56 protein-coding genes (2 of these 56 cut by a window edge) are annotated in these 57,671 nt (G+C 32.8%); 13 read left to right on the plus strand and 43 right to left on the minus strand.

The features are described from left to right. From eno to LQ622_RS06295, 7 genes are all read right to left on the minus strand, one after another. A protein-coding gene (eno, locus tag LQ622_RS06265) for a surface-displayed alpha-enolase (protein ID WP_025904549.1) crosses the window boundary here: on the minus strand, positions 1-1,083 show its 5' portion. Its footprint begins 222 nt before the window's first position; only the first 1,083 of its 1,305 coding nucleotides appear in the window; it begins with the start codon at positions 1,081-1,083; its stop codon lies off the left edge, out of view. A gap of 31 nt (positions 1,084-1,114) precedes the next feature. Next, positions 1,115-2,647: a 2,3-bisphosphoglycerate-independent phosphoglycerate mutase gene (gene gpmI, locus LQ622_RS06270; protein ID WP_126476652.1), complete on the minus strand. Its 1,533-nt coding sequence runs from the start codon at positions 2,645-2,647 to the stop codon at positions 1,115-1,117. Next, complete coding sequence (tpiA, locus tag LQ622_RS06275; RefSeq protein WP_239774812.1) at positions 2,647-3,408, minus strand: triose-phosphate isomerase; 762 nt, start codon at positions 3,406-3,408, stop codon at positions 2,647-2,649. The genes gpmI and tpiA overlap by 1 nt, the downstream gene beginning before the upstream one ends. A 22-nt stretch (positions 3,409-3,430) precedes the next feature. Next, entirely contained in the window at positions 3,431-4,621 is a 1,191-nt protein-coding gene (locus tag LQ622_RS06280; RefSeq protein WP_239774813.1) for a phosphoglycerate kinase, read from the minus strand. A 114-nt stretch (positions 4,622-4,735) separates the two neighbouring features. Next, positions 4,736-5,746: a type I glyceraldehyde-3-phosphate dehydrogenase gene (gene gap, locus LQ622_RS06285; RefSeq protein ID WP_025904545.1), complete on the minus strand. Its 1,011-nt coding sequence runs from the start codon at positions 5,744-5,746 to the stop codon at positions 4,736-4,738. Between the two features lie 48 nt (positions 5,747-5,794). Next, positions 5,795-6,811, minus strand: coding sequence for a sugar-binding transcriptional regulator (locus tag LQ622_RS06290; protein WP_191836334.1), 1,017 nt, complete (start codon positions 6,809-6,811; stop codon positions 5,795-5,797). Positions 6,812-6,961: 150 nt separating this feature from the next. After that, the gene (locus tag LQ622_RS06295) at positions 6,962-7,207 is read right to left on the minus strand and encodes a glutaredoxin family protein (protein ID WP_204254961.1); all 246 of its coding nucleotides are present in this window, start codon (positions 7,205-7,207) and stop codon (positions 6,962-6,964) included. A gap of 442 nt (positions 7,208-7,649) precedes the next feature. Between LQ622_RS06295 and clpP the strand changes: the two genes are divergently transcribed. After that, entirely contained in the window at positions 7,650-8,240 is a 591-nt protein-coding gene (gene clpP / locus LQ622_RS06300) for an ATP-dependent Clp endopeptidase proteolytic subunit ClpP (RefSeq protein WP_025904542.1), read from the plus strand. A 51-nt stretch (positions 8,241-8,291) separates the two neighbouring features. On the opposite strand, the gene whiA is transcribed toward clpP, so the two are convergent. From whiA to LQ622_RS06420, 24 genes are all read right to left on the minus strand, one after another. Next, on the minus strand, positions 8,292-9,236 hold the full coding sequence (whiA, locus tag LQ622_RS06305; protein WP_025904541.1) for a DNA-binding protein WhiA: 945 nt from the start codon (positions 9,234-9,236) through the stop codon (positions 8,292-8,294). A 130-nt stretch (positions 9,237-9,366) separates the two neighbouring features. Next, positions 9,367-9,519, minus strand: coding sequence for a hypothetical protein (locus tag LQ622_RS06310; protein WP_185805774.1), 153 nt, complete (start codon positions 9,517-9,519; stop codon positions 9,367-9,369). A gap of 144 nt (positions 9,520-9,663) precedes the next feature. After that, on the minus strand, positions 9,664-10,650 hold the full coding sequence (locus tag LQ622_RS06315) for a gluconeogenesis factor YvcK family protein (protein WP_191836336.1): 987 nt from the start codon (positions 10,648-10,650) through the stop codon (positions 9,664-9,666). Further along, positions 10,647-11,552 carry an RNase adapter RapZ gene (gene rapZ, locus LQ622_RS06320; RefSeq protein ID WP_037588755.1) on the minus strand — a complete coding sequence of 302 codons (906 nt, stop codon included), beginning with the start codon at positions 11,550-11,552 and terminating at the stop codon, positions 10,647-10,649. The genes LQ622_RS06315 and rapZ overlap by 4 nt, the downstream gene beginning before the upstream one ends. A 527-nt stretch (positions 11,553-12,079) precedes the next feature. Continuing rightward, positions 12,080-13,027: a thioredoxin-disulfide reductase gene (gene trxB, locus LQ622_RS06325; protein ID WP_025904538.1), complete on the minus strand. Its 948-nt coding sequence runs from the start codon at positions 13,025-13,027 to the stop codon at positions 12,080-12,082. A gap of 63 nt (positions 13,028-13,090) precedes the next feature. Further along, positions 13,091-14,527 (minus strand): tetratricopeptide repeat protein, encoded by a 1,437-nt coding sequence (locus LQ622_RS06330; protein ID WP_239774814.1) that lies wholly within the window; start codon positions 14,525-14,527, stop codon positions 13,091-13,093. Between the two features lie 8 nt (positions 14,528-14,535). Continuing rightward, entirely contained in the window at positions 14,536-15,018 is a 483-nt protein-coding gene (locus LQ622_RS06335) for an acyltransferase (RefSeq protein WP_239774815.1), read from the minus strand. 18 nt (positions 15,019-15,036) lie between these two features. Then, positions 15,037-15,855, minus strand: coding sequence for a prolipoprotein diacylglyceryl transferase (lgt, locus tag LQ622_RS06340; protein WP_191836338.1), 819 nt, complete (start codon positions 15,853-15,855; stop codon positions 15,037-15,039). Then, positions 15,855-16,787 carry an HPr(Ser) kinase/phosphatase gene (hprK, locus tag LQ622_RS06345; RefSeq protein WP_025904534.1) on the minus strand — a complete coding sequence of 311 codons (933 nt, stop codon included), beginning with the start codon at positions 16,785-16,787 and terminating at the stop codon, positions 15,855-15,857. Before hprK ends, lgt begins: the two co-directional genes overlap by 1 nt. A gap of 132 nt (positions 16,788-16,919) precedes the next feature. Next, entirely contained in the window at positions 16,920-17,246 is a 327-nt protein-coding gene (locus tag LQ622_RS06350; RefSeq protein ID WP_126476656.1) for an SHOCT-like domain-containing protein, read from the minus strand. 17 nt (positions 17,247-17,263) lie between these two features. After that, the gene (gene uvrA / locus LQ622_RS06355; RefSeq protein WP_239774816.1) at positions 17,264-20,098 is read right to left on the minus strand and encodes an excinuclease ABC subunit UvrA; all 2,835 of its coding nucleotides are present in this window, start codon (positions 20,096-20,098) and stop codon (positions 17,264-17,266) included. A 5-nt stretch (positions 20,099-20,103) separates the two neighbouring features. Then, positions 20,104-22,086: an excinuclease ABC subunit UvrB gene (uvrB, locus tag LQ622_RS06360; protein WP_037588751.1), complete on the minus strand. Its 1,983-nt coding sequence runs from the start codon at positions 22,084-22,086 to the stop codon at positions 20,104-20,106. Positions 22,087-22,218: 132 nt separating this feature from the next. Beyond that, on the minus strand, positions 22,219-22,449 hold the full coding sequence (locus LQ622_RS06365) for a DUF2198 family protein (protein ID WP_025904530.1): 231 nt from the start codon (positions 22,447-22,449) through the stop codon (positions 22,219-22,221). Positions 22,450-22,457: 8 nt separating this feature from the next. Continuing rightward, positions 22,458-23,108, minus strand: coding sequence for an HD domain-containing protein (locus LQ622_RS06370; protein WP_025904529.1), 651 nt, complete (start codon positions 23,106-23,108; stop codon positions 22,458-22,460). After that, a complete protein-coding gene (locus LQ622_RS06375) occupies positions 23,108-23,683 on the minus strand; it encodes a TlpA family protein disulfide reductase (RefSeq protein ID WP_037588750.1) in 576 nt (191 codons plus the stop codon). The genes LQ622_RS06370 and LQ622_RS06375 overlap by 1 nt, the downstream gene beginning before the upstream one ends. Before the next feature lie 123 nt (positions 23,684-23,806). Further along, entirely contained in the window at positions 23,807-24,691 is an 885-nt protein-coding gene (locus LQ622_RS06380) for a CHAP domain-containing protein (protein WP_204188844.1), read from the minus strand. A gap of 319 nt (positions 24,692-25,010) precedes the next feature. Further along, entirely contained in the window at positions 25,011-25,331 is a 321-nt protein-coding gene (gene cccB / locus LQ622_RS06385) for a cytochrome c551 (protein WP_025904526.1), read from the minus strand. Between the two features lie 142 nt (positions 25,332-25,473). Further along, positions 25,474-26,584 (minus strand): peptide chain release factor 2 gene (gene prfB, locus LQ622_RS06390; protein ID WP_239774817.1). Its coding sequence is split into 2 segments (ribosomal slippage): positions 25,474-26,511 and positions 26,513-26,584, totalling 1,110 coding nucleotides; the frame shifts between segments, so codons are not numbered across the junction. A gap of 12 nt (positions 26,585-26,596) precedes the next feature. Then, a complete protein-coding gene (gene secA, locus LQ622_RS06395) occupies positions 26,597-29,128 on the minus strand; it encodes a preprotein translocase subunit SecA (protein ID WP_037588747.1) in 2,532 nt (843 codons plus the stop codon). 166 nt (positions 29,129-29,294) lie between these two features. Further along, entirely contained in the window at positions 29,295-29,867 is a 573-nt protein-coding gene (hpf, locus tag LQ622_RS06400; RefSeq protein ID WP_037588746.1) for a ribosome hibernation-promoting factor, HPF/YfiA family, read from the minus strand. A 48-nt stretch (positions 29,868-29,915) separates the two neighbouring features. Beyond that, entirely contained in the window at positions 29,916-30,449 is a 534-nt protein-coding gene (locus LQ622_RS06405; protein WP_239774818.1) for a ComF family protein, read from the minus strand. Positions 30,450-30,595: 146 nt separating this feature from the next. After that, positions 30,596-31,882 carry a DEAD/DEAH box helicase family protein gene (locus tag LQ622_RS06410; RefSeq protein WP_239774819.1) on the minus strand — a complete coding sequence of 429 codons (1,287 nt, stop codon included), beginning with the start codon at positions 31,880-31,882 and terminating at the stop codon, positions 30,596-30,598. 55 nt (positions 31,883-31,937) lie between these two features. Next, on the minus strand, positions 31,938-32,804 hold the full coding sequence (gene fakB1, locus LQ622_RS06415; protein ID WP_196307490.1) for a fatty acid kinase binding subunit FakB1: 867 nt from the start codon (positions 32,802-32,804) through the stop codon (positions 31,938-31,940). Positions 32,805-32,877: 73 nt separating this feature from the next. Then, positions 32,878-33,393, minus strand: coding sequence for a hypothetical protein (locus LQ622_RS06420; RefSeq protein WP_239774820.1), 516 nt, complete (start codon positions 33,391-33,393; stop codon positions 32,878-32,880). Positions 33,394-33,473: 80 nt separating this feature from the next. Between LQ622_RS06420 and LQ622_RS06425 the strand changes: the two genes are divergently transcribed. Continuing rightward, positions 33,474-34,124, plus strand: a complete 651-nt coding sequence (locus tag LQ622_RS06425) for a YigZ family protein (RefSeq protein WP_239774821.1) — start codon at positions 33,474-33,476, stop codon at positions 34,122-34,124. 6 nt (positions 34,125-34,130) lie between these two features. On the opposite strand, the gene LQ622_RS06430 is transcribed toward LQ622_RS06425, so the two are convergent. Continuing rightward, positions 34,131-35,186 carry a glycosyltransferase family 4 protein gene (locus tag LQ622_RS06430; RefSeq protein ID WP_037588739.1) on the minus strand — a complete coding sequence of 352 codons (1,056 nt, stop codon included), beginning with the start codon at positions 35,184-35,186 and terminating at the stop codon, positions 34,131-34,133. A gap of 256 nt (positions 35,187-35,442) precedes the next feature. Between LQ622_RS06430 and gdpS the strand changes: the two genes are divergently transcribed. The 4 genes from gdpS (at position 35,443) to pepT (ending at position 39,120) form a co-directional block, all read left to right on the plus strand. Beyond that, positions 35,443-36,513 (plus strand): GGDEF domain-containing protein GdpS, encoded by a 1,071-nt coding sequence (gene gdpS / locus LQ622_RS06435; RefSeq protein WP_037588737.1) that lies wholly within the window; start codon positions 35,443-35,445, stop codon positions 36,511-36,513. 98 nt (positions 36,514-36,611) lie between these two features. Continuing rightward, positions 36,612-37,379 (plus strand): threonine/serine exporter family protein, encoded by a 768-nt coding sequence (locus LQ622_RS06440; RefSeq protein ID WP_037588735.1) that lies wholly within the window; start codon positions 36,612-36,614, stop codon positions 37,377-37,379. Between the two features lie 13 nt (positions 37,380-37,392). Next, on the plus strand, positions 37,393-37,857 hold the full coding sequence (locus LQ622_RS06445) for a threonine/serine exporter family protein (RefSeq protein ID WP_025905428.1): 465 nt from the start codon (positions 37,393-37,395) through the stop codon (positions 37,855-37,857). 36 nt (positions 37,858-37,893) lie between these two features. After that, entirely contained in the window at positions 37,894-39,120 is a 1,227-nt protein-coding gene (pepT, locus tag LQ622_RS06450; protein WP_239774823.1) for a peptidase T, read from the plus strand. Positions 39,121-39,169: 49 nt separating this feature from the next. Here pepT and LQ622_RS06455 read toward each other — a convergent pair whose 3' ends face one another. Then, on the minus strand, positions 39,170-40,291 hold the full coding sequence (locus tag LQ622_RS06455; protein WP_037588731.1) for a glycerate kinase: 1,122 nt from the start codon (positions 40,289-40,291) through the stop codon (positions 39,170-39,172). Positions 40,292-40,392: 101 nt separating this feature from the next. After that, entirely contained in the window at positions 40,393-40,713 is a 321-nt protein-coding gene (ytxJ, locus tag LQ622_RS06460; RefSeq protein WP_025905425.1) for a bacillithiol system redox-active protein YtxJ, read from the minus strand. Positions 40,714-40,880: 167 nt separating this feature from the next. Between ytxJ and LQ622_RS06465 the strand changes: the two genes are divergently transcribed. Continuing rightward, on the plus strand, positions 40,881-41,123 hold the full coding sequence (locus LQ622_RS06465; protein WP_232193856.1) for a hypothetical protein: 243 nt from the start codon (positions 40,881-40,883) through the stop codon (positions 41,121-41,123). Positions 41,124-41,166: 43 nt separating this feature from the next. Here the strand turns inward: LQ622_RS06465 and LQ622_RS06470 are convergent, their stop codons facing one another. Next, the gene (locus LQ622_RS06470) at positions 41,167-42,054 is read right to left on the minus strand and encodes an EMYY motif lipoprotein (protein ID WP_037588729.1); all 888 of its coding nucleotides are present in this window, start codon (positions 42,052-42,054) and stop codon (positions 41,167-41,169) included. Positions 42,055-42,150: 96 nt separating this feature from the next. Between LQ622_RS06470 and LQ622_RS06475 the strand changes: the two genes are divergently transcribed. Further along, a complete protein-coding gene (locus tag LQ622_RS06475) occupies positions 42,151-42,672 on the plus strand; it encodes a GrpB family protein (protein ID WP_107576954.1) in 522 nt (173 codons plus the stop codon). A 69-nt stretch (positions 42,673-42,741) separates the two neighbouring features. Then, the gene (gene murB, locus LQ622_RS06480; RefSeq protein WP_025905421.1) at positions 42,742-43,659 is read left to right on the plus strand and encodes a UDP-N-acetylmuramate dehydrogenase; all 918 of its coding nucleotides are present in this window, start codon (positions 42,742-42,744) and stop codon (positions 43,657-43,659) included. A 44-nt stretch (positions 43,660-43,703) separates the two neighbouring features. Here murB and LQ622_RS06485 read toward each other — a convergent pair whose 3' ends face one another. From LQ622_RS06485 to nrdI, 8 genes are all read right to left on the minus strand, one after another. Further along, a complete protein-coding gene (locus LQ622_RS06485) occupies positions 43,704-44,741 on the minus strand; it encodes a ferrated catecholamine ABC transporter substrate-binding lipoprotein SstD (protein WP_159315307.1) in 1,038 nt (345 codons plus the stop codon). Positions 44,742-44,843: 102 nt separating this feature from the next. Then, positions 44,844-45,644 (minus strand): iron ABC transporter ATP-binding protein, encoded by an 801-nt coding sequence (locus LQ622_RS06490; protein ID WP_037588723.1) that lies wholly within the window; start codon positions 45,642-45,644, stop codon positions 44,844-44,846. Beyond that, a complete protein-coding gene (locus tag LQ622_RS06495) occupies positions 45,641-46,606 on the minus strand; it encodes an iron chelate uptake ABC transporter family permease subunit (RefSeq protein ID WP_037588720.1) in 966 nt (321 codons plus the stop codon). The genes LQ622_RS06490 and LQ622_RS06495 overlap by 4 nt, the downstream gene beginning before the upstream one ends. Continuing rightward, complete coding sequence (locus LQ622_RS06500) at positions 46,596-47,567, minus strand: ABC transporter permease (RefSeq protein ID WP_025905417.1); 972 nt, start codon at positions 47,565-47,567, stop codon at positions 46,596-46,598. Before LQ622_RS06500 ends, LQ622_RS06495 begins: the two co-directional genes overlap by 11 nt. 126 nt (positions 47,568-47,693) lie before the next feature. Next, positions 47,694-48,110 (minus strand): FixH family protein, encoded by a 417-nt coding sequence (locus tag LQ622_RS06505; RefSeq protein WP_025905416.1) that lies wholly within the window; start codon positions 48,108-48,110, stop codon positions 47,694-47,696. A 150-nt stretch (positions 48,111-48,260) separates the two neighbouring features. Next, positions 48,261-49,232: a class 1b ribonucleoside-diphosphate reductase subunit beta gene (nrdF, locus tag LQ622_RS06510; protein WP_239774825.1), complete on the minus strand. Its 972-nt coding sequence runs from the start codon at positions 49,230-49,232 to the stop codon at positions 48,261-48,263. 28 nt (positions 49,233-49,260) lie between these two features. Further along, a complete protein-coding gene (gene nrdE, locus LQ622_RS06515; RefSeq protein ID WP_126476669.1) occupies positions 49,261-51,366 on the minus strand; it encodes a class 1b ribonucleoside-diphosphate reductase subunit alpha in 2,106 nt (701 codons plus the stop codon). Then, entirely contained in the window at positions 51,329-51,727 is a 399-nt protein-coding gene (nrdI, locus tag LQ622_RS06520) for a class Ib ribonucleoside-diphosphate reductase assembly flavoprotein NrdI (protein ID WP_037588716.1), read from the minus strand. Before nrdI ends, nrdE begins: the two co-directional genes overlap by 38 nt. Before the next feature lie 375 nt (positions 51,728-52,102). Between nrdI and LQ622_RS06525 the strand changes: the two genes are divergently transcribed. The 4 genes from LQ622_RS06525 to LQ622_RS06540 all read left to right on the plus strand — a co-directional run. Then, on the plus strand, positions 52,103-52,987 hold the full coding sequence (locus tag LQ622_RS06525; protein ID WP_037588714.1) for a DMT family transporter: 885 nt from the start codon (positions 52,103-52,105) through the stop codon (positions 52,985-52,987). After that, positions 52,987-53,487 carry a preQ(1) synthase gene (queF, locus tag LQ622_RS06530; RefSeq protein ID WP_037588713.1) on the plus strand — a complete coding sequence of 167 codons (501 nt, stop codon included), beginning with the start codon at positions 52,987-52,989 and terminating at the stop codon, positions 53,485-53,487. Before LQ622_RS06525 ends, queF begins: the two co-directional genes overlap by 1 nt. 298 nt (positions 53,488-53,785) lie before the next feature. Then, a complete protein-coding gene (locus tag LQ622_RS06535; RefSeq protein ID WP_239762207.1) occupies positions 53,786-55,300 on the plus strand; it encodes a peptide MFS transporter in 1,515 nt (504 codons plus the stop codon). A gap of 982 nt (positions 55,301-56,282) precedes the next feature. Further along, positions 56,283-57,671 carry the 5' portion of a peptide MFS transporter gene (locus LQ622_RS06540; RefSeq protein ID WP_037588709.1) on the plus strand. 114 nt of this gene lie beyond the right edge of the window, so 1,389 of the gene's 1,503 nt are visible here — the first part of the coding sequence; the start codon lies at positions 56,283-56,285; the stop codon falls past the right edge of the window.

A 57,671-nucleotide genomic window follows, 5' to 3' on the forward strand; every position in this document is an offset into this window, starting at 1 on the left:
TTGAGCCATTTCGATTGCTTCGAATGTTTCTGTTAAAGTACCGATTTGGTTAACTTTGATTAAGATTGAGTTACCGATACCTTTTTCGATACCTTCAGATAATTTTTCAGTGTTTGTTACGAATAAATCGTCACCTACTAATTGTACGCGGTCGCCGATACGGTCAGTAAGAAGTTTCCAGCCGTCCCAGTCATTTTCATCCATACCGTCTTCGATAGTGATGATTGGGTATTTGTTTACTAATTCTTCAAGGAAGTCTACTTGTTCTTCAGAAGAACGTTTAGCACCATTTTCACCTTCGAATTTAGCATAGTCATATACGCCGTTTTCGTAGAATTCTGATGCTGCACAGTCGAATCCTAAGAATACATCTTTACCTGGTTCTAAACCAACTGCTTTGATTGCTTCTAAAATTGTTTCAACACCGTCTTCAGTACCTTCAAATTTAGGAGCGAAACCACCTTCGTCACCTACTGCAGTTACTAAACCACGAGATTTTAAGATTTTAGCTAAGTTATGGAAGATTTCTGCTCCCCAACGTAAAGCTTCTTTGAATGATTCAGCACCTACTGGTAAGATCATGAACTCTTGGAATGCGATTGGTGCGTCTGAGTGAGAACCACCGTTAACAATGTTCATCATTGGTACTGGTAATTGAACACCATTGAATCCACCAAGATATTTGTATAATGGTTGACCTAAGAAGTCAGCTGCAGCACGAGCTACTGCGATAGAAACACCTAAGATAGCATTAGCACCTAATTTAGCTTTGTTTGGTGTACCGTCTAAAGCGATCATTAATTTGTCGATAGAAACTTGTTCTAATACTGAGAATTCACCTTCAATGATTTCAGGTGCAATGATTTCGTTAACGTTTTCTACAGCTTTAAGAACACCTTTACCTAAGTAACGGTCTTTGTCTCCGTCACGTAATTCTACTGCTTCATATTCACCTGTTGAAGCACCTGATGGTACTAAAGCTCTACCAAAAGCACCGCTTTCAGTTAATACTTCTACTTCTACTGTTGGATTACCACGAGAGTCTAATACTTCGCGTGCATAAATATCTGTAATAATTGGCATAATTAAAACTCCTTTATAAATTTATAATTTATTATTTAATTAATGATTCACCAGTCATATCTTCTGGTTTTTCTACTCCAAGTAAGTCTATAAGTGTTGGTGCTAAGTCTGCTAAGCGACCTCCACTTCTTACTTCTACCCCTTCTTTTGTCACAATAACAGGAACAGGGTTTGTTGTATGAGTTGTCATAGGTGATTCGTCATCTGTTAACACTTCATCAGAGTTACCATGGTCTGCTGTAATGATAGCTGTACCATTCATTGATAAAATTTTATCAACAACTTCACCTAAACATTCATCTACTGCTTCAATTGCTTTAATTGTTGGTTCAAGCATACCACTATGACCAACCATATCAGGGTTCGCAAAGTTTAAGATAATTAAATCTAAATCACCTTTATCTAACTCACTGATTAAAGCATCTTTTACTTCATATGCACTCATTTCAGGTTTCAAGTCGTATGTTGCAACTTTTGGTGAATCGATTAATACTCTTCTTTCACCTTTAAACTCTGCATGATTACCACCACTCATGAAATAAGTAACATGAGGGAATTTTTCTGTTTCAGCAATTCTTAATTGATTTAAATTATTTTTCTCAGCTACTTCACCGATTGTATTTTTGATATCAACTGGTTTAAAAGCAACTTCGGCAATAACATCATCACTATAGTTTGTGAAAGTAACAAAGAATAAATCATCTAGTTTACGTTTAATTTCAAAACCTTCAAATTTTTCATTTGTATATACTTGGCTAAGTTGTGCCGCTCTATCTGGACGGAAGTTAAAGAATACCATAGCGTCATGGCTATTTACACCAGTGTTTTCTACACCTTTTTCTTCGTCTTTAACGATAAATGGCACAACAAATTCATCTGTTAGACCTTCTTGATAATTAGCTTCTACACCTTCAACTGCAGTTGCATATACAGGTCCAACGCCATTAGACATTGCATCGTAAGCTTTCTCTTCACGATCCCAACGTTTATCTCTATCCATAGCGTAATAACGACCAGAAATAGAAGCGAATTGACCAATACCTAGCTCTTTAAATTTATTTTCAGTTTCTTCAATATATTTAAGTGCTGATTTTTGATCAACGTCACGTCCGTCTAAGAATCCGTGAACATAAACTTTTTTAACACCTTGTTTTTTGGCTAATTCTAATAGTGCAAATAGATGTTTGTAGTGACTGTGAACACCACCATCTGATAAAAGTCCCATTAAATGTAGCGTTGAATCATTTTTTACAACGTGATCCATTGCTTGTTTAAGTGCGTCAATTTCAAAGAAATCGCCATCTTCAATTGATTTATTGATTCTAGTTAAACTTTGATAAACAATTCTTCCTGCACCAATGTTTAAGTGACCTACTTCAGAGTTACCCATTTGACCTTCTGGTAGACCTACATCTAAACCACATGCTGATAATTCGTTATGTGGATATTTGTTGTAATATCTATCAAAATTTGGTTTGTTGGCTTGTTTTACCGCATTACCATGCTCTTCTTCACGATTAGCAAAACCATCAAGAATGATAAGTGCTGTTGGTTGTTTAGCCATTATTTAGCACCTTCTAATAATGCTACGAATGAATCAACTTTTAATGAAGCGCCGCCAACTAATGCGCCATCGATATCTGATTGAGCCATATATTCTTTAATGTTTTCTGGTTTAACACTACCACCGTATTGTACACGTAAAGCATCAGCAGCTTCTTGAGAGAAAGCACCTGCAACAACGTTACGTACGTGTGCACACATTTGGTTAGCATCTTCAGAAGTTGAAGATTTACCAGTACCAATTGCCCAGATAGGTTCATAAGCGATTACTGTCGCTTTAACTTGATCTTCTGTGAAACCTTTAAGTGCTGCTTCAACTTGACCACCTACTACTGATTCAGCTTTACCTGCTTCTCTTTCTTCTAATGTTTCACCAACACAAATAATTGGTGTCATATTATGAGAAAATACAGCTAATGCTTTTTTATTAACATCTTCGTCAGTTTCGTGGAAGTATTCACGACGTTCAGAATGTCCTAAAACGACATACTTAACACCTAAATCTTCAAGTGCTGCTGGAGATGTTTCACCAGTGAAAGCACCATTATCTTCAAAGTATGCATTTTGCGCACCAATTTGTAAGCCTTGTGCTATGCCTTCTTTAGTTAAGTTAACAAGTGCATCTAATTGTAAAGTTGGTGCACAAATTACTGAATCTACCTCATTAGCATCTGGTAATGCTGGAAGTTCATTAACAAAGTCTTTTGCTTCTTGAACTGTTTTATTCATTTTCCAGTTACCTGCGATAATTGGTTTTCTCATGATATATAAACTCCTTTTATGATTATTTTTCAGAAATTGCTTCGATACCTGGTAATGCTTTACCTTCTAGATATTCTAGAGAAGCTCCGCCACCTGTAGAAATGTGTGTGAAATCATCAGCAAATCCTAAGTCCATCGCTGCTGCAGCTGAATCTCCACCACCGATAATTGTTGTAGCATCTTTTAAATTAGCGATTGCTTTACATACGCCAATTGTACCTTGTGCAAAGTTACTAAATTCGAATACGCCCATTGGACCATTCCAAACAACTGTATTTGAACCTTGTAGAGCTTCACTAAATACTTCAACTGATTTAGGACCGATATCCATTGCTTCTTGATCAGTAGGAATTTCATCAGCAGAAACAACTGTAATTTCAGCGTCATTTGAAAATTCTTTAGCTACTTTACAATCAACCGGTAAAATAATTTTATCGCCAGCACGTTCAAGTAAATCTTTAGCAAAATCTACTTTGTCTTCTTCTAGAAGAGATAAGCCGATTTCTTTACCTTGTGCTTTGAAGAATGTATAAGCCATTCCTCCACCGATGATAACTTTATCAGCAATTGTTAATAAGTTTTCGATAACACCAATTTTATCAGACACTTTCGCGCCACCTAAAATTGCTACTAAAGGACGTTCAGGTTCACGTACAACGCCGCCGATAAATTTAATTTCTTTATCCATTAAGAAACCTGATGCTGTTTCAATATTAGACGCAATACCTACGTTAGACGCATGTTCACGGTGAGCTGTACCGAATGCATCGTTGATAAATACATCACCTAATGAAGCCCAGTATTTACCTAATTCAGGATCATTTTTAGATTCTTTTTTACCATCAACATCTTCGAAACGTGTATTTTCAAATACTAATACATCGCCTTCAGATAATCCGTCGATTGCGCTTTCTAACGCTTCACCACGAGTTTCTGGTACGAATGTTACTTCTTTATTTAATAATTCACTTAAGCGTTCTGCTACTGGTTTAAGTGACAATCCTTGTTTATCTTCTTCAGTTTTCACTTTACCTAAATGTGAGAATAAAATAACTTTACCGCCTTGTTCGATAATGTATTTTATTGTAGGAAGCGCTTGAACGATTCTGTTATCGTTTGTAATTGCACCATCTTTCATTGGTACATTAAAATCTGCTCTTACAAGTACTTTTTTACCTTTTAATTCTACGTCTTTAACATTCTTCTTTGCCATGACTTGTCTTCCTCCTCTAGATAATAGAAAATACTTTACGATTAAAAATAAGCGGAGAAGCGTTGTGCTCCCCGCTTACTCATAAGCATAACCTATTTAGTTCAATTATTTAAATTATTTGTTAGCTTGAGCTGCTAAATATTCTAAAGTACGAACTAATTGTGAAGTGTAAGACATTTCATTGTCATACCAAGATACAGTTTTAACTAATTGACGATCTCCAACTGTCATAACACGAGTTTGAGTTGCATCGAATAATGAACCGTAAGTGATACCAATGATATCAGAAGATACGATTTCGTCTTCAGTGTAACCGAATGAATCATTTGTAGCATTTTTCATTGCTGCATTGATTTCTTCAACTGAAACTTCTTTGTCTAATACAGCTGTTAATTCTGTTACTGAACCAGTTGCTACTGGAACACGTTGAGCTGATCCATCTAATTTACCTTTTAATTCTGGGATTACTAAACCGATTGCTTTAGCAGCACCAGTTGAGTTAGGTACGATGTTTTGAGCAGCTGCACGAGCACGACGGAAGTCACCTTTAGCATGTGGAGCATCTAAAGTATTTTGGTCACCAGTGTAAGCGTGAATTGTCATCATTAAACCTTCAACGATACCGAATTCATCATTTAATACTTTAGCCATTGGAGCTAAACAGTTAGTTGTACAAGATGCACCTGAAACGATTTCTTCAGAACCGTCTAATTCGTCATGGTTAACGTTATAAACGATAGTTTTTAAGTCACCTGATGCTGGAGCTGAAATTAATACTTTTTTAGCACCTGCTTCGATGTGAGCTGAAGCTTTGTCTTTGTCAGCGAAGAAACCAGTACATTCTAGTACTACATCGATATCTAAATCGCCCCATGGTAATTCTTTAGGGTTAGGATTTTCAAAAGTTTTGATTTCTCTACCGTTTACGCGGAATCCGCCTTCGATAACTTCTACTTCGTCTTTGAAACGACCTTGTGTTGAATCATATTTTAATAAATGAGCTAACATTGCGTCATCTGTTAAATCGTTGATTGCTACTACTTCGATATTTTCAACTTCTTGTAATCTTCTAAATGCTAAACGACCTATTCTACCAAAACCATTAATTGCTACTTTAGTTGCCATTATGATGGCCTCCTTTTTATTTTTTATTCAAAAAGGTTAAATAACCTTTTATTCCAAATTGATTATTGCTTTTGCAGCACCTTCGTCGGTGATAAGAATTGTATTCTTTGGCGCAATCTCAAGATAAGCTTTTATCGCTTCTGCTTTAGATGTCCCACCTGCTACTGCAAAAATGTTTGTCTTTGTTGTTAAGTCTTCTAGTTGCAAACCGATTGTCTTAACACGATGCACGACCTCACCTTTGTCATTGAAATAATAACCAAAAGCTTCTCCGACAGCATGATGATGTTTCAATTGGCTTAATACTTCTTCAGAAGTCTTCCTTCTTTCCGCCATCTTCAGCGCATCACCAATACCGTGAATAATAAAATCTGAACGACGTATTGCATCTAGCACCTCAATAACTGCAGGTTCTTTCAGCAAAGTTTCGTATGAACTTTCACTCACTTGGTCTGGAACATACAAGACTTTATATGACCCACCTGTACGATTTGCCATACTTGCGCAAATTGTATTCGCTTGAAACACAACGTTTTCACCCAAACCACCACGCGCTGGCGTGAACAAAATGTCTTTATCTAATGGATGTAATGACTCACTTACTCTTGCCATTGTTGAACCACCAGTTACTGATACTGAAGCATGATCGTATAATGACTGTTCTAGTAATTCAGCAGTAACATTACCCATTTCTGCTTTAACCATCTCATCTAAATCCGAATTACCTCTCACTATATGAGTTTTCACACCATATCGATTAAAAATTTCTTCTTCAATATGATTAAAACTAGAATAAAGTGTTAAATAATGTGATAAAGAATCAAGCGTTTGCTCGCCTGTTTCAGTCAATTTCATACCAGTTGACCGAACGCTGATTAAATCTTGTTGTTTTAAAATTTCTATCTCAGTTCTCAATACCCGTTCAGTGACATTCATAACATCACTCAACGTTCTTCGACCTATAGGCTGCTTCTTCTCGATTGTCGATAAAATATTAAAGCGTCGATACATCTTGTCAATCAAATCAGGAACTAGTCTATGTTGTACTTTTAGTAAATCTTCCATAAACAAGTCGCCTCCTCAAAGATTAACAGATGGGCAATATCTAACCTGGGTTAGACGTTTTTCGTCCCATGCGGGTCAAAAAAATAATATCTGTTTACAGTTTTATAATACACCCCTTATATATAGAATGCAAGTTAAAAGCGTTTCCTATTATTTCAATTGATTATATGCCTCTGTCAATGTGATGAAATCAATATTTCCTTCTTGTAGAACTTGTCCATCATATTCAACAACTGGAATTCTTAACATATATTTTTCAATTAATGTATCATCTTCTTCGATATTAATAGTATCTATTTTTATTTCATGATCGTACGATTCTTTAAAAAATTCAATTTGAATCTTAGCATCTTCACATAAACCACAATTTGTTCCAACATAAAATTTAATTGTCATCCAAATCATCCTTTACAAAGTAAGCCTCCCCGAGACGAATCGAACGCCCATTTCAAGAACCGGAATCTTGCGTGTTATCCGTTACACTACGGAGAGATAAGTCTTAATAAATACTTTATATCTACTTAATATATTGTCGATATAATAGAATTATCAACTATTAAGGAGTGAAGCAAAATGAATACAACTCAAAGGGAGTATTTCATCAGAAAAAGATGTGACTATTTTAATATAGAAGTCACACAAATTCACTGCACACAGCTCGTTGATTACGGAAACTATTATATCATTTATGCTAACATTGACAACTCATATCACAAATTCCCAGTGTATAAATCAGCTATTTAAGTTATAATATTCATCAGTAGGTCATATTTTTTGACCATGTTTGACTTTGTAGTGTATGATATGGTCATTAAGATATTCAAAGGAGGATTAACTGATGAATTTAATACCAACAGTTATTGAAACAACAAACCGCGGAGAACGCGCTTATGATATTTATTCACGTTTATTGAAAGACCGCATTATTATGTTAGGGTCAGCTATCGATGACAATGTAGCTAACTCAATCGTTTCACAATTACTATTCTTACAAGCTCAAGATTCTGAGAAAGATATTTACTTATATATCAACTCTCCGGGCGGTAGTGTAACAGCAGGATTTGCGATTTACGATACAATCCAACACATCAAACCTGATGTTCAAACTATTTGTATCGGTATGGCAGCATCTATGGGTTCATTCCTACTAGCAGCTGGTGCTAAAGGTAAACGTTATGCATTACCAAATAGTGAAGTTATGATTCACCAACCACTTGGCGGTGCACAAGGACAAGCTACTGAAATTGAAATTGCAGCTCGTCATATTTTACGTACACGTGAGAAATTAAATAAAATTTTATCTGAAAGAACTGGACAACCAATTGAAAAAATTGAAAAAGACACTGATCGTGATAACTTCTTAACAGCTGAAGAAGCTAAAGAATATGGTTTAATCGATGATGTTATGCATCCAGAAGATATTAAATAAATATATTAATAAAGAAGCACCTGAGACATGAATTGTCCCAGGTGCTTTTTTTTATTGTTGAATTGTCTCGCCGTTTCTAATTTTTTCTGCCATTTCATTTAATTTACGTAATCTATGATTAATACCTGATTTAGATATTTTACCTGTACTTACCATTTCGCCTAATTCTTTAATTGAAACATCTTGATTATCTATTCTAAGTCTTGCAACTTCTCTTAAACGATCTGGCAAGTTATCAATACCAATTTCTTTATCGATGAGCTGAATGCTCTCAACTTGTTTCATGGCGGCACTCACTGTTTTGTTCAAGTTGGCCGTCTCACAATTGACTAGTCGGTTAACTGAATTTCTCATATCCCGAATAATTCTTACATCTTCAAACTTCAAGAGTGCTTGATAGCCACCTATCAAACTTAAGAAATCGGAAATCTTTTCAGCTTCTTTCAAATAACTGATAAATCCTTTTTTGCGCTCTAATAATTTAGCATTTAAATCATATTGATTCATGAGTGCGGTTAAATCTGCTGAATGTTCTTCGTATAATGAAAAGATTTCAAGATGATAAGAAGAAGTCTCTGGGTTATTAACAGAACCCCCTGCTAGAAATGCACCTCTTAAATAACTTCTTTTACAACAATCTTTTTGTAAAATATCTTTATCTATTTCATGTTTAAACATGCCATCTTGTAAAATACCAAGCTCATCTAATATTTCTTTAGCTTTTACTTTTATTCGACTAATATATATATTATTTTTCTTAAGTTTCATTTTCTTTCTCACTAATAATTCAACTTCAACACCGAAGCATTTTTTTATTAATGAAAATATTCGACGTGCTATCGCTGCATTTTCAGTTTGTACATTTATAACAAATTGCTGATTAGATATGCTTAAATTACCGTTCATTCTAATCAAAGCTGAAAGTTCTGCCTTGGCGCAACAATCATCTACTTCAATTCTAGTTAATTCATTTTTCATTTCTGAAGCAAAGCTCACAGCAGATCATCCTTTCTTAGTTTATACGCACATAAAAATAATGATATGCCAAAAGACATATCATACGTTTTGTATCTATTTCATATTACATGGAATAGCCGGGCGTATCAAGTTTTTAAACTTGAACTTTTTATGTTTTACTTGAAGGTTCTTTAATAACACCAAATAAAATCATCGCCAAGCCAATGATTAAAAATGAAATACCTATCTGCTGATTTGCGATTAAACCTATGAGTAAAAATATACAACCTAATATCACCATTAATATTTGAACACTTTTCATGACCCATCACCCCGAATTGAAAACCCTTACATTTATATTACTCGATTTCCATAAAAAAATGAAGCAAATTAGACATGAATGATTGTCTCATTTGCTTCATTTAATATTAATTTTTACGTTTGTCTGTTTTATCTAGACAAAACTTTATTTATCTTTCTTATATTGAATTGTACTGATTTCTCTCAAGGCGATTTCGTAAATGAGTTGTGCCAACACTTTATTGTTATGTCTAATGTATTGATGAGGTGTAATACTTACTAATTCATTATCATGAATGCACTGTACACCCATTTCTTTCAATTTCTCACCATCAAATTCAACTTGTTTAGCTTCTTCTTGTTCATATCTTAATAAGATATCTTTATCGAAACGCTTATTTTGACATATTACAAAGTCAATAAATGATGCGCCTACATGGTCATGAATAGCTTTAACATGATCACTTACTGAATAACCTGTTGTTTCACCTTTTTGAGTCATAAGGTTACATACATATAATCTTTCCGCTTCAGTATTAACAATTGCATCTTTAACTTTATTCAAAATTAAATTAGGCATTATACTTGTATATAAAGAACCTGGTCCCATTACAATTAAATCCGCTTCTTCAATTGCATCTATTGCTTCTTTCATCGGTTCAATATCTTGAGGGGTCAAAAATACTTTTTCAATTTTCTTATCTGTCTTAGGAATTTTAGATTCTCCGACAATGATTTCACCATCTGACATAACTGCATTCAGCACAACACTTCTCGTTGTTGATGGAATGACTTGCCCTTTAATATTCAATAGCTTACTTAATTCTTTTACAGCATGTCCAAAATCATCCGTAATATTTGTCATGGCTGCTAACAATAAATTTCCGATTGAATGACTGCCAAGTTCTTCTTCTTCAAAACGATATTGGAATAACTTTTCAAGCATTGGTTCTGTGTCACTAAGTGCTGCTAATACGTTTCTGATATCGCCAGGGGCAGGTATATCCATCACATCACGAATTTTACCAGTACTACCACCATCATCTGCTACAGTTACAATGGCGGTAATATCTATTGGATATTCCTTTAACCCTCTTGCTAATACAGAAAGACCGGTTCCTCCGCCAATTAAGACGACTTTTAATCTTTTCATGTTCTTGGCTTACTTTCAATATGTGCATCGCGATGTGATGTATACACAACATAGTCAAAGTTCTCTTTAATATCTTCCCCTAAACGTTTTGCAAGTGCTACAGATCTATGTTGACCACCCGTACAACCGATTGCAATCGTCAATTGGGATTTCCCTTCTTTCTTATAACCTGGCAACATAAACATTAACAGATCACTAAACTTTTTATAAAATGTATTCGTCTCTTTCCATTTCATCACATATTGATAAACTTCATCGTCGAGACCAGTCATAGGTCTTAACTCTTCAACATAATATGGATTTGGCAAAAATCGTACATCAAAAACTATATCTGCATCGATAGGCATACCATGTTTGAATCCAAAGCTCATCACTCTTACTTGAAATGTTGTAGAAGGATCTTCTTCAAATGCTTCTACAAGTTCTTGTTTCAATTCTTTAGGTTTCTTTTCAGTCGTATCAATCACAAAGTTACTGATACCTTTAATATCACTTAATAAAGATCTTTCTCTTTCAATTGCAGATAATAAACTACCTTCCTCACTTAAAGGATGTGTTCTTCTTGTTTCTTTATATCTAGAAATTAATTTTTTATCGCTCGCTTCTAAAAACAAAATATCTACTACTACTTTTTTCTCACTTTGTATATAATCTAATTCATCTCTTAAATTTCCAAAGAAATCCTTACCTCTTAAATCGATACCAATTGCAACTTTTGATAAAGAAGGATTACCCTGATCCATTAAATCAACAAATTTTTGCAATAATATAGGCGGTAGATTATCAACACAAAAATATCCTAAATCTTCTAAAGCTTGTAGCGCGACTGATTTACCCGCACCGGACATTCCTGTAACCACGAGAAGTTCATTTTTTACATTAGTTTTGTCGATAGGTTGCATAACAGTTCTCCTTTAACGATCATATATACTTTTATCTTACATGATTACACCACAAAAAACATTAAATAAATGGCTAATACAAGTGTATCTTTCCCGTAATATTAAGGTAGTAATCACTTATGAAATAGTGTCGATTATATTGATGTTTCGTTTTCGGGTCGGTAATTTATTTTATCGGACTGAAAATCCTGTTTTCGGGTCGGTAAATTTTTTTATCGGTCCATATTTTCCATTTCTGGACCGGTAATTTTATTTATCGGTCCATATTTCTCGTTTCTGGACCGGTAATTTTATTTATCGGTCCATATTCTCTATTTCTGGACCGGTAAATTTTTTTATCGGTCCATATTTCTCACTTCTGGACCTGTAATTTATTTTATCGGTCCATATTCCCCGTTTCTGGACCGGTAATTTTATTTATCGGTCCATATTTCCCACATCCGGACCTACCGATAATCACATTCCGCACCTACCATCCACATAAAAAAAGAGGCGGGACATGTGTCCTCGCCTCTTCACTACTCAAATTATATTAATTGTTCTTCGTCTTCTAATGATTCGATATATGCTTGTGCATTTTGTGCTGCGATACTGCCGTCACCTGTTGCTGTAACGATTTGACGTAATGTTTTTTCACGAACATCGCCTGCTGCATATACACCTGGTACTTTAGTTTCCATTTCATCATTTGTTTCGATATAGCCATTTTCATTTAAAATGCCTAATGATTCAAATGGTTTAGTTAATGGTTTCATACCGATATAGATGAATACACCATCAGCTTGGTGTTCTGACTCTGATCCATCTTCAGTTGAAACTAATGTTACTGAGCCTACTTTACCATCTTTTTCATTAATTGTTTTTAATGTTGTGTTCCAAATGAAATCAATTTTTTCATTTTTAAATGCACGGTCTTGAATGATTTTTTGAGCTCTTAATTCGTCTCTTCTGTGAACAATTGTAACTTTGTCTGCAAATTTAGTTAAGAAAATACCTTCTTCGACAGCTGAATCTCCGCCACCGATTACGTATAAGTTTTTCCCTTTAAAGAATGCACCGTCACATACTGCACAGTAACTTACACCGCGTCCACCTAATTCTTGTTCACCTGGTACACCTATTTTTTTGTATTCTGCACCAGTTGCAATGATAATTGCACGAGCTGTTAATGTTTTGTCACCCATATTTACAACTTTATAAGAACCTTTATCTTCTATTTCTTTAATGTCACCATATTCATATTTAGCACCAAATTTTTGTGCATGTGTAAACATTTTAGTTGATAAGTCTGGACCTGTTATTAAATCAAAGCCAGGGAAGTTCTCTACATCTTCAGTGTTTGCCATTTGTCCACCTGGCATACCTCGTTCTATCATTACAGTTGATAAATTTGCTCTTGAAGCATACACTGCAGCAGTCATTCCTGCTGGTCCTGCCCCAACTATAATTACATCATAATCTACTTGTGTAGTCATTTATAAACTGCCTCCTCTTATTAATTCAGTAGAATTGTACATCATAATCATTACTATTCATAACTATATGCTCAAAATAGCATTGATCGCCTTATTCAAGCGATACGTCGTAATATGAAATGTATCTTTAATCTCTTTTTTAGTTATTTTTTTATTTAACATCTTTAAGTAAATATAAATTGATGCTGCAACATAATGTTCAACTTGTTCAATCGATTCATTATCTGCAATGAGCATTTCTGCATGTTCAATCCATGATACAAAAATCTCTTTACCATATTTTTGATATATAGATTGTTCGATAAGCTTCATACCTTTATCAATAAAGCCTAACTTGTTTAAATGTAAATCTTGAAAAGTATACGTTATATATAACCTTTCATAGTCTGGTAAACTTTCTAGAACTTCCCATATTTCATGAGACATAACGAGTTCTCTATGTTTCATATGCCCTAATAAAAAGATGCCATATAATCTATATCGATAGTCTTCGTCTTTTAATAAAGGTAACACATGACGGTCTAACATATCTTTCAGTTCGTCAATTTTCCAAGGTGGCAATTGACTATGATATTGTACACTATCTTCAAATCTTTGCCAATGTCTTTTCGCTTCTTCTAAATATCCTAAATGATAGAAGTTGTAACTTAAGGCGTGGTGTAATTGTGGCGTAGCAGCTTGTGCTTTTTTTAGAAGAGGCACTAATAATTGATTAGAAGGTTTATGCTTTCCTAAATAGCTTAGAACAACACCCAATTTAAAAGATTCTTCATCATTAATAGGATGTAATTTACTTAATTGATTCAGATATTGCTCATAACGTTCTAGCTGTTGCGTGTTGTAAAGCAATAACGTCATATGACATAAAGCGTAAATATCAGAAGGATTGTCTTCCAATATCGTTTGTAACAATATCTCCGCTTTGTCATATTGACTATTGTATAACATAGACATCGCTTTTAAATTCATAATATGTTTATCTTCTTGTAATTTAGCACGTTGTCTATCAATATATTCATTCGCTTCTTGTAACCTACCATGTGAAAATAAGTATTGAAAAATATGTTGAATCACAAATCTTTCCGCTTCTTCTTCCACAATTGTTTGATCATTATACTTTACTTCAAACATTTGAATCATTTCTTCAAAATAATCTTGGTCGTCCTCTTCTGTTACATATCTCAACCCAAATAAAAATGCTTTATTAGGTTCATTCGTCTTTATATACATTTGACTTAAATAAAAATAATAATCTGTCACAAAATTTTCTTTCACAATTTGATCGAACATCATTTCTTCTGCTTGAGTATTTTTATTTAGCTCTACAAGACATTCAGCATAAGGCGGTATAATCACAAAATCATTAGGTGATAGTTCAAGCGCTTTTTTAAATAAAGACTCGGCATATCCGAAATCTTGTTCTCTCATTTTTTCCATTGCTTTATGATAATAGAAGTCTTTATCAAACTTTACGTGTATGACATTTGAATTTTCTCCCAACGACTGACTCACCGCCTTTTTTTAAGTTCCATAGGATTGCCATATGCCATCATATCATTAGGTACATCTTTCGTCACGATTGTACCACTTGCTATAACAGCATTATCACCTATACTCACGCCTGCAAGTATAGTGGCATTTGCACCAACTAAGACATTATCTCCAATGTTTACACGGCCAATTCTATATTCTTCGACTAAATATTCATGACATAGAATGGTTGCATTATATCCTATTACACAGTTTTTACCGATAGTGATAAGTTCAGGATACATAATATCAGGCGTTGCTTTAAATGCGAAAGCTGTCTTTTGACCAACTTTCATCTTGAGCCCTTTTCTGTATAGAAAATGTTTCCATTTAACACTCGGTAAATATCTACTAATTTCAATGATAATAACATTTTTAAATACTTTTATAAAACGTACTGTTTCATACATTTTCCATAATGGATTCGCACCATATACTTTTTTAGTCTTTAATGCTCTCACGTAAACACTTCTTTCACATTAGTTATGATAATAACCTTTAACATCTCTGAATTTTTTCGGATTATAACGTACTCTTCTATAAATAATACAAATAATAGAAACGACAATAATCACAATCGATATAACTTGAGCAATTCTTAAATGTTCAGTAAGCATCAAGCTATCCGTTCTTAAACCTTCTATATAGAATCTACCAATTGAATAATAAATTAAATAAGCAAAGAATGTCTCACCAATTTTCAAGTTTGGTCTAATGAGTAATAAAATGATAAACCCAACTATATTCCAAATGGATTCATATAAGAATGTTGGTTGATAATAAATACCGTCTATTTGCATATGGTTAATGATAAATTCAGGTATATGTAAATTCTCAAGAAAACTACGTGAAACAGGCCCACCGTGCGCTTCTTGATTCATAAAGTTACCCCATCTACCAATTGCTTGTGCCAAAATGATGCTTGGCGCGACAATATCAACCATTTGGAAGAATGACAAATTCTTTTTACGACAAATGATGAAACCTGTTAAAAAGGCACCAATCAATCCACCATGAATAGCTATACCACCATTCATAATAAGAGGTATTTCTGCTAAATGTTGACTGTAATAATCCCATTCAAAAGCTACGTAATAAATACGTGCACAGATAATTGCCATTACGACACACCATATAATTAAATCTATAAGTGATTCTTCTTTTATTCCAACTTTTTTAGCAGTTCTTTGTGCGATTAGATATCCAATTAATATACCGGAAGCAATGATAATACCATACCATCGTATTGCTAGCGGTCCTAATTGTATCGCTACGGGATCAATGCCTAACACTTCCATTATTCATTCTCCTTACGTGCATTTTTCAAAATTTCTGCATTAAGACGATTATTAAACTCTTCAGCAGTATTAATTCCCATGTTGTTTAATCGATAGTTCATTGCAGCAACTTCAATAATAACTGCTAAGTTTCTACCCGGTCTAACAGGAATCGTCTTTTTAGTTATTTTTGAATCTAAGATTTTTAAAGTTTCTTCATTCAATCCAACTCTGTCATATATTTTTTCTTTGTTCCATGTTTCTAAGTTGATGTTTAACTTGATTCTTTTCTCCATCAAGATAGATCCCGCACCAAATAAAGTCATAACGTTGATAATACCAAGACCTCGTATTTCAAGTAAATGTTCAATGATTTTCGGTGCTTTACCGATTAATTCATTTTTATTAATTTCTTTAATTTCAACATTATCATCGGCAACAAGTCTGTGACCACGTTTAACAAGTTCTAATGCCGTTTCACTTTTACCGACACCACTATCACCTGTAATTAATACACCTACTCCATAAACATCGACGAGTACGCCATGCAATGATGTTTCAGGTGCTAGTTCACGCTCTAAATATCCGGTTACTTGTCCCATCAATTTAGTCGTTGAAGACTCACTTTTTAAAAGTGGTGTATTATTTTCATTACAACTTTGAACGAGTTCTTCTGGTGCATCTAGACCTCGTGTGATAATAATAGCTGGTGTTTCAGGTCTACATAATTTAGCCATTCTACCTTTTTTCTCTTCATCAGGCAACAAATTATAAAACGACAACTCAGTTGTGCCTAATACTTGAATTCTATCTGATGAATAATGTGAAAAATACCCAGCCATTTCTAGACCAGGACGTGATATATCCGTTTCTGTTATTTTACGATGTAAGCCATTTTTCCCGGCAATAACTTCCAAATTAAATTGCTCTATTAATTTACTACTTGATATCATAGGGTTCACCTCTAGGTTAATATATGTTAATTCTAATGAACTTTAACCTTAACTGCAATCATTATCAATATTACAACAGTTTCTGCAAATATAAAAACCCTAGAAACGTTTTATCGTTTCTAGGGAATAAATTTAAATATCTTTATTTTGGTCGTTATTTTTATTGAAATTTCTAATGATATTTCTTAAAGATTCATCTAATTGTTGAATAGGATCTTGACCTGTTCCTTCATTATCCTTAAACTTCTTTTCAAATTCAGTTTTCCCTGATTTGGCAGTTGTCTTAAATTTATCTAATAAGTCTTCAAATAAATTTTCAACATTTTCTTTAGATTTCTTATCAAATGGTGATGATGATTTTTGATTATGAGATGTTGCATCAAGTAATTTTACCGCTTCATCAACAGTAATTTTCCCACCTTCAATAAGGTCTAAAATTTTTAATTGTACTTCGTTCATAAATAACCCCTCCTGGTTTATGATCGATCTCGTTCTAAAATTGGTTTTAAGTATTTACCAGTGTAAGATGCTTCAACTTCTACAATGTCTTCTGGTGTTCCAGTAGCTATAATTTCACCGCCACCATCTCCACCTTCTGGACCTAAATCTATAATATAGTCTGCTGTTTTAATGACATCTAAATTATGTTCAATAATGATGACAGAGTCGCCATTTTCAACGAGTCTATTTAACACACTTAATAAACGTTTAATATCATCTACGTGTAAACCTGTTGTTGGTTCATCAAGTATATATAATGACTTACCATTAGATCGTCTATGAAGTTCAGAAGCAAGTTTCACACGTTGTGCTTCACCGCCTGATAAAGTTGTTGCGGGTTGACCTAGTTTAACATATCCTAAACCAACGTCTACTATTGTTTTTAATTTTCTATTTATCTTAGGTAAACTTTCGAAAAAGTGATAAGCATCTTCTACTGTCATTTCTAATACATCAGAAATACTTTTTCCTTTATAAGTTACTTCTAATGTTTCTCTATTATAACGTTTTCCATCACAAACTTCACATGGTACGTATACATCTGGTAAGAAATGCATTTCAATTTTAATGATGCCGTCACCTTTACAAGCTTCACAACGGCCACCTTTAACATTAAAACTAAATCTACCTTTTTGATAACCTCTCACTTTTGCCTCATTCGTTTGGCTAAATACATCTCTAATGTCATCAAATACACCTGTATAAGTTGCAGGGTTTGAACGTGGAGTTCTACCAATTGGTGATTGGTCAATATCTATAATTTTTTCAATTTCATTTACACCTTTTATAGATTTATGTTCACCTGGTTTTGTTTTCGTATTATACAATTGCTTTTGTAAACCTTTGTACAATACTTCATTAACTAATGAACTTTTACCAGAACCTGAAACACCTGTTACACATGTCATAACTGATAATGGGAAGTCTACATCGACATTTTTCAAGTTATTACTTGTCGCGCCTTTAACAGATATTTTACGTTTTGTAACTTTTCTTCGTTTAGATGGTACAAAGACTTTCTCTTTACCGCTTAAGTATTTACCTGTTAAAGATTGTTCATTTGCCATCACTTCTTCAGGTGTTCCACTTGCAACTACTTCACCACCATGGACACCTGCTTTTGGACCTATGTCAATTAAATAATCGGCAGCTTTCATCGTATCTTCATCATGTTCAACGACAATTAATGTATTACCCATATCTCGCATTGATTTCAATGTATCAATTAAGCGATCATTGTCTCTTTGATGTAAACCGATAGAAGGCTCATCAAGCACATATAACACACCAGATAATCTAGAACCGATTTGAGTTGCCAATCTAATACGTTGTGCTTCCCCACCAGATAAAGTACCTGACGCTCGATTAAGTGTTAAATATTCTAAACCTACATTATTTAAGAAAGATAATCTTTCATGAATTTCTTTTAAGATGAGCTTCGCAATTTTACGTTCTGTTTCATCTAAATCTAAATTATCAAAATGTTTGATTGCATTATAAATTGAATATCTGACTACTTCACCGATATGTTGGCCATCAATTTTGACAGAAAGTACTTTTTCATTTAAACGATAACCATCACAAGTTTCGCAAGTTTTTTCGACCATGTATTTTTGCATTACTTCTCTAACGTATTCAGATGGTGAATCATGGTATCGACGTTCAATATTATTTAGCACACCTTCAAAAGCCATCGTTCTTTTTCTTTCTGTTTTAACGCCATAATCTTGATTAAATTTAAATTCTATTTCATCATCATGACCTCTTAAGACGATGTTCTTTTCTTTTTTCGTTAATTTATTAAATGGTTTATCCATATCGATATTAAAATGTTCACAAGCTTGTTTTAATAAAGTTGGATAATAATTAGAACTGATTGGCTGCCATGGCAAAATGGCACCTTCATTTAAACTTAATGTCTTATCTGGCACGACTAAGTCAACATCTACAGTTAATTTACTTCCTAAGCCATCACAAGATGGACAAGCACCAAACGGATTGTTAAATGAGAACATTCTAGGTTCTAATTGGTCTACTGAGAAACCACAAATCGGACAAGCATGATGTTCAGAAAATTTAATTTCATCACCATCAATAATATCAGCAACTGCATTACCGTCAGCTAATTCTAGCGCTGTTTGTAATGAATCAGCTAATCTTGCTTCAATACCTGGTTTAATGACAAGTCTATCAATCACGACATCAATAGAATGATTTTGATTTTTGTTTAAATCTGGAACATCATCTACATCAAAAATATCGCCATCTACTTTTAACCTTGCATAGCCTTTTTTAGCAATGTCTTCAATCAATTTCTTATGTGTTCCTTTACGTCCTGAAACGATTGGTGACAGAATTTGTATTTTTGTTCTTTCTTCTAATTCCATAACTTGATCGACCATTTGTTGAACCGTTTGTGATTTAATTTCAATACCATGGTTAGGACATATCGGTCTACCAACTCTTGCATATAATAGTCTTAAATAATCATATATTTCAGTCACGGTAGCAACAGTTGATCTTGGGTTTTTACTTGTTGTCTTTTGATCAATTGATATCGCTGGAGAAAGACCATCAATTAAATCTACATCTGGTTTGTCCATCTGCCCTAAAAATTGTCTCGCATAGGCACTTAATGATTCTACATATCTTCTTTGGCCTTCTGCATAAATCGTATCAAATGCTAAAGACGACTTTCCTGAACCAGATAATCCAGTCATAACAACAAGTTGGTCTTTAGGTATTTCTATATCTATATCTTTTAAATTATGTGCTCTTGCACCTTTTACGATGATGGATTTGTTTTTCATCTCAGTCACCTTTCTGCTTTTAGTTCAAATAATATATCTCTTAGTTCAGATGCACGCTCGAAGTCTAAATCTTTCGCAGCATCTTTCATTTCTTTTTCTATGCGCTCGATTGTCTTTTCTCTTTCTTTTTTCGTAAGTTTCTTAGGCGCTTTTTTAGTATCTTTTTCAGTTACTTCATCCGTTTCTACTGTTGCTGATATGACATCACGTATCTTCTTATTAATTGTTTGTGGTGTTATATTGTGTTCTTCATTGTACGCTTCTTGAGTAGCACGTCTTCTACTTGTTTCATCTAATGCTGTTCTCATAGAATCTGTAATTTTATCAGCATACATAATCACTTTACCTTTATCATTACGCGCAGCTCGACCAATCGTTTGAATCAACGAACGCTCTGATCTTAAGAAACCTTCTTTATCTGCATCCAAAATCGTAACAAGTGAAACTTCTGGGATATCTAAACCTTCTCTTAGTAAGTTAATCCCAACTAATACATCATAAACACCCATTCTTAAGTCTCGAATAATTTCTATTCTTTCTAATGTCTTTATTTCTGAATGTAAGTAATTCACTTTAATGCCGGCTTCTTTTAAATAAGTTGTTAAATCTTCACTCATTTTTTTAGTTAATGTTGTAATTAATACACGTTCATTTCTTTCTATTCTTTCATTAATTTCAGCCATTAAATCATCTATTTGATTTTCACTTGGTCTGACTTCAACAATTGGATCTAATAAACCTGTAGGACGAATAATTTGTTCAACCATTTCATCAGTATGTTCAATTTCATATGGTCCCGGTGTTGCTGAAACATAAACCAATTGTTTCGTTTTTTCTTCAAACTCTTCAAATTTAAGCGGTCTATTGTCTAAAGCACTTGGTAATCTAAAGCCGTGTTCGACTAAGACATTTTTTCGCGCTTGGTCACCATTATACATACCTCTAATTTGAGGAAGTGTTACGTGAGATTCATCAATCATCACTAACCAATCATCACCAAAGTAATCTAATAAAGTATATGGTGTAGAACCTTTTGGTCGTAACGTTAAATGTACAGAATAGTTCTCAATACCTGAACAAAAGCCCATTTCTCTCATCATTTCTAAATCATAATTCGTTCTTTGTTCAAGTCGTTGAGCTTCTAGAAGTTTATTTTCTTTTCGAAGTTCAGCCAATCGTTCTTCAAGTTCTTTCTCAATACGCTCAATCGCAACTTTCATTTTTTCTTCACGTGTTACGAAGTGAGATGCGGGATAAAATAGAAAATGTTCTCTTTCAGCAATAACTTCACCTGTTAAGTAATTCACTTCTCTAATTCTATCGATTTCATCTCCAAAGAACTCTACTCTGACACATAATTCATCACGTGATGCTGGAAATATTTCTACAACATCTCCTCTAACTCTAAATGTACCACGTCTAAAATCTATATCATTTCGTGAATATTGGTTATCGACAAGCTTTCTTAACAGTTCATTACGTTCCATTTCCATACCGACACGCGTACTTACAACTAAGTCTTTATATTCTTCTGGATTACCTAAACCATAAATACAGCTGACACTCGCAATAACGATAACATCATCTCGTTCAAACAATGCGCTAGTTGCTGAATGTCGAAGTTTATCAATTTCATCATTTATAGAGGCATCTTTTTCAATAAAAGTATCCGTTTGAGGCACATATGCTTCAGGTTGATAATAATCGTAATAACTTACGAAGTATTCTACTCTATTCTCAGGAAAGAATTCTTTAAACTCACTATATAGCTGTCCAGCCAACGTTTTATTATGTGCAATAATCAATGTAGGTTTACCGACTTCTTTGATGACATTACTCATCGTGAATGTCTTACCTGTACCTGTCGCACCTAATAAAGTTTGATGTCTCTTGCCTTCGTTAATGCCTTTTACAAGAGATTTAATAGCTTCTGGCTGATCCCCTTGAGGTGAATAGTCAGAATGTATTTTAAAAGGAAAATGTTGCATAGGAACCTCCTCATTTTCTGTAATATATATATTTATTTTATCAAAAATTTGTAAAAATGACCAAACATTTGTTCGTTAATTTTAAAATTACATACAAATAAGAGGAAAAATCTAAATGATTATTCCTCTTATCTATCTTGATTCAATTTTATCTATTTTAAGTGTATCAACTATATAAAAGCCTGCTACTAAACTCAGTACATCTAACAACATAATAAGCTCATTGTTAAAAAAGCCTTTATAAACAGAAACACCAATTATAATGCTGGATACAAGTAATCCAATCCATTTATTTTGAGCAATTTGCGTGAAAATAATAACCATTAAACAAGGAAGAAACAAAGCTAGAATCGGCCAAATCATTCAATTCACTAACTCCTTTTTGTTTCACGTTTCTCAAGTATCGTCATTGTTATCTCTCTTAACTCTGAACGTGGTATAAATTTTTCTTGTAACATATCAGGTATAATATGTTGAATAAAATCTTGTACAGATGCTAAATGATCAAATTGCATGATTGTTTCCAATGAACTTTCATAAATTTCGAAGAATAAAGGTTCTGGATTTCTCTTTTGAATTTCACCAAAAGATTCATACAATAAATCAATTTTATCAGCAACACTTAATATTTGCCCTTCTATACTATCATCTTTACCCTCTTGTAGTCTATGTCTATATATATCTTGATATTGCTCAGGAAATTCTTCTGTTATAAATTTATCGATCATCTCTTCTTCAACTTGAGAGAATAATTTTTTAATTTCATAAGACGCATATTTCACAGGTGTCTTAATGTCACCTGTAAATATTTCGGGATAATCATGGTTCAAAGCTTTTTCATATACAAGTTTCCAGTCTATTTCTTGACCATTTTGTTCTTCTACTGTTGCTAAATATTGCGCTATTTTCGTTACTTTAAAGGAATGTGCTGCAACATTATGGTCTTGATACTTAAATTTACCTGGACATCTTACTAATTTCTCTAAATCAGACAAACTTTTAAAATATTGATGTACCCCCATTAAATTTCCTCCTTAACTTGTGTAACTAAGTTGTTTAGTGTCTTTTCAGATAATTCACCTAAATAGACTTTTTTGATTTCGCCATTTTTATCTACAAATAAAGTTGTAGGTATATTATACGATTTATATTTTTCTAGAAAATCATCTTGCGCAACGTAAACATCGTAATTCACATTTACATCGTCCATTAATTGTTTAGCTGGTTTTCGTTTATCTTTAACATTTAAACCAACTAATTCGACACCTTTATCTTCGTGCTTTGCATATTTTACAAGTTCAGGCATTTCTCGTTTACAAGGGTCACACCAAGAGGCAAATAAATTAATAACTGTAATATCATTTTTAGATGTTACCTCTTTTAATTGTTTTGATTTTTCAGTTGAAAAAACATTTACAGTTTCATTATTTACATTCATGCCTGTAGCTGGATGACTGTTTTGAAACGATTGCTTCCCTTGTTGCTCTTTAAACTGTTCGTTCGTTTGAAACTTATTGATATCTAATACTTTATAAACACTGATACTAATAATCAATAACAAAAGTATAACTAATATGATTTTTAACCTTTTTTTCATGTTTTCAAACCTCTACACTAACATTTACGTTTATTATATCAACTATAATGATAAAAAAAAGCAAATAGTTAAAATTCTTAAACTGAATTAACTACTTGCTTATTTATTAAGTTACTATAAAAACTAATGAATATAATTATATGAACCAGCTGCTGATGCTGAAATTGTACGTGAAGAAACAATACCTTCACCTTGATAATTCATTTCAGAAACTTGAATTGAACCATCAGCATTTACTTTATCAACATAAGCTACATGTCCATATCCACCTGCTGTAGATTGTAAAATTGAACCTGCCGCTGGGCTATTGTTTACAGTGTAACCTGCTTGAGCTGCTGCGTTTGCCCAGTTGTTTGCATTACCCCAAGTATTGCCAAGATCTGGACGTTTACTAAATGCATAGTACGTACATTGTCCAGAAGTATATAAATTGCTTCCGCCACCTGAATTTGGTCGGCTGTATGAAACAGGTGCAGTGTTTTGTGTTGATTGATTTTCATTAAATGTAGGTGCAACATAAGCGACTGAATCTTCACTGTTGTACACATTGCCGTATGATGTTTGTTCGAATACGTATCTTAATAATGCATCTTCTTGAGCTGGAGATTCAGGTGCGTTAACCGTTAAACTAGTAGGTTCTGCAGTTGGTTCTGATGTTTCAGATGCAACTTTTAATTCATCACCAACAATAATTAAATCAGAAGATAAATTGTTCCATTCTTTTAAGTCTGAAACCTTAACATCAAATTTCTTAGCTATTTTGTTAAGTGTATCTCCTTCTTGAATTGTATAGATGTTATCTTCTAATACTTTTAATGTTTGTCCAACTGTAACATCGGTATCAATGTTGTTTAAAGATTTAATTTCTGACACTGATGTTCCATATTCTTTTGCGATATTGTCTAATGATTGTCCTTCTTTTACTTTAATATCAGCTGCATAGGCAGATGAACTTGCTAAAGTTGTTAAAGCTGTAACAGATGCTAATGTAATGAAAGTCTTCTTCATGATGACATATCCTCCCGAAGTGTATGTATTTACGTTTATATTTATTATTTATATGATGTTCCTCAATTAATACTGGAAATAATATAGCACATTTTTTATCTCAATATTGTTTTGTTACAAATCTGTAATATAACCGTTAACATTTTATAATTTTACTGATAAAAATGTTACTGAACACTGACATGAAAGTATTTTAAAAGGTGTTGTTAATTATTTACACACAATTAACAACACCTTTATTACTTATCATTATTCAATTAAAATACATATGTTTTTCACGGTAAAATTTCCAATTTATATGCAAATTGAATATAAATGATTATTTTTGTTTAGCTAACCATTTAGCAACTTCTTTTGCTTCTTTCTCATCTACAACTTGACTCGGCATATTACCTTTACCTTCGTTGATAATTTTTTCAATATCTGACTCAGACATTTTGGCACCGACTTTTTTAAGTGATGGTCCAGATGCACCATCTAAATCTTTACCATGACATCCTACGCAAGAATTGTTTTTAAAGATTTTTTCCCCTTGTGAACTGTATTCTTCTTTGCTGCTATCATCGCTTGATTGTCCACATCCTGCAAATACTAACGATGATAATGCTATTACAGAAATCATGCCCATTTTGATTTTCATGTATAACACTCCATTCATTTTATTATCAACTATATTTTACCATGTAAACCAGCGTCTGACATCATTTTGTTCAATAGTTCACAATTTAAATTATCATAAAAGCAGCTAGGATATTTAAATCATCCTAGCTGCTTGCTTTAAATTATTTTTCATTAATTTGGCTTCTTAAATATGCATCGATAAATGGGTCTAAGTCACCATCCATAACTGCATTTGTATTACCTGTTTCTTCATTAGTTCTATGATCTTTAACCATAGCATATGGATGAAATACGTATGAACGTATTTGACTACCCCATCCAATTTCTTTTTGTTCGCCTCTAATTTCATCTAGAGCTGCTGCTTGTTCTTCAAGTTCTTTTTGGTAGAGTTTCGCTTTTAACATTTTCATAGCTTGTTCTCTATTTTTAATTTGTGATCTTTCATTTTGACATGTTACAACGATACCAGTTGGTTGGTGTGTGATACGAACAGCTGAATCAGTCGTGTTGACGTGCTGTCCACCTGCACCAGATGCTCTATAAGTATCGACTGAAATGTCTTCAGAATTAACTTCTATTTCTATTTTTTCATTATTAAATTCAGGTGTTACATCACAAGATACAAATGATGTATGACGTCTTCCTGATGAATCAAATGGAGAAATACGCACTAATCTGTGGACACCTTTTTCAGCTTTTAAATATCCATATGCATTATGACCTTTGATAAGAATTGTGACACTTTTAATGCCCGCTTCATCTCCAGCTTGATAATCTAACTTTTCTACTTTGAATCCTTTTTGTTCTGCGAAACGTTGATACATTCTAAGCAGCATTGAACCCCAATCTTGAGATTCTGTACCACCTGCGCCTGGATGCAATTCTAATATTGCGTTACTTTCATCATGTTCACCATTAAGTAGTAGTTTCAATTCAAATTGATCGATGTCTGTTTGTAACGCTTTTAAATCTTGTTCAAGCATTTCGTGCATTTCTTCATCATATTCTTCTTGTAACAATTCAACAGTCGTAAGTAAATCTTCAATCTGTTGATTTAATGTATGAAAATCACCGACTACAGACTTTAATGCATTGTTTTTGTTAATGATGTCTTGTGCTTTATTCTGATCGTCCCAGAATGATGGATCAACCATCATTTCTTCGTATTCTTGAATGTTCGTCTCTTTATTTTCTAAGTCAAAGAGACCCCCTGATATTCATTAATTTTTCATTATTTTTATTTAATGTTTGTCTAATTTCCGTTAATTCCATAAAATTACTCCTTTATGCTTGACCATGACAGTTTTTATATTTCTTACCACTACCACATGGACATGGATCGTTTCGGCCAACTTGTTCATCTTTGACGATAGGTTTTGGTTTAACTTTTTCTTTACCATCATTCGCACTCACATGTTTAGCTTCACCTATTTCAACTTGTTCACGTTCAACTTGTTCACCACGATCAATAGTTGATTTAAGAATGTATTTACTTACTTCATCTTCTATTTCATTCAACATTGTTTCAAATAAATCCAAACCTTCATTTTGGTATTCTCTAAGTGGATTGATTTGACCATAAGATCTTAAGTGGATACCTGTACGTAATTGATCCATTGTATCAATGTGATCAGTCCATTTACGGTCTATTGTTCTTAACACAATCATACGTTCAAATTCAGACATTTGATCACCAAAGTCTTCTTGTTGAGCTTTGTATTGTGTTTTAATTTTTTCTAATACAATTTCTACGATATCTTCATAATCTCTACCACGAATATCATCAACTTTAATTGCATCTTGTGGTACATATGAGTCTTCAATATATTGAACGAGTGCTTCAAAATCAATTTCTTCTTCGTTTGTTGCGAAGTGATAGTTCACGCCACGCTCTAATGATGATTTAATCATATCTTTAACAATGTCTTGTACATCGTCTTTTTCAATAATATCATTACGCTCACCGTAAATGATTTCACGTTGTTTTCTTAGTACATCATCGTATTCTAATAAACGTTTACGTGCATCGAAGTTATTACCTTCAACTCGTTTTTGAGCAGATTCTACTGCTCTAGAAACCATTTTAGATTCAATTGGTGTATCATCATTCATACCTAATTTACCCATTAAAGATTGCATACGTTCTGATCCGAAACGGACCATCAATTCATCTTGTAATGATAAGTAGAATCTACTTCGACCAACGTCACCTTGACGACCTGAACGTCCTCTTAATTGGTCATCAATACGTCTTGACTCGTGACGTTCTGTACCAATTACAGCTAAACCACCAAGTTCAACAACGCCTTCTCCAAGTTTAATATCCGTACCACGTCCGGCCATGTTAGTTGCAATGGTTACTGCACCTTTTTGACCTGCATTTAAAATGATTTCCGCTTCACGTTCATGGTTTTTCGCATTCAACACGTTATGTCTAACGCCTTTTTTCTTTAATAGTTGTGAAATATATTCACTTGTTTCAACGGCAACTGTACCTAATAATACTGGTTGACCTGTCTTATGAAGCTCAATCACATCTTTAACAACCGCATCAAACTTACCTTTTTGAGATGCAAAAATTAAATCCGCTTCGTCTATACGTTGTATCGGTCTATTTGTTGGAATTTGCGTAACAGTCATATTGTAAATATTTCTGAACTCTTCTTCTTCTGTCTTAGCTGTACCAGTCATACCTGATAATTTATTGTACATTCTAAAGAAGTTTTGGAACGTGATAGATGCCATCGTTTTAGATTCATTTTGAATCTCTAGACCTTCTTTTGCTTCAATTGCTTGATGCAAGCCGTCAGAGAATCTTCGACCTGGCATTGTACGACCTGTAAATTGGTCGACAATCATAATTTCACCATCATCAACAACATAATCTTTATCTTTAAACATTGTTCTGTTTGCTTTTAACGCGATATTTATATGATGCATTAAGTTAACATGTTTCACGTCAAACAAGTTCTCAATTTTGAACATGCGTTCAGCTTTATCAATACCTTGTTCTGTTAAAGTGATAGCTTTAGTTTTTTCATCATAACTAAAATCATCTTCACCTTTAAGCATTTTTACAAATACATTAGCTTGTGTATATAACGTTGTTGATTTTTCTGCTTCGCCTGAAATGATAAGTGGCGTTCTCGCTTCATCAATTAAAATTGAGTCAACCTCATCAATGATGGCAAAGTTAAGAGGTCTCATAACACGGTCTTTTTTATACGTAACCATGTTGTCTCTTAAATAATCAAATCCAAGTTCATTATTTGTACTATACGTGATATCTGCTGCATATGCTTCACGCTTTTGATTCGTATCCATTGAATTCAAATTAAGTCCAACTGATAAACCTAAGAAATTATACAATTGCGCCATTTCTTCACTTTGTGAACTTGATAGATATTCATTGACTGTAACAACATGAACGCCTCTACCTGTTAGCGCATTTAAATAAACTGGCATTGTTGCTGTTAATGTTTTACCTTCACCAGTTTTCATTTCTGAAATGTCACCACGATGAATGGCAATACCACCCATAATTTGTACTTTAAATGGTGTCATATTAAATACCCTTGTAGATGCTTCTCTTACGATTGCATATGCTTCAGGTAGTATTTTGTCTAAATATTTTTCTTGCTTTTTATAATCTTCTATTTCTGACAATTCTTTTTTGAATTGTTCTGTCTTCTCTCTTAATTGATCATCTGTTAATTTAGCAATTTCATCTTCTAAATTGATGACTTGATCTGCTAATTTTCCGAGTGATTTAACAACTCGTTTGTTACCATCAGCTATTTTTGATAAAAAACCCATTTTGTTCTCTCCTTCAACTAGAAAACTAGTAATCTTACAACAATATATCATATCACGTTTATATCTCTTTTTACACTATTTAAGATTACCACCTCTGTAGATGAAAAGCTATCAATAGCCAAAGAAACTGGTGCAGAAATTCTGCACCAGTTCGTGTAAATGATTTTTATTGTATTGAAGTTTCAATTAGTCCATATTTACCATCTTTACGTTTATAAACGATGCTTGTTTCATCTGTTTCTGCATCAGTAAAGATATAAAAATCATGTCCTAGTAAGTTCATTTGTAATACTGCTTCTTCAGAATCCATTGGTTTCAAAGCAAATTGCTTAGAACGAATGATCTCAATTTCATTATCGCTATCATTCTCTTCAACTTCTTCAGGTGCAGCTGAATCTGGACTTACTGCAAAGACATCTTTATCTCGCCCTTTATCACGATACTTTCTATTAACCTTTGTTTTGTACTTACGTACTTGTCTTTCGAGTTTGTTAGTTATTAAGTCGATTCCAGCATATAAATCTTCATGTCTTTCTTCAGCTCTTAAAGTAACATCTTTCAACGGAATAGTTACTTCAATTTTACTTCTAGAATCCTGATAAGTTTTGATTTTAACGTGGGCTATCGCCTCTGGGACATTAGTAAAATATCTTTCTAGTTTACTTACTTTGTCCTCAATATAATTTCTTATCGGATCAGTCACTGTGATGTTTTCACCATGAATTTCAAATCTGATCATAAAACACCGACTCCTTTAACGCTCAATTTCTCTTGTGTTTCTTCCTACCTATATTTTATCATTATTTACCGCTCTTGCAAATGTTAAGGCATCTATTTTTCTGATTTTTCTAATAAATAAAAGTTCTGCTAAGCGGTGAATTGTTAACCCTGTTGTATAAATATCATCTATGAGTAATATTCTCTTATTTTCAAAGTCTATGTCTTTATTTATTTTAAATGGATTATGCTGAAATGACCTTTTTATTTTAGTTAATTCTGATTGCTTTTGCCTTTCTTCAGTTTCATAAATCTGCATATATTTAATTTTTTGATTATCCAACACGGTTGTTACATGATCGAATGTTCGCTGTTCTAACTTATTAGGATGAATGGGTGCCGGAATAACGTAATCATAATGCTTAAATAATTTAGGCGGTAATTGAAATACTTGATTGAGTGCAACATCCCCATTTAACTTATATTGTTGTATGAGCGTTTTGACAAGACCATCATAGTCATACAGTGTATAGAGTTGATTAATCAATGGATATTTATTTGAAAGCCACTGACAATCTAGACAAGTTTCCTCTTCTTCAGACATTATTTTTAAGCATCTTTTGCATCGTCTTGTTTCATGATTAAATGTTAAGTGATTGGCACATTGCTCACATATTATAGATTGCCTTGAAAAAAGATTTAGCAAATCGATCACTTCATTGATATGATTTTGACAAATTATGCACCTATTCAAATTAACCATCCTTTCTCTCGTGCTAAATTATTCATTGCAATAATTTCTCGTTTCGCCTGTATCATATTTCGTGTGATACCTTCGTGATAACACAATACCTTGCCAGTTGGACAAGATAATTTTCGACCTACACGACCTGCAATTTGAATGATGGCACTGTTTGTAAACTTTTCTGTGTGCACAATGACGACATCTAGTTTTTCTAGCGTAACGCCTCTTTCTAATATTGTCGTCGTAAACATAATGTCTATTTCATCATTTCTTAAACGTGTCACCTTTTCATGCCTCATCTCATCATGACTGGATACACATTCAATTTTTGAAAAGTAGCATTGAAACACTTTAAATATTTGTTCCATATAATCAATATTATGAAAGAAGACAAATGTCTTTCTATTCTGTTCTATTTGGGATTTAAGAAACGCAAGTAACTTCTGATTGAGTTTATTTTCTTTAATGTTATTAAATTGAAATTCTGGAACTGGTAATGGATGTTTATGATATCTTGCGGGGAGTTTAATTATTTGATTGTGATTAAACTTAGAAAGGAGTTGCTTGTTAGGCGTTGCAGTTAAATAAATATGACTAGATTGTTCTGAAGAAGCTTTTCGAATGGTATGCATCAGTTGATTATCCATTTCTAACGGAAATGCATCTACCTCATCAACGATGACCACATTAAAATGTCCGTCATAGCGTATAAGTTGATGGACAGTCGATACGACAAACGAACTGTTAAACTGAGCGAATTGTCCTTCATACATTAAATCAATGTGTTCATCTTTAAATGCGTTTATTAGCCTTAAATAAACTTCTTTCACGACATCTACTCTTGGTGATACAACTGCAACATTCTTACCATTTTTTCGAGCTTGCGATATACCTTCAAAGATCATTTCTGTCTTACCTGCACCTGTCACAGCATGCAATAATAAATGTTCTTGCTTTAAAATAGCGTCTTTAATTTTAGAGGATGCGAGTTGTTGCTGTTCACTTAATTCAAAATCCAATTGATAACGACATTCTGATACTTCATGCAAACTCTCAATGACATAAATATCTTTACAACTTTGAACTTTACCAAGTGCAATACAATATCTGCAATAGGTCGTTACCTGCTCGCAATGGTGGCAAAAATACTGATAAAACAATGTTTGATCTTTGTTACCACACTGATTACAAATATATTTACCTTGAACCAAAGATACGCCAGGTTTAGTATATTGAACTTTTTCAGTTGTTATATCATTTAAATCTCGGCATATACGTCCGTATAATTTCATGCTAACCTCCATAAAAAAAGCACAAAAAGCCTCGGCTTTTTGTGCTGTAGTTATTTTATATACTTAAATCTAATTCGGTCGTTGTGAATCCTAAACCTAATGAACCTTCTCCTAAATGCGTCCCAATTACTGGTCCAAAATAACTCATAATAATTTGTGCATCAGGGAATTGTTCTTCAACTTGCGCTTTCCAAGAAAGTGCTGTCTCTTTATCATTTCCTTCAATAATAACAATAGATAAGTTTTTATAACCTTCAACTTCTTTAGCTAATTGTTCTTCAATACGTTTCATTGCTCTTTTCTTTGTTCTCACTTTATCGTAAGGGACAATTTTTGTATCAACGAAGTGTAACAATGGTTTCACTTGTAACATCGTACCGACTAATGCTTGTGCACTATTTAAGCGGCCACCTTTTTTCAAGTTATTTAAATCATCTACTATGAAATATGCATTTGTTGTTTGTTTCATATTCTCTAATTGTTCTAGAATGTTATCAATAACTGTCATACCTTGCTCGATAAGCTGAGCTGCTTTTAAAGCATAGAAACCTTGTACTGAACAAGAGATTTCAGAATCAAATGCATGTACGTTTATACCTTCTACCATATCGTTTAACGTCACAGCTGTTTGATATGTACCACTTATACCACTTGATAAGTGAACTGCAATCACATCTGTATATCCTTCGTCTTTCAAACTCTCAAGTAATTCCACATATTGACCCATAGCTGGTTGAGATGTCGTCGGTAATTGTTTTTCATTTCTCATTCTTTTATAGAAATCTTCTGTACTTATCTCTGACAATTCTTTATAAACTTCATCATTAAATATAACATTAAGCGCAATTGTTCTAATATTATATTTATCTATATAAGCTTGATCTAAATATGCTGTTGAATCTGTTATAACAGCAATCTTCATAAAGTTATCCTCCTTGATTCTCTTCCATACTCATCATATCTAATTCTTGGTTATTTGAAAAGAAGTTTATGAACTAAATTGCTGCCTGTGCCATTTTAGAAAATTTATATGTGCCGTCCTTTTTAACAAGCGTCACAACTTCGTTAAATGTTTTTTTCTCATCTTTACTTCCATTCTTAGGATGAGCTGTTGTTTCCACATTATAGAATACAACCACTTGATCTTTTTTCTGTTCTAAAAACTTAATATTGGATATTTTTTTATCGAATTTATAACTTTTAAGTGTATCTTTCAACACTTTTTCTTCCTCTTTAACGTCTAGTTGTTTTGAATCTGTATCGATTGTTTTAATGTAAGCTTCTACATCACCATCATTTAAAGACTTTCTATTTTTTTCAATAGCTTCTTTGACAGCTTTTTCAGTATCTTTATTTACTTGAATCGTATCTTTCGGATTTCCTTTTTCATCTAATAGGACACCTTGACTATCGTCCGCTTCGTCAGTCGATTGTTTCTCTTCCTCTTTGGATCCACAAGCTGCTAACACGATAGATAACACTAAGCACAACATCAATAATTTATTCTTCAATTCATACAATCCTTTCCCGACTAATTTCAATAGTATATAATAATCGTAACAGATTACGATGTAAAGGGAGAAGTATTAACATGGCAGAAGGACTAATTACAATCAAATCAGCACATGAAACTGAAATTGTCATTAATAAATCGAGATTTATCGCGAGCATTCATCCTGCAGAAACTGAAGAAGAAGCGAAAGCATTCATACAACAAAAGAAAAAAGAACATCATGATGCAACACATAATTGCTCTAGCTATGTTATCGGTCCTACAATGCTTATCCAAAAAGCAAATGATGATGGTGAACCATCAGGAACAGCAGGCGTGCCTATGTTAGAAGTATTAAAAAAACAACAACTCCATAATGTAGTTGTTGTCGTTACAAGATACTTTGGTGGTATTAAATTAGGCGCAGGTGGATTAATACGTGCATATGGAAGTGCAGTCAGCCAAGTTATTAAAGAAGTAGGCAGAATTATTTTATTAGATGCAATACCATTTGAAGTAACATTAGACTATGATCAAACAGGACGCTTCGAGCATGAGTTACAACAAACTGATTATCAACTTGTAGATACTGCATATACAGATAAAGTAACCTACACAATACATGTAATAGCATCAGAAGAAGAACTATTTATCGATTTCCTAAACGAAGTCAACCAAGGTAAGTACGAATTAAACAGACAAGATATCATCGCACTACCATTTCCATATAATAAAGAAGAAGAACGCTAATCGACATTAGCGTTCTTTTTTATACTTTGTTCTTGTTAATAAATTTAATATTGGTCTGTAATTTACATTTACGAGTCCTGTAAATTCTACGATTAATTCTATTGTTATTAATATCATAATAAACATCATTAATACGCCGTATGGTGGTGATAAATAAAGGATGACACTTGATATGCTGAATAATATGGCAATCATATAGATTAATATGACGGTTTGCCTATGTGTATAACCTAAATCTAATAATCTATGGTGTAAATGCGATTTATCTGCTTGAACGATAGATTGACGATTATGTAGTCTACGTATTACTGCAAATAACATATCGATGAATGGTACTGCTAGTATAACCATTGGGAAGAATAGCGATATTAATGTAATGTTCTTAAAGCCTAATAGTGATAACACACCGATTATATAACCTAATAGTAATGCCCCACTGTCACCTAAGAATATTTTAGCAGGATGTGAGTTAAATACTAAGAATCCTAATAATGATCCTATTAACACACTACATATCATCATGATAAAGATGTTCTGCTGTAATATTGCGATAAATCCTATTGTTACTAAAGCGATACATGATATGCCTGAAGCTAAACCATCTAAACCGTCTATTAAGTTGATTGCATTCATTACTGCAACAACCCAGAAGATTGTCATTGGAATACTAAAGATTCCAAATTCAATTACAACACCAAATGGTAATGTAATAAAATCTAATGTAACGTGGTTAAAAACGACGATTAAAGATACAGCAATTTGACCTGCTAATTTAACAAGTGGTTTCATATCATACAAATCATCTACTAATCCTATAATATAGATAACAATCGCACCTAGTATAATAGGAATTGTTTCATGTTCTACTGGTTTCCCCCACCATAAACCGATGAGAAAAGATATTAAAATGACTGAGCCACCTAATACTGATACGGGTTTAGTATGAACTTTTCTAACGTTTGGCATATCAACAGCACCAATTTTAATAGAAAGAACGATAACTAAAGGTGTTAGTATTAAACTTACAATCATGGTTAGTAATATTAGTTGTAAAGTAAACATTGAGTCACCTTCATTTTGTAGTTGCACCGAATTTGATTAAAACATTACTTCTAGAATATCAAAATTTCATTCTACATGCTATAAAAACAATAGTATACCACATTTTTGAAATCAAATATTTTTACGTATAAACTAGCTTTATACGCAAACATGTGAAAAAAGAAACTTTTTTAACAAAATAACCTGTTATATCGTGACAAAAGCAATCTAATAGATTACAATATCATATGGCTTACTAAATGAAGGATGGTGTTAAATGATACAAGCAATTATATTCAATATATCTGTAACTATTGCAGCATTTTATCTATACCATCGAATACAATATAGCGAAACGAGAACTGTGACTTTTTCACAAAATTATATCACCATCTTAATGACGGGTGTTTCAATATTATTAATATCTAATCCTATACAGTATCATGACTATGCATTCTCTTTAAGTTTTATACCTATTCTCTTCTTAGGAAGATTTACTAATTTATTTTATTCTGTTTTAAGTGCCGTAGTTATTGTACTATTTGACATATTTGTAATGGGTACACCTTTTTTAGAAGATATCCATTTACTGATTATTGCAATTGTTGTTGGGATGATAGGTCCTTTTCTTAAACAAAGTGATTTCGTGAGTATTCAATTATTGTATTTAATCAGCATTATGATTATTGCGATAACACTTATCTTTTTAAATCCTGATGCATGGCTCAATGAATGGTTGTTTCTTGTGCCAGTTTCCTTTATCCTAAGTATTATTAGTGCAAGTGTTTATAGAGACATTTGGATCTTGAAAAATTTAATTTCAAGATATGAAAATGAAGAATCCGTTGATTACTTAACAGGTTTAGGAAACGTTAAAGAATTCGATCGTTATTTAAATAAGACGACTGAACAAATAACTGAACAAGACCAATCTATGGCATTATTATTGATTGATATTGATGGATTTAAAGACGTGAACGATGCGTATTCTCATAAGGCTGGAGACGCGGTCTTAAAACAAATGTCGCAATTGTTAATCAACTATTTACCTAAAGATGTTAAAGCTTTTCGTAACGGCGGAGAAGAATTTTCAATTATTCTTGTTGGCGAAACATTAGATAGTGCTATTAAATTAGCGGAAAGTATTAGAGATAGCGTTCAACAATCTACTTTCCACTTACCTAACAAAGAAACAATTAAACTATCTGTTTCAATTGGTGTAGGCTATTTAAGTGAACAAGATAACAAATCGAAACGTCGCGTATTTAAAGATGCGGATGATATGTTACATGAAGCCAAATTACAAGGTCAAAACAAAGTAATGTTCAATCCAATTATTAAGTTATAAACTGAACATAGAATTGCCTCTAGCAATTCTATGTTTTTTGTTGAATTGTTTTTAATTTGATTATTTACATAAAATTCAATACGAAACTGGAGGTTACTATGGAAGAGATACAAGACTTCACGATTATAGATGAAAATAAAATCATTGATGTTGTCATGACTGCCGGTCGCATACTTTTAGAAAGTGGCGCAGAAACATATCGAGTTGAAGATACAATGGCAAGAATCGCTACAAGTTATGGTTTAGAAAATACACATAGCTTTGTAACATCTACTGCGATTATATTCTCGCTTAATGACAGAACAAATACACGTCTGATTAGAATAGATGAACGTACAACAGATTTAGAGAAAATTTCTTTAACAAATCAAATATCACGTAAGATAGCTAACAATGAACTCACGATTGATGAAGCTAAATCAGAACTGATCCATTTACATCATGCTTCATTACAATTTCCATTTTGGTTAAAAGTATTAGCTGCAGCGATAGCATCAGCCTGTTTCTTACCAATGTTTGGTGGTAAACAAGCTGAAGTCATCCCTTCATTCATTGCAGGTGGTGTTGGATATTTAACGATGTCACTCGTCCATAATACGATTAGAATTAAATTCTTCACAGAATTTATTAGTTCATTAATTATTGCTACAATCGCAACCATTAGTGTGAATTTCTTTATTGGCGTGAATTTAAGCTTAATTACAATCGCGTCTGTTATGCCACTTGTACCAGGTGTCTTGATTACAAATGCAATCAGAGACTTAATGGCAGGACAATTGCTTGCAGGTATATCTAAAGGTGTAGAAGCGGCACTTACGGCATTTGCTATTGGTGCTGGTGTCGCAATCGTATTACTACTTAGTTAAGGAGGTGCTTTAAATGTTAGATTATATATATCAAATTTTGTTAAGTTTTACCGCAACGTTATTTTTCTCTGTCATTTTTAATGCACCAAAGAGACTATTAATAGCATGTGGTATTGTTGGTGCGATGGGCTGGATGATTTATACCATTTCGTTAGACTTTGGCATCGATAAAGTACAAGCATCATTCTATGGTAGCTTTGCCTTAGCGTTAATGAGTCATATAATGAGCCGTTATTACAAGCGTCCAATGATTATCTTTATAGTTGCCGGTATTATCCCTCTCGTTCCAGGAGGCTTAGCATATGATGCAACTAAAAACTTAGTAATCAACAATTATGATGTTGCGATTAATACAACACTACAAGCGACACTTATTTCTGGTGCGATCGCGTTTGGTATTTTGTGTTCTGAAATCATTTTTCAAATCTATGTCAGAGCAAAGCATTCTTTTGCTTCTAAGAAACAAAAAAGCGTATAATAAATAACGTAAATAGATGTAAAGGGAGCGAGCAATTTGAAACAACGTCTAATTGATCGATTAACAAGATATGTAAAAGTAGATACTCAAGCTGATGCAGCAAGTGAAAGTACACCATCTACTGAAAAGCAATGGGATTTAATCCGTATGCTTGAAGAAGAAATTAAAGCATTAAATCTTGAAGTTGACATAGACGATAAAGGGTATTTAATGGCCACTTTACCGTCAAATACAGAAAAGGATGTACCTACTATAGGGTTATTGGCACATATTGATACGTCTCCAGATTACCATGCATCAAATGTTAATCCTGTTATTGTAGAGCAATATAATGGAGAAGATATTACACTCGGTAATACTGACAAAGTATTAAGCACAAAGACTTTCCCACAACTTGAAAAAGTGATTGGTCATACATTAATGACAACAGACGGTACAACTTTACTAGGCGCTGATGATAAAGCTGGTGTCGTTGAGATTATGGAAGCGATCATTTACTTATTAGAACATCCTGAAATTAAACACGGCAAGATTAGATTCAGCTTTACACCAGATGAAGAAATTGGTAGAGGTCCACATCATTTTGATGTTGAACGATTTAACGCTGATTTTGCTTATACTTTAGATGGTAGTTTAGAAGGCGAATTACAATACGAAAGCTTTAATGCCGCTTCTGCAGTCGTTGAAGTTAACGGTGTAAACGTACATCCAGGTTCTGCTAAAGACGTAATGGTTAACGCTAATACTTTAGCAATGGCATTTAATGATCAATTGCCAAGTGATGAAGTACCTGAACATACTGAAGGCTATGAGGGCTTCTATCACTTATCTGACATGTCAGGTACAGTTGAGAAAGCAACGCTACAATATATTATTCGTGATCATGATAAAGCACAGTTCGAACGTAGAAAAAATCATTTATTAGATATCGCAAAAGTATTAAATCATAAATATAATCAAGAACTGATTACTGTAATAATCAAAGATCAGTATTACAATATGGGTGAAAAAATCAAGCCACAACCTGAACTTGTGAACATACCCGAGAAAGTTATTAAATCATTAGGTATGACACCTATTATTGAACCTATTAGAGGTGGTACAGACGGTTCACAACTCTCATTCATGGGATTACCAACACCTAATTTATTTACAGGTGGCGCAAACTTCCACGGACCGTTTGAGTATGTTTCCATTGATGTTATGGAAAAAGCAGTCCATACGATAGTCGGTATCGTATCAGAATTTGAACAACAGTCTTAAAACAACATATAAGAGCCTGAGACAAATACAGTGTCTCAGGCTCTTATTTTTATATATTAGCTTTTAATAATCTTAGCGATTGTGTTGTTAAATGTCTTAAAGCTATACCTAATTCTAAATCACTCATTGAATATTGATCTTTATTAAATACTTTATACATAGCTGTTACATCTTGTTCTAAGTATTGATCAAACTTTTCATCTGTTGCGCATATCGCAATATTGACTTTTTGATATTTATTACAAAGTTCAGCAATTCTAACAGATGTCGTCTCTAACAATTGTTGATTAGGTTTCAAACCTTCACCGAAAACGATTAAGTCAGCTTGTTCAATCAATTTATCTAAATAAGTAAGCTCATTCACAACATCTCCACCTGTAACAAGTTGCGCGTCCCATAGACTATTAAACAAGGCAGCTAAGCCACTTCCTGCACCACCGCGTTCTTCTTTACCTAATAAGATTTTATGTTGGCTCTTAAATAGTTCACTTATATACCATAAAGCATTATCGATTGAGACAGCATCTTCAACAGCAATTTGATTGATTGCTTGCTCTTTCATGATACGACTATTCTTACCATAATACTTCGATTCAAAGTCTGTTATGACTTTGATATTTTTATCTTTTAACCTTTTATCTAAATCATATAAATCAATTGTTCTTATATATTTAATCCATTTAGCACCTTTGCTAACATCTATAAAACTACCTTCAGCATCAAAGAATTTAGCACCTAATGCTTGTAACATACCAAGTCCACCGTCGTAACTTGCGACATCACCGACTGAAATTAGCATCTCTTTACTGTCTTCATCTAGCGCTTCTAAAATCACTTCTCCTAGTCCAAATGAAGAAGTTTCAAGTGGTTTAATAATATCCTCACTTGAAGTTAAGACTTTACCCGCTTCTATAACGATGATATCTTTCTCTGTTACAACATATGAAGACGACTTTGGTCTCATATAAGCGTCATGATGATCCACTGAATATTTAGTGCCAGATTGCCATAATAATACTGAATCTATAACTTCTCTTTGACCATTAAATAATGGGACTTGTACTATATCTGCTTCATTAAATTGAGACTTTATTGCTTCTTCGACAAATCGATTTGCATGGTAACTAGATAAAATACTATCAAACTCATCCATCGCAACTAATACTCTCATAATTTTCACCTCATGCTTTTTATCTTAATTCATTATACTGTTTTTTACTTCAATTAACAAAAAAACAAACAGTCCAATCAGACTGTTTGCATATGTTTCACTTACTCTTCTGCTTTCGATAAACTTGCGACTGTGATATTTTCATGATCTGCATCCCATTCAGCGTTACCATTAACAAAGTAAAATGCTTGTGGGGATTCATGTTTGATTCCAGTTTTATCAGCTATATAATCAGACAATTCTCTTTCTTCTTGAACAATTAAGTAATAACCATCCATATCTCTTTCATATAAGAATTTGTTAAATTGATCATATGCACTTGCTGAAATAGGACAAGTACTGCTATGTTTCATAACAAATACGTTTGGATTATCATTGAGTACTTTTTCAAATTGATCGATGGAAGTTAATTTCACGACCATTTTAATTCACCTCTATCATAATTTAACCAATACAATTGAACACTATATCATTTATCCATTTATATGGCAAATTCTATTTTTAATAATTATCTTTATTATCTTTACCCGTAATCTATAATATTAACCACAAGACAATTTTGGTATACTTGTTTATATATATTAAGGAGGTGCGAAATTTGTCCAAAAATACTTCACCCGTACTTATTAAAAGATGGGGTATGATTGATACGATCAATGCATGTTTACTTATTATTTCTGTCTTATTTTTATTTGATTTTAAAAACCAACCTGCATTATCGTATATTCTTGTAATAGCATTTTCTATATGGTTCATTTCACTTATAGGTAAAAATATATATTTATCAAAACGCAACAAAGATAAACCTAAAGATACAATTGATAAGCAATAAAATAAAACACACCGATTACATAAAACAATGTATTTGGTGTGTTTTATTTATCTAGTCTATCTATCGCTTTGTTGTACTTTTCATCTTTACCTAAGTAACTAAATTGCGAACTTACGCCATTTTGTACTTGGACTTTTTGAAGTTTATCTTCAATAAGAATACCTTTTTTACGTTCTTTATAGTAATTAATTAAAGTATAATACACTTCAATTTGAGCTTGTCTCATCTCATTGACACGTTTAGATGAAATATTCGTTTGATTCAGTGATTTAATGTTTTTAGAAAATAGCGGGATAATATCTTTCTCAATATAGTCCGCTCTATCTTGCACATTTTGAGTATCATTTAAATATTTAGCTTTCGTACTTAATTCTTCACTATTCTTATCAATAACAGAAACAAGTGCATCATAATCTTCTTTATCTTCAGGATTATTTTTAGCTAATTTAGCATTTTTCTCTGCATCTGATTTATTCTGTTCGAATACATCTGTATAATCTAATATTTTCTCATTAGATTGGATGGATTGTTTAAATAATGAAATGTACTCATTTAATTCTTCTAACGTTTTTTCTTTCTTTGCTATATTACTCATGTAAATATTATGAGCATCTTGAACCTCATTTGTGCTTACATTTATATTATGAGCTTGTTTACTAAGATCTTTAACTTCAGGTATAATTTGCTTTTCGAGTTTATCTTGAAGTTCATTCAATTCTTTACGTTTTTCAACTGTTACTTCCGTACCAATAAGTTGATCTAACTGATTTAATCTTAATTTATCTATATCTTTCAGAATTGAATTCTCTTTTTTATAAATAGGTTTCATTTCCCTTTTATACTTTTGAAGATCTGAATGTAATTCGTTACCACAAGCTGCAATAATTAAAACAAGAACAAATATCATTAAATAAAATAATTTAATTTTCATCATTGCACCCCTGTTTCACTTGTATTATACATAATTTCATGGATAATGAAAATGTTATATAGTATATTCATGCATGGATTTTAGAAAGGAGCTATTATGCTTAAACTTCCACAACCCTTTATTCAACTACAATCATCAGATGATTTTAAACTAAATTTTGAAAGTATTCAACAATTATTAATACATTTACTTGATACGCCAGTGATAGATGTATTCCATATCGGTGGTACGAAACAAACACAATATGTTACAGAACCTATCGTAGATGTACTTGTTACAGTTAAGTCTCTTCACGATATAACAAGCCTTGATGAAAAAAGACTCAATTATCACCGCATATATCGATTACATAATGGTTACAATAAAAAAGTCATGATGGCTCAATTCCAAGACATGATAAGCTTGAAGCAAACAGCACGTTTACATATTGTTGAACAAAACAATCAAATGTTATATGATTATTTAACTGTAGAGTCACTTTTAACAAATGATACAGATGTCATACAAACATTTGAATCATTTAAGAAAGCCGCTTTACTAGAAGCAAATAGTATAAAAGATTACGAAGCTCAAAAACAAAAATGGTTTCAACAACTTGTTCAAAAACATAAAAAATAACCCATTCGCTTAAGATGATAAATCTTGATATAATAATGTGAGAGCATAATACAGAAAGGACGTCGTGCGTTGGAGAATCATACAATTTTGGAGGAGCTTTCTAAATTTCTCCCAAAATCCCTTATAAAAGTAAATGAGCCACTTAAAAAATATACTTTCACAAAAACTGGTGGCAATGCAGATTTCTACTTATCACCTACTTCTTATACAGAAGTGCAAAAGATAATAGAATTTGCTTATAACAATCAAATTCCACTTACATTTTTGGGGAATGGTTCTAATATTATCATCCGTGATGGTGGTATAAGAGGAATTGTTATAAGCTTATTACAATTCGATCAAATAACGGTGAAAAATCAATCTATTACATGTGGAAGCGGTGCAGCAATTATTGATGTTTCAAGACGTGCTAGAGATCACCATTTAACCGGTTTAGAATTTGCCTGTGGTATACCTGGATCTGTCGGTGGCGCAGTATATATGAACGCTGGTGCATATGGCGGTGAAGTCAAAGATTGTATCGACCATATTAAAGCAGTCGATGATACTGGTCAGTTGCATATCATTAAAGGTGAAGACTTAGAATTGGACTATCGTACAAGTATTGTTCAACGTAAACACCTAGTCGTACTAGAAGCAACTTTTAAATTGCAAGATGGTGACATTCATTCCATTCAAGCGACTATGGATGATCTTACACAACGTCGTGAAGATAAACAACCTTTAGAATACCCTTCATGCGGAAGTGTGTTCCAAAGACCACCAAACCACTTCGCAGGTAAACTTATTCAAGATGCTGAATTACAAGGCCATAGAATAGGTGGTGTAGAAGTTTCTACCAAGCATGCTGGATTTATCGTTAATGTCGATAACGGAACAGCTACAGACTATGAGAACATCATTAAACACGTTCAAAAAGTCGTTAAAGAAAAATTTGGTGTAGAACTTAAAAGAGAAGTTCGAATCATCGGAGAACCTTTAGAGTAAGTAAAAAAGCATGGGACATCGCGTCCCATGCTTTTCTTATGTTATTATTCTAAACCTTTAATAACTTCGTCTACTTGTTTTTCAGTTGTTCTTACGCCACCTGAAGCTAAGTACCATAATTGTGCATCTACGTTAACAACTTTATTGTTTTTAACTGCATCTACATCTTTAATTACGTCGTTTGATAATGCTTGCTTAGCAGTTGATTTACCACCGATTGCTTGACCTCTGTCCATAGCATAGATGATTCCAGGGTTTTTCTCATTGATATATTCATAACTGATTGGTTGTCCGTGACTGCTTGCTTTAATATCTTTATCTACTGGTGTAACACCTAATACATCAAAGATTAAGCTACCAAATCTAGCACCTGGACCGTATGTAGATAATTCACCTTCGTTAACTAATAAGTACATTGCTTTGTCGTCTGATTTTTTAGCTTTATCTTTAGCAGATTTTACTTTTTTATCTAAATCAGCATTTAATTCTTTTGCTTTGCTTTCTTTGTCGAAGATTTTACCTAAGTTAGTTGTGTTTTCTTCTACTGATTCTAAGTAATTGTTATCATCTGCGCCAATGTATAAACGTGCTGCATCTGGTGCTGCTTTTTTCAATTCATCTTGTACTTCAGTTCCAGCTGTACGACCAGAGAATAAGATTAAGTCTGGTTGAATTTCTGCAACTTTATCGTAGTTTACTTCTTTAACTGAACCTGTGTTTACAATGTCGTCACCTTTAAATGCATCTAAGAATTTTGGTAATGATGCGCCACCTTCACCTTTAGGTACACCTTTAACTGCATCTTTAGCACCTAAAGCTTCAACTGTATCTAAAGCACCGTAATCTAATACTACAACTTTTTTAGGGTTAACTGGTACTTTTACTTTTTCTTCTACAGTTTTTGAATCACTGCCATCTTTCTTTTCTCCACGAACTTGATATTTCGATTGGATTTCTACTGTTTTAGACTCACTCTTAGTATCATCTTTTGATGATTTTTCTTTACTACTTGAATTACTTCCACATGCTACAAGTACAACTGATAATACTGCAATTAAAATAAAACTGAAAACTTTTTTCATTATCGATGTCTCTCCTTCAAATATTATGATAAATTATGTGTCCAAAACCCTATTGCCCAACAAACTACGAACATCACTCCTTTCAATGTGATATCAATTTTGCTACATAGCTAATGTTTTAATTTCTTCTTCTTCGATGTATTCATCATCAAAATAGACACAAATACGTTGACCATTAATTTCTTGAATTTTAATTTCTAAGTCATAAATGTCACGTAATACATCTTCATTAATAACATCGTTTTTAATACCAGCGATTTCAACTTTACCTTCTTTGATCGCGATAATTCTATCTGAATAGCATGAAGCAAAATTAATATCATGTATAACAATTACAATTGTCTTGTTCATTTCTTTCACAAGTCTTCTTAAGATTTTCATAATCTGTACAGAATGTTTCATATCTAGATTGTTTAATGGTTCATCTAATAGAATGTATTCTGTATCTTGAGCTATCGTCATCGCGATATAAGCTCTTTGTCTTTGACCGCCTGATAGCTCACTTAAGTATTTATCTTGAATTTCAGTGAGTCCTAAATAATCTAGCGCTTTATCAATCATATCTTGATCGTCTTTTTTTAATTTACCTTTTGAATATGGAAATCTTCCGAAACTCACAAGTTGTCTTACTGAAATCTTAAGTTCTGTATGATTAGCTTGTTTTAAAATTGCTAGCTTCTTAGCAAGCTCATTACTTTTCATTGAAGCGATATCTTGATCGTCTATCGTAATTTTACCGTTATCTTTATCGATTAAGCGGCTAACCATAGCTAAGACCGTACTTTTACCTGCCCCGTTTGGACCAATGAATGATGTGATTTTCCCTTTTTCAATTTCTATATCTACTTCATCAACAACTTTATGATGATGATAAGCTTTTGTTAATCCTTCGACTTTAATCATGCTACATTACGCTCCTTTAAAATTAAGAATATAAAGTAAATGCCACCTATAAAGTTAATCATGATGCTGATTTCTGTATTACCTTCAAACACGTGCTCCACGACCCATTGACCTAAAAATAAGCTGATCCAACTGATGAGTATTGAAGCCGGTAATATGTATTTATGTTCGAATTCTTTGATGAATTCATGTGCTAAATTCACGACAAGTAGACCTAAAAATGTAATGGGGCCAACGAGTGCTGTTGAAATTGTAACAAGTAGTGCAACCATAACCATCAACCATCTCGTTACATTTGTATAATTAACACCGAGGTTAATAGCTTGATCTCGCCCTAATGACAATACATCTAAGTAGTTCTTTATCTTAAAAGCAATGAATATCATAATTAATAAAACAATGCCTGATATCGTAAGTAAACCTTCATTTATTGCACCAAAGCTTGCGAACATTGCACTTTGTATTGATAAGAATTCTTCAGGATCTATCATCATTTCAATAAAACTAGATAAACTTGAGAAGAATGTTCCAAAAACAATACCTAATAGTAATATGAAGAATACATTTTGATCTTTAGACCTAAACAATATTTGGAATAAGAATAAACTAAATAGAATCATACCTACCAATGTAATTAAAAAGTTAAGATGATTATTGAGTACGACAGTCGATGTGGAACCAAATAAAAATATTAAAGACGTTTTAATAAACATATAGACTGCATCTAAACCAATTATGGATGGTGTTAAAATTCTATTATTCGTGATTGTTTGGAAAATTACCGTTGAAACTGCAATACTGCCACCTACTAATAACATTGCGATAACTTTTCTAACACGTCCGGTTAATTGATACTCCAATATATTAGGATTAATGTTATAAAGTAAATAAAGTGCTGCAATTAATAGCGTTAACACAGATAAAAGGATTAATTTATGTACGGGGGTTAATTTATTGAGCATTTCTAGAACGTCCTTTCATCAGCAATACTATAAATATGAAACTACCAATAACACCTATTGTTAAACCAATTGTAATTTCATAAGGGAATATAATTAATCTTCCAATAACATCACAAATCATCACAAACAATGCACCAAATACTGCTGTATGCGGCAATGCATTTTTCAAATGATCTCCTCTGAATATTGAAACTAAGTTAGGAATAATTAATCCTAAGAATGGCATCATACCAACTGTTACAACAACAAGTGCTGTAATAATTGATGCAATGATAAGTCCAATATTGACGACTTTTTGATAATTAAGTCCTAAATTCACACTGAAATCTTTACCCATACCAGCAATCGTAAATTGATTCGCAAATATAAACGCTAAAATCAATAACGGAATACTAATGTAAAGAATTTCATATCTACCACTTGTAATAATTGAGAAATTACCTTGCATAAAATTACCAATACTTTGTACAGCATTTGTACGTAATGCAACAAAAGAAGAAAAACTCGACACAATGTTTCCGAGCATGATACCAACTAACGGTATAAAAATAACATCTTTAAATTGAATTCTACGGAGAATTTGCATAAATAGCATTGTTCCAAATAAGCTTAATAATGTAGCAAATAATAATTTAAGTAGTATATTGGCTTCTGGAAACGCGATAAGAGAAATTAATATACCTAATCTCGCCCAATCCATTGTCCCTGCAGTTGTTGGAGAAACGAATTTATTTCTTGTTAACTGTTGCATAATCAGTCCACAAATAGCTAATGAACTCCCTGAGATAATAATACTGACTGTTCTCGGAATTCTACTCGACACTAAAATGTTCTTCTGTTCGTCAGTTAAATTTAATATATGTAAAGGTTTTACTTCTGAAACACCTATAAAAATAGAGAAGAACGTTGCAATTACTAATAATATAATCAAAACATCTAAACGCATTAAAAACTTTCCCATGACACACCCTACTTCTCTTTAGTTGATAACGATTATCATTATCTCTATTGTAATGAAGAATATGACTAAATGCAATGCTATTTATAAAAAAGAGTGATGGAATTAAATTCCATCACTCTTTTATAATTATTTTATATTAATGTCTTTGTTTGGCATTGTGTGTTGATCTCTAGCAGTAACATGACTTGTTACATTGTATTGACCCGCTTCTTTAAATTTATATTTTAAAGTATACACACCATCTTTATTTTCTTTAACTTTCTTCATTTCTGAAGATTTTTTATCCCCATCTTTAACGATTTCAAACATCACTTCATCTGCATCTTTTACTTTTTCATCACCAAGTGTCACTTTTGCAGAAAGCTCTACTTCTTCACCACTTTTAGCTTCTTTAGGCACATCTAAAGCAACTTCCAAAGCTTGAGGTTTATCAGAAGACTTATGTTCTGAATGATGATGCTCATCCTCTTTCTTGTCATTTCCACATGCTGCTAGCACAGAAATGACCAATACAGTTAATACCCCTAGTAATATTCTTTTCATGAATATAACCCACCTTTCAATATATTATCTTCATTATAAACAATAAATATCACATAAATTCCAATAAATATTGAAAAATATGTTAACTTTTGATTTCTCATAAAAAATAGCCTAGGACAAGATACATGTCCTAGACTACTACTTAATATTTTACTTTTCATCAAAGATGAAGTCTTCATCTTTAAGTGCTTCTACATTTAATGCTAGTACATAACCGTCACCTTTAACACTGAAGAAGTCATGGTTTTTAGTACTTGTATTTAATGCATTCTCAATAATTGGGTTGAACGCTTTTTCTTCGTAATATGGTTCAAATCCTAAATTAGCTAATGCTTTATTCGCATTATATGTTACGTAGTTCATAACATCATTTGTTAATCCTATTTCATCATATAATGTTTTTGTATATTCGTATTCATTCTTATAGAGTAAATCAAGCATACGATACATTTCTCTATCCGCTTTAATTTGTTCGTCTTGTGACAATTCATTTTTTAAACTTTGTGCATCTAGTCCAGTAAATACACCGTGGATAGATTCATCTAGTAAAATTTTACGGATGATTTCTCCTGAAGTTGTCATACGGCCTTGTCCAGCTAAATATAATGGATAGTAGAAACCTGAGTAGAATAAGAATGTTTCTAAGAACACACTTGATACTCTTGCCATGTATTGATCATAAATTGAAGCTTCTTTACCCCATAATTTATGATAATTACCTACGATCATTTCTGATTTATATTTCAAGTGTGGTTCTTCAACAACCCACTTATCTAATAATTCATTTGTTTCACTAGATGGTAATAATGTCGTGAATATATGTGAATAACTTTTCGCATGTATTTGTTCCATCATACCCATAAATGAATACACTGCTTTTTTACGTAAGTCTTTAGTATGCATCATGATTAGAGGCATGCCATCATCAGCTTGATGTGTATCTAATCCAGTAAGACCAGCTAATGCCTTTTTAAAAGCATTTTTTTCAGGTTCTGTTAATGTTTCCCAATTTGCTATATCTTTAGATACTTTAAATTCTGACTCAACCCACATTTGTGAGATGTTTTGACGCCAAAACATATTCGTCATATCTTCTTGTGTATTCCAATTTACTGCCTTCATATTAGATCTCCTATCTTAATTAAATTGATTAGATTGCGCAACTTGTACATTCTTCAACGCTTAATAATTTATTTCGTGTATAGTAAAGTGATTTTAAGCCTTTATGGTGAGCATATACGTATAATCTTGAAAGTTCACGTGTTGAAATCTCTGAATTTACATATAAAATTGTAGAAATACCTTGGTCTACATGCTCTTGAATCGTTGCAATTAAATCAATTAATTTCATTTGATCTGTATTAAATGCTGATTTGTAATACCACATTGTTTCAGGTGATAAGAATGGCATTGGGTAAAATGTTTCTGCATTACCATATGTTCTTCTTTCAATTTGGTCAACAATTGGCATAACAGAACTTGTCGCATTTTGTACATATGAAATACTTTGTGTTGGTGCAATAGCAAGTCTATATGCATGGTATAAACCATGTTCTTTAACAGCTTCTGCTAATGCTTTCCAATCTTCTGTAGTTGGAATATCGAAACCTTCAAATAATGCCGCAACATTATCGTATTCAGGTTTAATATCTTGTTGGATATATTTTTCAAAGTATTTACCTGAAGCGTAATCAGATTTGTCGAAATCTACATATGTTTCTTGTCTTTCTTTCGCAATTTCCATTGAACGTTCAATAGAATAGTAGTTCATCATCATGAAGAAGACATTTGCGAAGTCTTTAGCTTGCTCTGATTCATAACCAATTTTGTTTTTAGCTAAGAAACCGTGTAAGTTCATAACACCTAAACCTACAGAATGTAACTCATTGTTTGCTTTTCTTACACCTGGTGCATTTTTAATATCTGTATCATCAGATACAACTGTTAAAGCATCCATACCAATATGTACAGAATCACGGAATTTCTTAGATTCCATCACGTTTACAATATTTAATGAACCTAAGTTACAAGAAATATCACGTTTGATTTCATCTTCAGTTCCATAATCGTTAATAATTGACGTTTCTTGTAATTGGAATATTTCTGTACATAAGTTACTCATTTTGATTTGTCCGATATTAGAGTTAGGATGTACTTTATTCGCATTATCTTTAAACATCAAATAAGGATAACCTGATTGTAATTGCGTTTGAGCAATTGTATTTAACATATCACGTGCATCTTTAGCTTTTTTTATGATATTAGGATTTGCAACTAGCTCATCATAATATTCATCAAGATTAATATCATCTAGTGTCACACCATATTCACGTTCAACAGTATGTGGTGCAAACATATAGAAATCTTTACCTTCTTTAGCTAAATCAAAGAATTTAGATGGAACGATTAAACCAGTAGAAATAGTAGATAATCTAATATCTTCATCTGCGTTCACTTTTTTAGTATCTAAGAATTCTAATACATCATAATGGAAGATGTTTAAGTATACTGCACCCGCACCAGGTCTTTGGCCAAGTTGATCAGCATAACTAAAGCCACCTTCAAGTGATTTAGCAACTGGTAATACCCCTTTAGCGACACCTTTAATGCCTTTAATAGCTTCACCACGTGCACGTAATTTAGATAAGTTGATTGCTACACCGCCACCAATTTTACTCAATTGTTTAGCTGTTGAATCAATAAAGTTAATTGAATTTAAGCTATCATCTACTTCTAATAGGAAACAACTTACTAACTCCCCACGTCTAGCTCTACCAGCATTTAAGAAAGTTGGTGTTGCAGGTTGAATACGTTGTTCAATCATACCTTCAACAAATTGTTTAGCTTGTTCAACATTACCTTTAGCTAAATATAAAGAAACAATAATAACGTGTTCTTTATATGTTTCAAGGTATTCTGATTTATCATTAGTCTTCAAAGCGTAATCTTTGAAGAACTTACTAGCTGACATGTAACTTGCAAATTGAAAAGGAATTGAATCTGCAAACTGGTTAATCTCTTTTAATGATGCCTCACTATATTCTTTAAATAAGTCATAATAAAAGTCTTGTTCAACTAAAAAGTGTAAGCGTTCAATAGGATCATTGAATTGAATTGTTTTTTCTGCAATTTCTTCTAAATATACTTCTAATGCTTCTTGATCTTTTTCAATATCGAAAAAGCCGTCTTCTCTTCTCTTTGTTACTTTATTGTTTAATTCAATATGATTTTTCTTTTGCTTGTTTATCATTTTCATAGAGATTAACCACCTTTTCCTTAAATTCATCTGCTATAGCTTGGTTACCGTGTAACTCAAATTTCATCAATAAAGGGACATGATATTGATTCGCGATTTCTTCACTAGCTTTCGCGAAATTCTGTCCCCAATTTCTATTTCCACTACCTGCTACTGCTTTAAGATTATGATGATTCACTTTCAAAAAATCTTGTACAGTATCAGGTACTTGGCCAAATCCAATTGTACCTGTAACCATTATAAATGGTTCATTTATTTCATTTGTCTTGTTTGCCTCAGTGAGAGCCATTGTGTCAGACAATCCTGCTCTCTGTATGAACCGTCGTACATTACCAGTTAAAGAGTAATAAATTATCTTCATAAACTTTCACCTACCACATGTAAATGCTTATTCAACTGTATAAATGAAATAAAAAATACAAAAAAATGAACACTTTATTCATTTTTATTTCAAATGCACAAAACACAAGATATAGTGTTACGTTTTATAAGCACATACTATATTATGTGATTCATTATAGCACTTTAAATGATTCATAACACTTATAATACCTTAAAAATTTTAAAAAAATAGGGTTGACTTTCTCCTTGTTTCGACTAAGCGTTGCTATATCAACATTTGAAAATTGCTTTCATAAAAATTTATTTGTCGAAAACAATCACCGAACAAGTCATATACTTTTTAAAGTGAATTATGATAATATATGTTCATTGATAAAAAATAGAAGGTGTTTACATGAATTCCACAGTAAAAGGAATAATTGCAATACTCATTTCTTCGATTGGTTTTAGTTTAATGGCAGTATTCTTCAGATTATCTGGTGACTTACCAGTTTTTCAAAAATCACTTTTCAGAAATCTCATCGCAATGATTGTACCGATTTACTTTGTCATGAAGTATAGAGCACCATTTTTCGGTAAATTAGAAAATCAACCGTTACTCATTTTACGCTCTACACTTGGACTTATTGGTGTATTACTCAATATTTATGCGATTGATCACATGGTTTTAAGTGATGCGGATATGTTAATGAAATTAAACCCATTCTGGACTATACTACTTTGCGCGATATTTTTAAATGAAAAAGCACGCAAATATCAAGTAATTGCAATGATTGTAGCGATTCTTGGTGCATTGTTTATAATTAAGCCTACATTTGATTCAGATATGATGCCAGCAATTATCGGTTTATTATCTGGAATTTTTGCTGCAGGTGCATATACTGCCCTACGACCTTTAGGACAACGTGAAAAATCATATACAACAGTATTTTACTTTTCATTCTTTTCTACGGTCGCATTAATTCCATTTGTCATCTTTACATTTGAACCAATGACACTTTCACAAGTCATCATATTATTGTTATCAGGTGTCTTTGCAACAGTTGGTCAATTCGGTATAACAATTGCCTATAGTTTCGCAGCAGCAAAAGATATTTCAATATTTGTATACGCATCTGTCATATTCAGTGCCATACTTGGTTTCATCTTATTTAAAGAAATACCAGATTTACTCAGTTATCTAGGATACATTATTATATTCTTAGCAGGCTATTACATGTTCAAGAAAGCCCAAAGAAATCCTAAACCTAAAGAAGCAATTAATAAAGGAGAATCATAATGTCAGAGGGAAGAAACAAAGACGAATTAAAAGATATTACGTTATTAGGGAATCAAAACAATCAATATCATGATCAATACAAACCTGAAGTATTAGAAGTGTTCGACAATAAACATCAAGGTAGAGATTACTTTGTAAAATTCAATTGTCCAGAATTCACTTCTTTATGTCCTATCACTGGACAACCTGATTTTGCGACAATTTATATTTCATATATACCAAACGTCAAAATGGTAGAATCTAAATCATTAAAATTATACTTATTCAGTTTTAGAAACCATGGTGATTTTCACGAAGATTGTATGAACGTTATTATGAATGATTTAATAGAATTAATGGATCCCCATTATATAGAAGTTTTAGGTAAATTCACGCCACGCGGAGGTATTTCTATAGACCCTTATACAAACTATGGAAGACCAGGTTCTAAATACGAAAAAATGGCAGAGTATCGTATGATGAACCACGATTTATATCCTGAAAATATAGACAACAGATAATAATTCAATATATATAGCCGAGTCATATTCAACATGACTCGGCTTTTAATATACATAAATTTCACATTTCAAAACATATTACTCACCAATCAAGAAAACGCTTACAAATTTAAAAATTTGTTCACATTTATTTTAAGCCTTGCCACTATTGACGCTATTATTTTTAATAGTCATTATTGTAAGAATATTGTTAATCTTTACCTTGTGTTTATTTTGCGAAAGCATTACAATTTAACATGTGCTAATTTTAAGTACATCTATAAAATTGAATACAGTTTATTATGAGGGGAAGTAAAAAATGGGTAACAAACATTATACTAAAGAGGAAATTATCCAAAGTACACCACGTACAGGTTTCTTTGGTCATCCTAAAGGCTTGGCTACATTATTTCTTACCGAATTCTGGGAAAGATTTAGTTATTATGGAATGAAAGCTATTCTTGCCTACTACATTTACTATTCAGTAGCAAAAGGCGGCTTTGGTATTGATCAAGGTTTAGCACTTCAAATCGTCTCAATCTACGGTGCACTTGTTTATATGAGTGGTGTTATCGGTGGATGGATTGCTGATAGAATTACTGGTACACGTCATGCATTATTCTACGGTGGAATACTCATCATGATTGGTCACATCTTATTATCACTACCAAATAATTTTACATTGCTATTAATCGCGCTATTATTCTTAATTATTGGTACAGGATTATTGAAACCAAACATTTCTTCTACAGTAGGTTTATTATATGAAAAGAATGACCCAAGAATGGATTCAGCATTTACTATTTTCTACATGTCAATCAACTTAGGTGCTTTAATTTCACCATTATTAATCGGTTGGTTACAAGTAAACGTAGGCTTCCATGCTGGTTTTGCAGTAGCAGCAGTTGGTATGTTCATCGGTTTAATCATTTATTTCATCACAAACAAGAAATATTTAGGTTTAGCTGGTATCGAAGTACCCGATCCATTATCATCTTCTGAAAAGAAAAAAATGATCAAAATTGTTGGTATCACTGTCGTAATTATCGCAATTGTTTGTTTCATCCTAAGTCTATTCGGACAATTAACATTGCCTAATTTCGCAAACTTTATTTCAATACTTGGTGTTGCTCTACCAATTTACTATTTCGTAAAAATTTCATTAAGTAAAAAGACGGAAGATTATGAACGTACACGTGTATATGCATATATACCATTATTCATTGCAGCAGTAGCATTCTGGATGATTCAAGAGCAAGGTTCTACAGTATTAGCACAATTTGCAGATACTAAGACACAATTAAGCATGGCTAAATTAACAGGTGGCGCAATTGATTTTAATATACCAGCAGCTTGGTTCCAATCACTTAACCCATTCTTCATTATTATTTTAGCACCAGTGTTCTCAGTATTATGGGTTAAATTAGGTAAATTCAACCCACCTACTGTTTATAAATTTGCAATAGGTGTATTCTTAGCAGGACTTTCATATATTATTATGGTCGTTCCATTATCAGATACATCAACATTAATTAACCCAGTTTGGTTATTTGCAAGTTTCTTATTAGTAACATTAGGTGAACTTTGTATTTCACCAATCGCATTATCAACAACGACTAAATTAGCACCAAAAGCATTCACAGCTCAAATGATGAGTGTTTGGTTCTTATCAAACGCTATGGCTCAAGGTTTGAATGCTCAAATGGTAAAAATTTATACAAGTATTAGTTCAAATGATTATTTCTTATACTCAGGTATATTCGCTATCATCATTTCAATCATCTTACTTGTAGCAAGTCCAAAAATTAAAACATTAATGGCCGGCGTAAAATAAGAACTAGCCAATTACGAGGTAAGGACAACAAAAGTTGTCCTTGCCTTTTTTAGTATTAAGAAAGTTTTGATTGGTGGGAGTTAGAATTCTGTAACTTCCATTATTCTGAATTGTGGTAATTAGAATCCGCTAACTTCCATTATTTCGAATTGTGGCAGTTAGAATGCTGTAACTTCCATTATTCTGAATTGTGGTAGTTAGAATCGGCTAACTTCCATTATTTCGAATTGTGGTAATTAGAATACTCTAACTTCCATTTTTCTGAATTCTGGTAATTAGAATGCTCTAACTTCCACTATTTCGAATTCTGGTAATTAGATTGCTCTAACTTCCACTATTTCGAATTCTGGTAATTAGAATGCTCTAACTTCCACTATTTCGAATTCTGGTAATTAGGTGGACGCTCTCTTACGGACATTTCTCAGAATTCTGTCCCTAACAGCATCTCTTACGGACATTTCTCAGAATTCTGTCCTTAACACCACCTCTTTCGGACATTTCTCAGAATTCTGTCCCTAACAACGCCTCTTTCGGACATTTCTCAGAATTCTGTCCCTAACAATACCTCTTATGGACATTTCTCAGAATTCTGTCCCTAACAACCTCTCTTACAGACATTTCTCAGAATTATGTCCCTAACACCCTCTCTTACGGACATTTCTCAGAATTATGTCCCTAACAACGCCTCTTACGGACATTTCTCGGAATTCTGTCCCTAACAACCTCTCTTACGGACATTTCTCGGAATTCTGTCCCTAACGACATCACCAAGATTCCATACATAAATCCTCCCCCTCCCTGTATCTGTTACACAATCAACTAATATGTGTAAAAATACTTATTAATGATATATTAATTATTTTAGAATATTCACAATATTAGAACTTATTAAAATTTTATTGAATTTACTAACATATAGGGTTAAAATGTTCTTTAAACTTACCTGACAATCGGGGGAAGTTTAGAAAGGAAGCGATTTTTTATGGGCAAAATGACGCGAGAGGAAATGGTTGAAACTGTCCCTCAATATGGATTTTTTGGACATCCTCGCGGCTTAGGTATATTGTTCTTTGTAGAATTTTGGGAACGTTTTAGTTATTATGGAATGCGTGCAATTTTACTGTATTATTTATACTTTACTGTCAGCCAAGGCGGACTAGGTTTAGATAAAGTTACAGCTCAACAAATTATGGCCATGTATGGTTCATTAATATTTATGACAGGTATATTAGGTGGTTGGGTAGCGGATAGATTACTCGGCTCTCGTAGATCATTAATGTACGGTGCAGTACTTATTATGCTAGGTCACTTAGTATTATCTTTACCATTTGGTTTAGGTGCATTTCTTATTTCTATGATATTAATCATTGTAGGTTCGGGACTTATGAAACCAAACATTTCAAATGTTGTGGGTGGTTTATATCATAAGAATGATAATAGATTAGATGCAGGGTTTGTTATCTTTTATATGTCAGTTAATATGGGTGCTTTATTATCACCACTTATTATCGACAAAGTACGTGTAAGCGTTGGTTTCCACCAAGGATTCTCAATCGCAGCTTTCGGTATGCTTTTAGCTTTAGTAGCATACATTCTATTCCAAAAAAGAAGTCTTGGGGAAGTTGAAAATCATCCTTCTAACCCACTCAATCATAAAGAAAAAGTTAAATACGCTAAAATGTTTACATATAGTGCAATCGGTATTGTTATTCTTTTAGCTATTTTATATTTAACAGGTCATCTTACATTTAATTCAATCAGTTTAATTGTTTTAATTATCGGTATCGTTATACCATTTGTTTACTGGACAATTATGTATAGAAGCCCTGATATAGATCAAACAGAAAAATCAAGATTACTTGCGTATGTACCATTGTTCTTAGCTTCTGTTTTATTCTGGAGCATTCAAGAACAAGGATCAAACGTACTTGGTGTATTCGCGCAAGAACATACCCAATTAGATTTAAATGCATATGGTATTAATTTCGTGATACCAGCAGGTTGGTTCCAATCTATCAACCCAATCTTCATTGTTTTATTTGCACCAGTTATTTCATTCTTGTGGCAAAAATTAGGTAAATACAATCCTTCTACACCACTTAAATTTGTAATTGGTTTAGCGTTTGCTGGTATTTCATTTATTGCTATGATGATTGCAATGATGATGCAACAAGCAGAACTGATGAATCCAATTTGGTTAGTACTCAGCTTCTTCCTATGTGTTATTGGGGAATTATGTTTATCACCTACTGGATCAAGTGTTTCAGTTAAACTTGCACCAAAAGCCTTTTCAGCACAAATGCTTAGTCTTTGGTTCTTAACAAATGCAACAGCACAAGGTATTAACGGACAATTAGTTAAATTGATTGAA

Source organism: Mammaliicoccus sp. N-M50, from assembly GCF_022386995.1.
GTDB classification, from domain to species: domain Bacteria; phylum Bacillota; class Bacilli; order Staphylococcales; family Staphylococcaceae; genus Mammaliicoccus; species Mammaliicoccus sciuri_A.

Bases quoted from the DNA above. Each gene is read 5' to 3' on its own strand.
- hprK (WP_025904534.1), bottom strand. From the start codon at position 16,787: ATGATATCAAGTAGTAAATTAATAGAGCAATTTAATTTGGAAGTTATT.
- LQ622_RS06445 (WP_025905428.1), top strand. From the start codon at position 37,393: ATGTTAGATTATATATATCAAATTTTGTTAAGTTTTACCGCAACGTTA.
- tpiA (WP_239774812.1), bottom strand. From the start codon at position 3,408: ATGAGAAAACCAATTATCGCAGGTAACTGGAAAATGAATAAAACAGTT.
- LQ622_RS06375 (WP_037588750.1), bottom strand. From the start codon at position 23,683: ATGAAAAAAAGGTTAAAAATCATATTAGTTATACTTTTGTTATTGATT.
- LQ622_RS06475 (WP_107576954.1), top strand. From the start codon at position 42,151: ATGCTTAAACTTCCACAACCCTTTATTCAACTACAATCATCAGATGAT.
- LQ622_RS06315 (WP_191836336.1), bottom strand. From the start codon at position 10,650: ATGAAAAGATTAAAAGTCGTCTTAATTGGCGGAGGAACCGGTCTTTCT.
- queF (WP_037588713.1), top strand. From the start codon at position 52,987: ATGTCAGAGGGAAGAAACAAAGACGAATTAAAAGATATTACGTTATTA.
- trxB (WP_025904538.1), bottom strand. From the start codon at position 13,027: ATGACTACACAAGTAGATTATGATGTAATTATAGTTGGGGCAGGACCA.
- LQ622_RS06485 (WP_159315307.1), bottom strand. From the start codon at position 44,741: ATGAAAAAAGTTTTCAGTTTTATTTTAATTGCAGTATTATCAGTTGTA.
- LQ622_RS06440 (WP_037588735.1), top strand. From the start codon at position 36,612: ATGGAAGAGATACAAGACTTCACGATTATAGATGAAAATAAAATCATT.
- cccB (WP_025904526.1), bottom strand. From the start codon at position 25,331: ATGAAAATCAAAATGGGCATGATTTCTGTAATAGCATTATCATCGTTA.
- LQ622_RS06380 (WP_204188844.1), bottom strand. From the start codon at position 24,691: ATGAAGAAGACTTTCATTACATTAGCATCTGTTACAGCTTTAACAACT.
- LQ622_RS06470 (WP_037588729.1), bottom strand. From the start codon at position 42,054: ATGAAAATTAAATTATTTTATTTAATGATATTTGTTCTTGTTTTAATT.
- LQ622_RS06370 (WP_025904529.1), bottom strand. From the start codon at position 23,108: ATGGGGGTACATCAATATTTTAAAAGTTTGTCTGATTTAGAGAAATTA.
- LQ622_RS06500 (WP_025905417.1), bottom strand. From the start codon at position 47,567: ATGGGAAAGTTTTTAATGCGTTTAGATGTTTTGATTATATTATTAGTA.
- clpP (WP_025904542.1), top strand. From the start codon at position 7,650: ATGAATTTAATACCAACAGTTATTGAAACAACAAACCGCGGAGAACGC.
- nrdI (WP_037588716.1), bottom strand. From the start codon at position 51,727: ATGAAGATAATTTATTACTCTTTAACTGGTAATGTACGACGGTTCATA.
- secA (WP_037588747.1), bottom strand. From the start codon at position 29,128: ATGGGTTTTTTATCAAAAATAGCTGATGGTAACAAACGAGTTGTTAAA.
- LQ622_RS06290 (WP_191836334.1), bottom strand. From the start codon at position 6,811: ATGGAAGATTTACTAAAAGTACAACATAGACTAGTTCCTGATTTGATT.
- LQ622_RS06490 (WP_037588723.1), bottom strand. From the start codon at position 45,644: ATGATTAAAGTCGAAGGATTAACAAAAGCTTATCATCATCATAAAGTT.
- nrdE (WP_126476669.1), bottom strand. From the start codon at position 51,366: ATGAAAATGATAAACAAGCAAAAGAAAAATCATATTGAATTAAACAAT.
- LQ622_RS06405 (WP_239774818.1), bottom strand. From the start codon at position 30,449: ATGTCTGAAGAAGAGGAAACTTGTCTAGATTGTCAGTGGCTTTCAAAT.
- gap (WP_025904545.1), bottom strand. From the start codon at position 5,746: ATGGCAACTAAAGTAGCAATTAATGGTTTTGGTAGAATAGGTCGTTTA.
- fakB1 (WP_196307490.1), bottom strand. From the start codon at position 32,804: ATGAAGATTGCTGTTATAACAGATTCAACAGCATATTTAGATCAAGCT.
- LQ622_RS06425 (WP_239774821.1), top strand. From the start codon at position 33,474: ATGGCAGAAGGACTAATTACAATCAAATCAGCACATGAAACTGAAATT.
- rapZ (WP_037588755.1), bottom strand. From the start codon at position 11,552: ATGCAACCTATCGACAAAACTAATGTAAAAAATGAACTTCTCGTGGTT.
- LQ622_RS06495 (WP_037588720.1), bottom strand. From the start codon at position 46,606: ATGCTCAATAAATTAACCCCCGTACATAAATTAATCCTTTTATCTGTG.
- gdpS (WP_037588737.1), top strand. From the start codon at position 35,443: ATGATACAAGCAATTATATTCAATATATCTGTAACTATTGCAGCATTT.
- LQ622_RS06535 (WP_239762207.1), top strand. From the start codon at position 53,786: ATGGGTAACAAACATTATACTAAAGAGGAAATTATCCAAAGTACACCA.
- LQ622_RS06505 (WP_025905416.1), bottom strand. From the start codon at position 48,110: ATGAAAAGAATATTACTAGGGGTATTAACTGTATTGGTCATTTCTGTG.
- lgt (WP_191836338.1), bottom strand. From the start codon at position 15,855: ATGGAAGTGTTAGGCATTGATCCCGTAGCGATACAATTAGGACCGCTA.
- LQ622_RS06350 (WP_126476656.1), bottom strand. From the start codon at position 17,246: ATGAACGAAGTACAATTAAAAATTTTAGACCTTATTGAAGGTGGGAAA.
- nrdF (WP_239774825.1), bottom strand. From the start codon at position 49,232: ATGAAGGCAGTAAATTGGAATACACAAGAAGATATGACGAATATGTTT.
- uvrA (WP_239774816.1), bottom strand. From the start codon at position 20,098: ATGAAAAACAAATCCATCATCGTAAAAGGTGCAAGAGCACATAATTTA.
- LQ622_RS06430 (WP_037588739.1), bottom strand. From the start codon at position 35,186: ATGTTTACTTTACAACTAATATTACTAACCATGATTGTAAGTTTAATA.
- ytxJ (WP_025905425.1), bottom strand. From the start codon at position 40,713: ATGGTCGTGAAATTAACTTCCATCGATCAATTTGAAAAAGTACTCAAT.
- LQ622_RS06410 (WP_239774819.1), bottom strand. From the start codon at position 31,882: ATGAAATTATACGGACGTATATGCCGAGATTTAAATGATATAACAACT.
- gpmI (WP_126476652.1), bottom strand. From the start codon at position 2,647: ATGGCTAAACAACCAACAGCACTTATCATTCTTGATGGTTTTGCTAAT.
- LQ622_RS06455 (WP_037588731.1), bottom strand. From the start codon at position 40,291: ATGAGAGTATTAGTTGCGATGGATGAGTTTGATAGTATTTTATCTAGT.
- LQ622_RS06365 (WP_025904530.1), bottom strand. From the start codon at position 22,449: ATGATTTGGCCGATTCTAGCTTTGTTTCTTCCTTGTTTAATGGTTATT.
- hpf (WP_037588746.1), bottom strand. From the start codon at position 29,867: ATGATCAGATTTGAAATTCATGGTGAAAACATCACAGTGACTGATCCG.
- LQ622_RS06310 (WP_185805774.1), bottom strand. From the start codon at position 9,519: ATGAAAAGTGTTCAAATATTAATGGTGATATTAGGTTGTATATTTTTA.
- LQ622_RS06295 (WP_204254961.1), bottom strand. From the start codon at position 7,207: ATGACAATTAAATTTTATGTTGGAACAAATTGTGGTTTATGTGAAGAT.
- LQ622_RS06280 (WP_239774813.1), bottom strand. From the start codon at position 4,621: ATGGCAAAGAAGAATGTTAAAGACGTAGAATTAAAAGGTAAAAAAGTA.
- LQ622_RS06525 (WP_037588714.1), top strand. From the start codon at position 52,103: ATGAATTCCACAGTAAAAGGAATAATTGCAATACTCATTTCTTCGATT.
- uvrB (WP_037588751.1), bottom strand. From the start codon at position 22,086: ATGCAACATTTTCCTTTTAAAATACATTCTGACTATTCACCTCAAGGG.